The 54,782-nt window shown below is 70.6% G+C and carries 54 protein-coding genes; 36 read left to right on the plus strand and 18 right to left on the minus strand.

Translation table 11 applies throughout. The features are described from left to right. On the plus strand, positions 1-1,722 hold a 1,722-nt coding region (locus ABF401_RS11925), incomplete at its 5' end, for a DEAD/DEAH box helicase (protein WP_502908229.1). A gap of 156 nt (positions 1,723-1,878) precedes the next feature. After that, on the plus strand, positions 1,879-2,172 hold the full coding sequence (locus ABF401_RS11930; RefSeq protein ID WP_353509784.1) for a hypothetical protein: 294 nt from the start codon (positions 1,879-1,881) through the stop codon (positions 2,170-2,172). 181 nt (positions 2,173-2,353) lie between these two features. Here ABF401_RS11930 and ABF401_RS11935 read toward each other — a convergent pair whose 3' ends face one another. The 4 genes from ABF401_RS11935 to ABF401_RS11950 form a co-directional block, all read right to left on the minus strand. Next, the gene (locus tag ABF401_RS11935; protein ID WP_353509785.1) at positions 2,354-2,725 is read right to left on the minus strand and encodes a Rieske (2Fe-2S) protein; all 372 of its coding nucleotides are present in this window, start codon (positions 2,723-2,725) and stop codon (positions 2,354-2,356) included. A gap of 76 nt (positions 2,726-2,801) precedes the next feature. Then, positions 2,802-4,268 carry an MFS transporter gene (locus ABF401_RS11940; RefSeq protein ID WP_353509786.1) on the minus strand — a complete coding sequence of 489 codons (1,467 nt, stop codon included), beginning with the start codon at positions 4,266-4,268 and terminating at the stop codon, positions 2,802-2,804. After that, complete coding sequence (locus ABF401_RS11945) at positions 4,265-5,212, minus strand: TIGR03619 family F420-dependent LLM class oxidoreductase (RefSeq protein WP_353509787.1); 948 nt, start codon at positions 5,210-5,212, stop codon at positions 4,265-4,267. Before ABF401_RS11945 ends, ABF401_RS11940 begins: the two co-directional genes overlap by 4 nt. 28 nt (positions 5,213-5,240) lie before the next feature. Continuing rightward, positions 5,241-6,200, minus strand: a complete 960-nt coding sequence (locus ABF401_RS11950; protein WP_353509788.1) for an SDR family NAD(P)-dependent oxidoreductase — start codon at positions 6,198-6,200, stop codon at positions 5,241-5,243. Between the two features lie 73 nt (positions 6,201-6,273). Here ABF401_RS11950 and ABF401_RS11955 point away from each other — a divergent pair, with 73 nt between their 5' ends. Beyond that, a complete protein-coding gene (locus ABF401_RS11955) occupies positions 6,274-7,089 on the plus strand; it encodes an alpha/beta fold hydrolase (RefSeq protein WP_353509789.1) in 816 nt (271 codons plus the stop codon). An 87-nt stretch (positions 7,090-7,176) separates the two neighbouring features. On the opposite strand, the gene ABF401_RS11960 is transcribed toward ABF401_RS11955, so the two are convergent. After that, positions 7,177-7,872, minus strand: a complete 696-nt coding sequence (locus ABF401_RS11960) for a LuxR C-terminal-related transcriptional regulator (RefSeq protein WP_353509790.1) — start codon at positions 7,870-7,872, stop codon at positions 7,177-7,179. Beyond that, positions 7,869-9,305, minus strand: a complete 1,437-nt coding sequence (locus ABF401_RS11965; RefSeq protein ID WP_353509791.1) for an ATP-binding protein — start codon at positions 9,303-9,305, stop codon at positions 7,869-7,871. Before ABF401_RS11965 ends, ABF401_RS11960 begins: the two co-directional genes overlap by 4 nt. 125 nt (positions 9,306-9,430) lie before the next feature. Between ABF401_RS11965 and ABF401_RS11970 the strand changes: the two genes are divergently transcribed. From ABF401_RS11970 to ABF401_RS11980, 3 genes are all read left to right on the plus strand, one after another. Beyond that, complete coding sequence (locus tag ABF401_RS11970; protein ID WP_353509792.1) at positions 9,431-10,762, plus strand: PspC domain-containing protein; 1,332 nt, start codon at positions 9,431-9,433, stop codon at positions 10,760-10,762. Next, positions 10,759-11,328: a hypothetical protein gene (locus tag ABF401_RS11975; protein ID WP_353509793.1), complete on the plus strand. Its 570-nt coding sequence runs from the start codon at positions 10,759-10,761 to the stop codon at positions 11,326-11,328. The genes ABF401_RS11970 and ABF401_RS11975 overlap by 4 nt, the downstream gene beginning before the upstream one ends. Positions 11,329-11,424: 96 nt before the next feature. Beyond that, positions 11,425-13,455 (plus strand): M13 family metallopeptidase, encoded by a 2,031-nt coding sequence (locus ABF401_RS11980; RefSeq protein WP_502908230.1) that lies wholly within the window; start codon positions 11,425-11,427, stop codon positions 13,453-13,455. 20 nt (positions 13,456-13,475) lie between these two features. Here the strand turns inward: ABF401_RS11980 and ABF401_RS11985 are convergent, their stop codons facing one another. Then, positions 13,476-13,946 (minus strand): GNAT family N-acetyltransferase, encoded by a 471-nt coding sequence (locus ABF401_RS11985; protein WP_353509795.1) that lies wholly within the window; start codon positions 13,944-13,946, stop codon positions 13,476-13,478. Next, complete coding sequence (locus tag ABF401_RS11990; protein ID WP_353509796.1) at positions 13,943-14,404, minus strand: SRPBCC family protein; 462 nt, start codon at positions 14,402-14,404, stop codon at positions 13,943-13,945. Before ABF401_RS11990 ends, ABF401_RS11985 begins: the two co-directional genes overlap by 4 nt. A 36-nt stretch (positions 14,405-14,440) precedes the next feature. On the opposite strand from ABF401_RS11990, the gene ABF401_RS11995 reads away from it, so the two are divergent. After that, positions 14,441-15,550: a CapA family protein gene (locus ABF401_RS11995; protein WP_353509797.1), complete on the plus strand. Its 1,110-nt coding sequence runs from the start codon at positions 14,441-14,443 to the stop codon at positions 15,548-15,550. A gap of 150 nt (positions 15,551-15,700) precedes the next feature. Here the strand turns inward: ABF401_RS11995 and ABF401_RS12000 are convergent, their stop codons facing one another. Continuing rightward, positions 15,701-16,585: a LysR family transcriptional regulator gene (locus tag ABF401_RS12000; RefSeq protein ID WP_353509798.1), complete on the minus strand. Its 885-nt coding sequence runs from the start codon at positions 16,583-16,585 to the stop codon at positions 15,701-15,703. An 81-nt stretch (positions 16,586-16,666) separates the two neighbouring features. On the opposite strand from ABF401_RS12000, the gene ABF401_RS12005 reads away from it, so the two are divergent. After that, positions 16,667-16,948, plus strand: coding sequence for a hypothetical protein (locus ABF401_RS12005; protein ID WP_353509799.1), 282 nt, complete (start codon positions 16,667-16,669; stop codon positions 16,946-16,948). A 168-nt stretch (positions 16,949-17,116) separates the two neighbouring features. After that, complete coding sequence (locus ABF401_RS12010) at positions 17,117-20,032, plus strand: helix-turn-helix transcriptional regulator (RefSeq protein WP_353509800.1); 2,916 nt, start codon at positions 17,117-17,119, stop codon at positions 20,030-20,032. Between the two features lie 76 nt (positions 20,033-20,108). Here the strand turns inward: ABF401_RS12010 and msrA are convergent, their stop codons facing one another. Then, positions 20,109-20,816: a peptide-methionine (S)-S-oxide reductase MsrA gene (msrA, locus tag ABF401_RS12015; RefSeq protein WP_353509801.1), complete on the minus strand. Its 708-nt coding sequence runs from the start codon at positions 20,814-20,816 to the stop codon at positions 20,109-20,111. Positions 20,817-20,931: 115 nt separating this feature from the next. Beyond that, the gene (gene thrS / locus ABF401_RS12020) at positions 20,932-22,182 is read right to left on the minus strand and encodes a threonine--tRNA ligase (protein WP_353509802.1); all 1,251 of its coding nucleotides are present in this window, start codon (positions 22,180-22,182) and stop codon (positions 20,932-20,934) included. Positions 22,183-22,421: 239 nt separating this feature from the next. Here thrS and ABF401_RS12025 point away from each other — a divergent pair, with 239 nt between their 5' ends. From ABF401_RS12025 to ABF401_RS12050, 6 genes are all read left to right on the plus strand, one after another. Continuing rightward, the gene (locus ABF401_RS12025) at positions 22,422-23,462 is read left to right on the plus strand and encodes a GNAT family N-acetyltransferase (protein WP_353509803.1); all 1,041 of its coding nucleotides are present in this window, start codon (positions 22,422-22,424) and stop codon (positions 23,460-23,462) included. A gap of 160 nt (positions 23,463-23,622) precedes the next feature. After that, positions 23,623-23,955: a hypothetical protein gene (locus ABF401_RS12030; protein ID WP_353509804.1), complete on the plus strand. Its 333-nt coding sequence runs from the start codon at positions 23,623-23,625 to the stop codon at positions 23,953-23,955. A 19-nt stretch (positions 23,956-23,974) separates the two neighbouring features. After that, complete coding sequence (locus tag ABF401_RS12035) at positions 23,975-25,483, plus strand: sensor histidine kinase (RefSeq protein ID WP_353509805.1); 1,509 nt, start codon at positions 23,975-23,977, stop codon at positions 25,481-25,483. Continuing rightward, a complete protein-coding gene (locus tag ABF401_RS12040) occupies positions 25,480-26,118 on the plus strand; it encodes a response regulator (RefSeq protein WP_353509806.1) in 639 nt (212 codons plus the stop codon). Before ABF401_RS12035 ends, ABF401_RS12040 begins: the two co-directional genes overlap by 4 nt. Continuing rightward, the gene (locus ABF401_RS12045; RefSeq protein WP_353509807.1) at positions 26,115-27,293 is read left to right on the plus strand and encodes a cystathionine gamma-synthase; all 1,179 of its coding nucleotides are present in this window, start codon (positions 26,115-26,117) and stop codon (positions 27,291-27,293) included. Before ABF401_RS12040 ends, ABF401_RS12045 begins: the two co-directional genes overlap by 4 nt. A gap of 19 nt (positions 27,294-27,312) precedes the next feature. Beyond that, the gene (locus ABF401_RS12050; RefSeq protein ID WP_353509808.1) at positions 27,313-28,662 is read left to right on the plus strand and encodes a glutamate mutase L; all 1,350 of its coding nucleotides are present in this window, start codon (positions 27,313-27,315) and stop codon (positions 28,660-28,662) included. Between the two features lie 189 nt (positions 28,663-28,851). Here ABF401_RS12050 and greA read toward each other — a convergent pair whose 3' ends face one another. Together greA and ABF401_RS12060 are read right to left on the minus strand one after the other, a co-directional pair. After that, entirely contained in the window at positions 28,852-29,340 is a 489-nt protein-coding gene (gene greA / locus ABF401_RS12055) for a transcription elongation factor GreA (RefSeq protein ID WP_353509809.1), read from the minus strand. A gap of 161 nt (positions 29,341-29,501) precedes the next feature. Continuing rightward, on the minus strand, positions 29,502-29,870 hold the full coding sequence (locus ABF401_RS12060) for a DUF4307 domain-containing protein (protein WP_353509810.1): 369 nt from the start codon (positions 29,868-29,870) through the stop codon (positions 29,502-29,504). Positions 29,871-29,982: 112 nt separating this feature from the next. Here ABF401_RS12060 and mca point away from each other — a divergent pair, with 112 nt between their 5' ends. Continuing rightward, complete coding sequence (gene mca, locus ABF401_RS12065) at positions 29,983-31,014, plus strand: mycothiol conjugate amidase Mca (RefSeq protein WP_353509811.1); 1,032 nt, start codon at positions 29,983-29,985, stop codon at positions 31,012-31,014. Continuing rightward, positions 31,014-31,262 (plus strand): hypothetical protein, encoded by a 249-nt coding sequence (locus ABF401_RS12070; protein WP_353509812.1) that lies wholly within the window; start codon positions 31,014-31,016, stop codon positions 31,260-31,262. The genes mca and ABF401_RS12070 overlap by 1 nt, the downstream gene beginning before the upstream one ends. A gap of 110 nt (positions 31,263-31,372) precedes the next feature. Here ABF401_RS12070 and trhA read toward each other — a convergent pair whose 3' ends face one another. Next, complete coding sequence (gene trhA / locus ABF401_RS12075) at positions 31,373-32,068, minus strand: PAQR family membrane homeostasis protein TrhA (protein ID WP_353509813.1); 696 nt, start codon at positions 32,066-32,068, stop codon at positions 31,373-31,375. Positions 32,069-32,226: 158 nt separating this feature from the next. Between trhA and ABF401_RS12080 the strand changes: the two genes are divergently transcribed. The 3 genes from ABF401_RS12080 to ABF401_RS12090 all read left to right on the plus strand — a co-directional run bounded on the left by ABF401_RS12080 (position 32,227) and on the right by ABF401_RS12090 (position 35,894). After that, the gene (locus tag ABF401_RS12080) at positions 32,227-32,988 is read left to right on the plus strand and encodes an isoprenyl transferase (protein ID WP_353509814.1); all 762 of its coding nucleotides are present in this window, start codon (positions 32,227-32,229) and stop codon (positions 32,986-32,988) included. A gap of 400 nt (positions 32,989-33,388) precedes the next feature. Continuing rightward, a complete protein-coding gene (phoH2, locus tag ABF401_RS12085) occupies positions 33,389-34,624 on the plus strand; it encodes an RNA 5'-3' helicase PhoH2 (RefSeq protein WP_502908231.1) in 1,236 nt (411 codons plus the stop codon). Positions 34,625-35,123: 499 nt separating this feature from the next. Further along, on the plus strand, positions 35,124-35,894 hold the full coding sequence (locus ABF401_RS12090; protein ID WP_353509816.1) for a cell envelope integrity TolA family protein: 771 nt from the start codon (positions 35,124-35,126) through the stop codon (positions 35,892-35,894). A 103-nt stretch (positions 35,895-35,997) separates the two neighbouring features. On the opposite strand, the gene coaA is transcribed toward ABF401_RS12090, so the two are convergent. After that, on the minus strand, positions 35,998-36,969 hold the full coding sequence (gene coaA / locus ABF401_RS12095) for a type I pantothenate kinase (RefSeq protein ID WP_502908232.1): 972 nt from the start codon (positions 36,967-36,969) through the stop codon (positions 35,998-36,000). A 116-nt stretch (positions 36,970-37,085) separates the two neighbouring features. Here coaA and glmS point away from each other — a divergent pair, with 116 nt between their 5' ends. The 6 genes from glmS (at position 37,086) to tsaE (ending at position 43,864) form a co-directional block, all read left to right on the plus strand. Further along, positions 37,086-38,945 (plus strand): glutamine--fructose-6-phosphate transaminase (isomerizing), encoded by a 1,860-nt coding sequence (glmS, locus tag ABF401_RS12100; protein ID WP_353509817.1) that lies wholly within the window; start codon positions 37,086-37,088, stop codon positions 38,943-38,945. A gap of 36 nt (positions 38,946-38,981) precedes the next feature. Further along, positions 38,982-39,332: a holo-ACP synthase gene (locus tag ABF401_RS12105; protein ID WP_353509818.1), complete on the plus strand. Its 351-nt coding sequence runs from the start codon at positions 38,982-38,984 to the stop codon at positions 39,330-39,332. Further along, positions 39,332-40,810, plus strand: coding sequence for a bifunctional ADP-dependent NAD(P)H-hydrate dehydratase/NAD(P)H-hydrate epimerase (locus ABF401_RS12110; protein ID WP_353509819.1), 1,479 nt, complete (start codon positions 39,332-39,334; stop codon positions 40,808-40,810). Before ABF401_RS12105 ends, ABF401_RS12110 begins: the two co-directional genes overlap by 1 nt. Before the next feature lie 141 nt (positions 40,811-40,951). Next, positions 40,952-42,115, plus strand: coding sequence for an alanine racemase (gene alr / locus ABF401_RS12115; protein ID WP_353509820.1), 1,164 nt, complete (start codon positions 40,952-40,954; stop codon positions 42,113-42,115). Beyond that, positions 42,112-43,410 carry an alpha/beta fold hydrolase gene (locus tag ABF401_RS12120; RefSeq protein ID WP_353509821.1) on the plus strand — a complete coding sequence of 433 codons (1,299 nt, stop codon included), beginning with the start codon at positions 42,112-42,114 and terminating at the stop codon, positions 43,408-43,410. The genes alr and ABF401_RS12120 overlap by 4 nt, the downstream gene beginning before the upstream one ends. After that, the gene (tsaE, locus tag ABF401_RS12125) at positions 43,400-43,864 is read left to right on the plus strand and encodes a tRNA (adenosine(37)-N6)-threonylcarbamoyltransferase complex ATPase subunit type 1 TsaE (RefSeq protein ID WP_353509822.1); all 465 of its coding nucleotides are present in this window, start codon (positions 43,400-43,402) and stop codon (positions 43,862-43,864) included. The genes ABF401_RS12120 and tsaE overlap by 11 nt, the downstream gene beginning before the upstream one ends. A gap of 72 nt (positions 43,865-43,936) precedes the next feature. Here tsaE and ABF401_RS12130 read toward each other — a convergent pair whose 3' ends face one another. Further along, on the minus strand, positions 43,937-45,190 hold the full coding sequence (locus tag ABF401_RS12130) for an apiosidase-like domain-containing protein (protein ID WP_353509823.1): 1,254 nt from the start codon (positions 45,188-45,190) through the stop codon (positions 43,937-43,939). Between the two features lie 424 nt (positions 45,191-45,614). Here ABF401_RS12130 and ABF401_RS12135 point away from each other — a divergent pair, with 424 nt between their 5' ends. From ABF401_RS12135 to tsaD, 4 genes are read left to right on the plus strand one after another with little or no spacing between them, the layout of a single operon-like run. Beyond that, on the plus strand, positions 45,615-46,193 hold the full coding sequence (locus ABF401_RS12135) for a hypothetical protein (protein WP_353509824.1): 579 nt from the start codon (positions 45,615-45,617) through the stop codon (positions 46,191-46,193). A 49-nt stretch (positions 46,194-46,242) separates the two neighbouring features. Further along, positions 46,243-46,947: a tRNA (adenosine(37)-N6)-threonylcarbamoyltransferase complex dimerization subunit type 1 TsaB gene (gene tsaB / locus ABF401_RS12140; protein ID WP_353509825.1), complete on the plus strand. Its 705-nt coding sequence runs from the start codon at positions 46,243-46,245 to the stop codon at positions 46,945-46,947. After that, positions 46,944-47,408 (plus strand): ribosomal protein S18-alanine N-acetyltransferase, encoded by a 465-nt coding sequence (gene rimI / locus ABF401_RS12145; protein WP_353509826.1) that lies wholly within the window; start codon positions 46,944-46,946, stop codon positions 47,406-47,408. The genes tsaB and rimI overlap by 4 nt, the downstream gene beginning before the upstream one ends. Continuing rightward, a complete protein-coding gene (gene tsaD / locus ABF401_RS12150; protein WP_353509827.1) occupies positions 47,401-48,447 on the plus strand; it encodes a tRNA (adenosine(37)-N6)-threonylcarbamoyltransferase complex transferase subunit TsaD in 1,047 nt (348 codons plus the stop codon). The genes rimI and tsaD overlap by 8 nt, the downstream gene beginning before the upstream one ends. Before the next feature lie 20 nt (positions 48,448-48,467). Here the strand turns inward: tsaD and ABF401_RS12155 are convergent, their stop codons facing one another. Beyond that, the gene (locus ABF401_RS12155) at positions 48,468-49,490 is read right to left on the minus strand and encodes a glycoside hydrolase family 3 N-terminal domain-containing protein (RefSeq protein ID WP_353509828.1); all 1,023 of its coding nucleotides are present in this window, start codon (positions 49,488-49,490) and stop codon (positions 48,468-48,470) included. Between ABF401_RS12155 and ABF401_RS12160 the strand changes: the two genes are divergently transcribed. The 4 genes from ABF401_RS12160 to ABF401_RS12175 all read left to right on the plus strand — a co-directional run bounded on the left by ABF401_RS12160 (position 49,456) and on the right by ABF401_RS12175 (position 52,482). Then, the gene (locus tag ABF401_RS12160; RefSeq protein ID WP_353509829.1) at positions 49,456-49,650 is read left to right on the plus strand and encodes a hypothetical protein; all 195 of its coding nucleotides are present in this window, start codon (positions 49,456-49,458) and stop codon (positions 49,648-49,650) included. The two genes, ABF401_RS12155 and ABF401_RS12160, sit on opposite strands and share 35 nt — an antisense overlap. A 174-nt stretch (positions 49,651-49,824) precedes the next feature. Further along, positions 49,825-50,814: a nucleoside hydrolase gene (locus tag ABF401_RS12165; RefSeq protein WP_353509830.1), complete on the plus strand. Its 990-nt coding sequence runs from the start codon at positions 49,825-49,827 to the stop codon at positions 50,812-50,814. Continuing rightward, a complete protein-coding gene (locus ABF401_RS12170) occupies positions 50,814-51,638 on the plus strand; it encodes a ribokinase (RefSeq protein ID WP_353509831.1) in 825 nt (274 codons plus the stop codon). Before ABF401_RS12165 ends, ABF401_RS12170 begins: the two co-directional genes overlap by 1 nt. Before the next feature lie 13 nt (positions 51,639-51,651). Next, complete coding sequence (locus ABF401_RS12175) at positions 51,652-52,482, plus strand: DUF427 domain-containing protein (RefSeq protein WP_353509832.1); 831 nt, start codon at positions 51,652-51,654, stop codon at positions 52,480-52,482. Here ABF401_RS12175 and ABF401_RS12180 read toward each other — a convergent pair whose 3' ends face one another. Then, on the minus strand, positions 52,483-53,721 hold the full coding sequence (locus ABF401_RS12180) for a class I SAM-dependent methyltransferase (protein ID WP_353509833.1): 1,239 nt from the start codon (positions 53,719-53,721) through the stop codon (positions 52,483-52,485). A 252-nt stretch (positions 53,722-53,973) separates the two neighbouring features. Between ABF401_RS12180 and groES the strand changes: the two genes are divergently transcribed. Continuing rightward, on the plus strand, positions 53,974-54,270 hold the full coding sequence (gene groES / locus ABF401_RS12185; RefSeq protein ID WP_041308421.1) for a co-chaperone GroES: 297 nt from the start codon (positions 53,974-53,976) through the stop codon (positions 54,268-54,270). Positions 54,271-54,387: 117 nt separating this feature from the next. Next, a partial coding sequence (locus ABF401_RS12190; protein WP_353509834.1) for a TCP-1/cpn60 chaperonin family protein occupies positions 54,388-54,782 on the plus strand: 395 nt, incomplete at its 3' end.

Genomic DNA, 54,782 nt, shown 5'->3' on the forward strand with positions numbered 1-54,782 from the left:
GACCCCGACGTGACCGAGCAACCCAGCGACGAGCCGACCTTCGCCGACCTCGGTCTCGACGAGCGGCTCCTCAAGGCGCTGCGTGACCTCGGGTACGAGCACCCCTCGCCGATCCAGGCTGCGACGATCCCGGCGCTGCTCGAGGGCCGTCACGTCGTCGGGCTCGCGCAGACGGGCACCGGCAAGACGGCCGCGTTCGCGCTGCCGATCCTGGCGCAGCTCGACCTCAAGCAGAAGACGCCCCAAGCGCTCGTGCTCGCTCCCACTCGCGAGCTCGCCCTGCAGGTGTGCGAGGCGTTCGAGAGGTATGCCGCTCACCTCCGAGGCGTGCACGTGCTGCCGGTCTACGGCGGGCAGGGCTACGGCGTCCAGCTCAGCGCGTTGCGCCGGGGCGTCAACGTCGTGGTCGGCACGCCGGGCCGGATCATGGACCACCTCGAGAAGGGCACCCTCGACCTCAGCGAGCTGCGGTTCCTCGTCCTCGACGAGGCCGACGAGATGCTCAAGATGGGCTTCGCCGAGGATGTCGAGACGATCCTCGCCGACACGCCAGACGACAAGCACGTCGCGCTCTTCTCGGCGACGATGCCCGCGCAGATCCGCCGCATCTCGAAGAAGTACCTCACCGACCCGGTCGAGGTCACCGTCAAGGCAAAGACGACGACCGCGCCGAACATCACGCAGCGCTACCTCATCGTCAGCTATCCCCAGAAGGTCGACGCCCTCACCCGGATCCTCGAGGTGGAGAACTTCGAGGGGATGATCGTCTTCGTCCGGACCAAGAACGAGACCGAGACCCTCGCCGAGCGGCTGCGGGCTCGCGGGTTCTCGGCGATGGCCATCAACGGCGACGTCGCCCAGGTGCAGCGCGAGCGGACCGTGGACCAGCTCCGGAACGGCAAGCTGGACATCCTCGTGGCCACCGACGTCGCCGCCCGGGGCCTCGATGTCGAGCGAATCAGCCATGTCGTCAACTTCGACATCCCCACCGACACCGAGTCCTACGTCCACCGCATCGGCCGGACGGGACGCGCCGGTCGCAGCGGTGACGCCATCTCCTTCGTCACGCCCCGGGAGCGGCACCTGCTCAAGGCGATCGAGAAGGCGACGCGACAGGGTCTCACCGAGATGAAGCTGCCCACGGTCGAGGACATCAACGAGGTGCGCCTGAGCCGGTTCGACGACGCGATCACGGCCGCCCTCGGCAGCGACGATCTCGACTTCTTCCGTCAGGTCATCGGCCACTACGTCGACGAGTACGACGTCCCCGAGGCGGACGTCGCCGCGGCGCTGGCCATCGTCCAGCAGGGCGGCGAGCCGATGCTCCTCGAGCCGGAGCCCGAGCCCGCCCTCTCGCGTCGGGGTGGCCGAGACGACGGTTCCGCCGGGAGGCCACGCGGCGATCGGGCGGACCGAGGCCCGCGTGGGCGCGCCGGCCAACGGTTCGCGACGTACCGCATCAACGTGGGCAAGCGCCATCGGGTGCTGCCGCGCCAGATCGTCGGCGCCCTTGCCAACGAGGGTGGCCTGGGGCGCGAGGACTTCGGCCGGATCGACATCCGCGGCGACTTCTCGCTCGTCGAACTGCCCGCGGAGCTACCCGCCGGGGCGTGGCAACGGCTCCGCGACACACGCATCTCGGGCCGCCTCATCGACCTGAGCCGAGACGAGCGACCCCGCCTGCACGACCGGCCCGACCGCCAGGCCGGCAAGCGTCGCTGAGGTCGCCGGCGACCGCTTCGTCGGCTCGACATCGACCCCGTGCGGAGATCTGAGGGGGAAGTCGAGAAATCTGAGGGGTGGCTCCCGATGTTGCCAATCTCCGTGCTGCCGAGAGTGGTCTTGTCCGACCAACTCACCCTCACGGAAGGCAGAGCCATGACCACGCACTCGAAGCGCACGACCAGAATCGCCCACTCGCTCGCCGCCGGCGGCCTGCTCGTCCTGACGACGGCCATCCCGGCCGCCGCCGGACAGACCCCAGACGTCCTGCTGCCGGATCCAGTCGGCAACAGGGCCCTCTCCGTCCGCCAAACCCCTGCTCTGGTCCAGCCAGACGATGGTTTCGGGTACCCGGAGCTCGGGCTCGGGGTTCTCGCAGGGCTCACCCTGGCCGGGGCCGGGGCGGTCGTGATGCGGACCAGGCACGAACACGGCGCCGTGACCGCGTGAGGGGAGGAGGGGGGCTCAGCCCGGCCGTGCCAGCGGCACGGCCGGGCTGGACCGGCACCGAGCTGGCTGGCCATTCGCGCGGCATCCCCGCAGCGTTCAATGAGAGAAGCCCCGGTGACGCGGTTGGGCCGCGCCACCGGGGCTTCGTTCACGACTACAACGGTCGCGCTACCTCACGTGCTCAGGGCTGTGTGCGGTCGTACGTGTCGCCGTAGTAGGTGCCGAGCCGGTCCCGGTACTCCGGGTTGTCCAGATCTGCATCCGTCAGCTCCGGGGAGTCCTTGATCTGGTCCTTCGTCCGGTCCACATAGACCTTCTCGTCGTTCCAGTCGACCCGGTCGATGGTCCCTGCTGGCAGCATGACCTTCCGACCGAAGATCCACGGACCCGTGTCGACGACAACGTAGCTGCTGCCGACGTCCATCGTGGCCTGGTCGATCTTGCCGATGTGGCCGTCGATGGCCTCCACGGAGAAGCCCGTCAGTTCCTTCCCACGGGCCGTCACCTCAGCGCTCTCCCGATAAGTCCAGGCATCCCAAGTGCGAGTAGCCATGGTCTTCTCCTCTCGTTCGAGTGTTGCGTGCAGGTGAACTCCTACCCACTCCATTCGGGACCTCAAACAATGAAATTCACGATCCCGTATGCCGCTGAGCTGGGTTCCCGGCCTCCGTGGCCTCAGGCGAGACCCGGCCTTCCCGCTGACGGGTCCGCAGGTCGACCGCGCTGGCGATGAGCGCGAGAGAGATGACTGCGGCGGCGACACGAAGCGCCCATGCGGCTGCGTTCGTGAAGTCCCCCGATGCGGCGCCGAGGCCGAAGAAGACGGCCCCGATGAGCGCGATCCCTGCGGCCGTGCCGATGCGCTGCCCGGTCTGCAGGACCCCCGCCGCGGTGCCGGCCCGATCGACGGGGACGTCGTGAAGAGTCAGCGTGATGTTGGGGGAGATGACGAAGCCGCTTCCGAGGCCGCCGAGCAGCAGCGGGCCGGCCAGGGCCCACGGGAGGGCCGTCCCGTCCACCTCGGTGATCACGACGTCCACGGCGACGAGCCCGACGAGGGAGAGCACCAGGCCACCGGTGACGAGCAACCGCCCGAAGCGGTGCACGAGGCGGCCACCGAGCGCGGACCCGATTGCCGACCCAGCGGCATACGGCGTCACCATGAGGCCCGCGCCGAGGGCGGAGTAGCCGAGGGCCTGCTGGAAGTAGATCGTCAGCACGAAGAAGATGCCGGTGAACCCGGCGAAGAAGACGGCACTGACCGTGGCGCCCGACGGGTACCCCGGCACCCGGAAGAGCGCGAGCTCGACGAGCGGGCTGCGATCCCGGGCGGTGTAGGCGCTCTCCCACGCGACGAACCCAGCGATGAGGCCCGCGCCGATGAGCCCGGTCCACCAGGGGAAGGAGAACCCGTCGCCGCGGCCTCGCTCGATGAGGGGCAGCAGGAGCGCCGCGACCCCCAGTCCGAGCAGGGCCACGCCGACCGGGTCGAGGTCGAGCCGCTCGTCGTGCCGCCGGCGCGGCGGCGGCAGCCAGCGGAGCGCGAGCAGGACCGCCCCGACGACGATCGGCAGGTTGACGAAGAAGATCCAGCGCCAACCGGTCTCGACGCCGAGCAGCCCGATGATGAGGCCGCCGACGACAGGGCCGACCGCGGTCGACACACCGATGGTTGCCCCGAGCAGGCCGAAGGCTCGACCGCGTTCCCGCCCACTGAACAGCTCTTGGATGAGGCCGGAGACCTGCGGGTTGAGCAGGCCGCCGCCGATCCCCTGGAACAGCCGGGCAGCCACGAGCACCCCGCTGCTCGGCGCGAGGCCGGCCGCCAGGCTCGACAGGCCGAAGACGAGCACGCCGGCGATGAACATCGTCCGTCGCCCGATCGCATCTCCCGTGCGCCCGGCCCCGACGAGCACGAGGCCGAAGGTCAACGCGTACCCCGAGACGATCCATTGGAGGTCGCTCTCGGTGGCACCGACCCCGGCCTCGATCGAGGGGAGCGCGACGTTGACGATGCTGACGTCGAGCAGCGTCATGAAGCCCGCCACGAGGCAGACGGCGAGGGCTCGCCACCTGCGGGGGTCCGGCTCGGTCACGTCGACACCTCGTGCCCGGGGGCTCGGGTGGACGGGGCGAGCCGCTCGAGGAGCTCGAGGGCGGTGCCGAGGGCCCGGGCTGGTTCGACCGACGGCGAGACGACGTCCGGGCTGAAGTTCGGGTCGACGAAGACCTCGGTGACGCCTTGGTCACCGAGCCGGTGAAGGTCCCCTCGCACCTGGTCGATGGACCCGGTGAGCAGGCGTCGGCGCCCATCCCGGTCCGTGACCTGGGAGCCCAGCCGGACGACGCCGCGCACGATGAACCGCAGCGCTGCGGGATCCCGGCCAGCCTGCTCTGCAGCTGTCCGCACCGTGTCGATGTCCTGGCCGACGCGGCGCAGGTCCTGTCGGCTCGAGGTGAGCCAGCCGTCGGCGAGGCGGCCGACCCGCTCGAGGGCCGTGGGGGCCGAGCCGCCCATGAGCAACGGCGGGTGCGGCTGCTGCACCGGTTTCGGCTGGACGATGGCCTCGGGCACGTGGGCGTACCGGCCGTCGAAGCGCACGGGGTCCGGTCCCCAGATCGCTTTCAGGCATTCGACCGCCTCGACGGTGCGGCCCACCCGCTCTGAGCGAGCGATGCGGACTGCCTCGAACTCCTCTGCGGCCCAACCGAGCCCGAGCCCGACGTCCAGACGCCCGTCGCTGAGGATGTCCAGGGTGGTCAGCTGCTTACCGAGCACGATGGGCGGCACGTAGGGCGCGTTGAGGACCGCGATGCCGAGCCGGACCCGTTGGGTCAGCGCTGCGGCATAGCCCAGGGTGACGAGGGGGTCCTGGACCGATACGTAGGCGGCGCCCCAGTCCTGGTGGGCCGGATGGAGCAGCCGCTGGAACGTCCACAGCGACGAGTAGCCGAGCGACTCGGCCCCTCGCGCGACAATGCCCACCGACTCGGCGGAGGACCACGCACCCGAGACGGGTAGCGCGAATCCGAGGTCCATGCCCTCCATGCTGCGTCAGGGCTGTCGGTCAGAGGGTGACGGAGCTGGCGCCGCGTCGTTCGTTGAAGCGCTCGGCGGCCGCGCGTCCCCACGCGGTCAGCTTGTCGACGACCGGGGAGTCGAGGCGGCGCTGCGCCTGATGTCCCTCGAGCAGCTCCGACCCGCCTTCCTGCGGTGCCTTGGGCAGCAGGCGGTTGGCCAGCCCCATGACCCGCGTCGTTGTGGTCGGCATCAGGCCGTGCACGCGGACCCCGAGATGGGTGAGGGGCGTGAGCAGCAGCGTCGGCTTGCCGGACAGGACCGCGTCGACCATCTTCCGCGCGGCGCGCTCGGCGTCCACGGCGAGGCCCGGGATGGACGCGGCCGGCCCGAACCAGGCGTACTCCTTGGCCGCGTCCCCGACGAAGCCGGCGCGTTCATGGGACCCGGTCCGCATCAGACCGGGGACGATCGTCGTCGCCGTGACGCCCGTGCCCTGCAGGGCGGCGGCCAACCCGTCCGAGAACCCGACGGCGCCGAACTTCGCTGTCGCATAGGGCAGCAGGTGAGGTGGGGACACCATGCCGCCGATCGATGTGACCGTGCCGATGTGCCCTCGGCCCCGCTCGCGAAGGTGTGGCAGGACGGTGAGGGCCACATTGATCGGGCCCCACATCATCGTGTTGACCGCGTCCTCGAAGTGCTCGAACGTCATCGACTCCAGCGGGCCGACCTGGATGATGCCGGCCACGGTGATGACGGTCTCGATCGGCCCGACCGAGGCCTCCACGTCCTCGACCAGCCGGCGGACCGACTCGCGGTCGCGCACGTCGCAGACCCGGCTCTCGGCGACGGCGGATCCGCCGAGCTGGGCCACGGCATCGGCGAGGTCTGGCTCGGTGCGCGCGGCGATGACGACGCGGCGGCCACGCCGGACGAGCTCCGTGGCGATGATGAGTCCGAGACCGCGCGAGCCCCCGACGACGAGTGCAACAGGTTGGCTGGTCATGGTCTCTCCTTACCCTGTCGGTCGGTCCGGTGTCACGCGCTTGCCGGGCGTGCCGTCGCCTAGGCTCCGCTTCATGACGACCCGCCTCAACACGCTGTCCGTCGGCACGGCCGGTCCGCGCATCGCCTTTCTGCACGGGCTCTTCGGGCAGGGACGCAACTGGAACCAGATCGCCAAGGCTCTGGCGGGCCGGAACGGTACGGGCGCCCGGTGCCTGCTCATCGACCTGCCCGACCACGGCCGCTCGCCCTGGACCGAGGAGTTCTCCTTCGAGTCCTACGCCGACGCCGTTGCCGCGACCCTGCGGGCGACCGCGCCCGGGGAGACCTGGACCCTCGTGGGCCACTCGCTCGGCGGCAAGACGGCGATGGTCCTCGCCCTCCAGCACCCCGACCTCGTCGACCACCTCGTCGTCGTCGACATCGCCCCCAAGGACTACGGCTCGCTCGAGCGCTTCCAGGGCTACATCGACGAGATGCTCGGTCTGCCTCTCGAGGAGATCCAGAGCCGCGCCGACGCCGAGGCGCGCTTCGACGAGCCGAACCCCGGGGTCAAGGCCTTCCTCCTCCAGAACCTGCGTCGAGACGGCACTCGGTGGCACTGGCAGGCGAACCTCGACCTCTTCGCTGCGGATGCAGCGATCGGCCACGAGTCGCGCATCGCGGGTTGGCCGGAGTCCGTCGACGAGCTGCCGCCCTTCGACGGACCGGTTCTGTGGATAGCAGGAGGGGACTCTCCCTACATCCAGCCCGAGGACGGCGACACCATGCGGCGCTACTTCCCCCTCACCCGGCAGTTCACCATCAAGGGCGCCGGCCACTGGGTGCACACCGAGGCGCCGGACATCATGGTGGGCGCCCTGCAGCGCGTCCTCGCCCGCGCAACCTGACCCTCACCGCCGATCGAGTGAACAGCTTCCGGGCCGGAAGCTGTTCACTCGATCGGGACGGTGCCCCGAGAGCTGTTCACTCGATCGTCAGAGGAGGCGGCGGCCCATCGCCCAGGCGGTGAGCTCGTGCCGGGAGCTGAGCTGCAGCTTGCGGAGGACCGAGCTCACGTGCGTCTCAACGGTCTTCACCGAGATGAACAGCTCCTTGGCGACCTCCTTGTACTGGTAGCCCCGGGCGATGAGCCGCATGACCTCGCGTTCGCGGGCCGACAGCCGGTCCAGCTCCTCGTCGATCTCGGCGACCTCACCCGCCGCGGCGCCGAAGGCATCGAGCACGAAGCCGGCCAGCCGTGGGCTGAACACGGCGTCACCGTCGGCCACTCGCCCGATCGCCGTGAGCAGCTCGTTGGCGTTGATCGTCTTCGTCACGTAGCCGCGAGCCCCTGCCCGGATGACGGCGATGACGTCCTCGGCCGCGTCGGACACCGACAGGGCGAGGAACCGCACCGGCTGTCCCGCCTCCGTCTGCACTCCGGCACAGGCACGGATGACGTCGGCGCCGCCGTGCCCGTCGCCGCCCGGGATGTGGACGTCGAGGAGGACGACGTCCGGCTTGGTCTCCTTGATCACCGTGGTCGCCGACTCGACGGCGCCGGCTTCGCCGACGATCTCCAGGCCGTATGCCGCTGGGCTGGGTGTGCTGGTCAGCTCGGCTCGCACTCCGGTGCGGAACATGTGGTGGTCGTCGACGAGGACGATGCGGATCGTGCGCGGCGCGGTCATGGCGTCTCTTCCTGCGGTTCGGGTGAACGGCCGGAGTCGGTGCCCCGGCCGGGGTCGCTGCCGGCAGAGCTCGTCCCGGTCGAGCTGCCGTTCGTGGGTGGGGTCCGGGACGGCTCGGTGACCGGCAGCCGGAGCTCGATCTCCGTGCCGTCGGCTCGGCGTCGGATCGCCGCAGAGCCGCCGTGACGCTCCATGCGCCCGATGATGGACTCCCGCACCCCCGCCCGGTCGTCGGGCACGTCCGTGAGGTCGAAGCCCTTGCCGTGGTCGCGCACGAAGGCCTCGACCGCGGTGGGTCCCACCTCGACGTAGGCGGTGATCGGCGGCTCGGCGTGGCGCACGGCGTTCCAGGCGGCCTCGCGCACCGCCTTGACGAGGGCATCGAGGTGCTCGTCCATCGGCCGGTCGCCGGTGACGACGAGCTCGACCGGCACGCCGTGGAGGTCCTCGATCTCCTCGAGGGCGGAGGTCAGCGCGGCCCCGAGGGTGCCGGCGCGTGCGTCTTCGTCGTAGAGGTACGTCCGCAGCTGGCGCTCCTGGGCGCGGGCGAGTCGCGCCACTGTGGCGGGGTCGGAGGCACGTCGTTGGATCAGGGCCAGGGTCTGCAGCACCGAGTCGTGCAGGTGCGCCGCGATGTCGGCCCGCTCGGTGGCCCGGATGCGCGCGGCCTGCTCATCCCGGAGGTTGGTCCAGAGGCGCAGGATCCACGGGGCGGCGAGGACGGCCACGCCGACGAGGGCGGCGAGCACCGCGCCGACCACCTGCCAGATCTGTCCCACGTCGGTCTGGCCGATGAGCAGCCCGACGAGGCCGAGCGTGGTGAAGGAGAGGCCGACGACGAGCCAGATCCACTTGACCGGCCGGCGAGCGCCGATGGGATCCGCGTCGTCGAGCTGCGACCAGAAGAAGATGGTCCCGATGACGATCGCGACGATGGGGAGCAGGACGTGTGGCTCGATGCCGATGCCGGCACTGCCCATCCACAGGGCGGCTGCGATAGCCAGGGCCAGGACGCCGAGGAGGGTGACGACGACCGCCTCGTTGCCGCTGCGGAGCCATCGCTTGACTGACTTGAGCGTCGGAGGCCCGTTGCCCTCGGTCGGCGACGTGGCCGTCGGCTGTCCGGGGGTCGCTCCGGCTGAGGCTCCCGCCGGTGCCGGGTCGCCGGGTGAGGGCGCGGGGGAGAGGGAGCCCTCCCGCATGGTGGCCCACAGGAATGCGTAGACCGCGAGGCCGGCGCCGAAAGGAATCGAGGTCGCGACGAAGACGATCCGGATCACCTTGACGGGGACCCCGAGATGGGCGGCAAGTCCGGCCGCCACTCCGCCGATGAGGCGCCCACTCGTCGGTCGCACGAGCGGCGGTCGTGGAGCCGGCGTCCGCAAGATCGGGGGATGCGGCATCGCCTCGCCGGGGTCGGTTCTCGTGGTCACACCTCCATCCTGACCCAACCCAGCGCGTGACGGCGACCAGCCGAGGGGTCTTCAGGCACACTTCAGGGTCACTTCAGGGTCGACCCGCATGGCTGGTGGCTCGCGTCCGGAGAGAACCTTGAGTCATGAAGCAGCAGACTGACCCCAACTCGAAGGGACCCGGCCTCGACGGCCTGTACGACGCCCTGCGCCGTCCGGGCATCGCCAGGGCCTCGGATGGCCGGTGGTTCGCCGGGGTCGCGTCCGGGCTCGCCCGGCGACTCGGCATCGACCCCTTGGTCGTCCGGGCCGCGTTCATCCTCCTCGGCCTCCTCTTCGGAATGGGGCTGGCCGTCTACTTCGTCCTCTGGCTTCTCATGCCGGACGAGCGTGGCCGGATCTCGCTGGAGCAGGCGCTCAAGTACGGCGAGGGCCACTCGATCTTCCTTCTCATCGTCACGGTCGTGATCCTCTTCAGCGGTGGGCCCTGGTTCGGCAATGACCAGGGCGGCGGCTTCCGGTTCTTCGGCTTCGCCGCTCTCGCGGTCGGCACCTGGTGGTTCCTGACCCGCACGGACACCGGCAGGGACCTGCTCCGCTCCGCCCCGTGGACCAGCAGTCCGCAGGGTGGCGCCCCCCCGACCGCTACTGCAGGCGAGTCGTCCAGCGCGGCGCCGGGCAGCTCCGGCGGTCCCACCGCAGCCACGGGATCGACCGGCCAGTCCACGGGTAACGCAGCAGCGAACGCCGGCGCGGCCAGCTGGCCACCGCCCTCCGGAAGTCCGACCACACCGGTGACCGTTGCGGTTCCGACTCCACCGCGGGAGCGATCCCGGGGCATCGGTTTCGCCGCCGGCCTGCTCGTGCTCGGTGCCGCCATCCTCACCTCGGTGGGGGTCCTCAACGCGGCAGAGCGCCTCGCGTGGCAGGGCAGCCACCTGGCGGTCGCGATCGCCTCCGGCCTCGCGGTTCTCGGCCTCGGCATCGTCATCGCCGGGATCGTCGGACGCCGATCGGGCTGGCTCGCGCCCTTCGCCGTCACCGCCATGATGGCCGCAGTGTTCACGAGCGTCATGCCGCACGGCCTGACCCAGCCCTTCTCGGTCGGTGAGCGCACCTACGCGCCTCCCGCCCTGAGCGGCACCGACAGCTTCCAGCTCGGAATGGGCAACCTGAAGGTGGACCTCACCGGCGCGGACCACGCGGCGGAGGGCGTCGAGACCGTGAAGGCAGTCGTCGGCATGGGCGAGCTGAACCTCGTCGTCCCGGAGGGCGTGCGGGTCACCGTCAACGCCACCGGTCGGGCCGGCGAGATCGTCGCCAACGACAGCAACGAGGGCGGCCTGTCGACCAGCCGCAGCGGCACCTTCCTCGCCGAGACCTTCACCTATGGCGCCAAGAACGCGCCTGAGGAGATCGTCGTCGACGCCGAGGTGGGACTGGGCCAGATCACGATTGAGACAGGAGCGAGCCAGTGAACGCGCATGACCCCGACGAGAGGCGCGACGACACTACGCTCCACATCGAGCAGGTGGACACGCCGGCGGATGGCGACCTCGATCCTCACCGCATCGACTCGTCGGACACTCAGAGCATCGCACCTCCAGCGACGCAGCAGATCGAGACCACAGGAACGGCCATGAACCAGCACGACCCCGCCACTCCGGGCCCGGCGCCCTTCAGGGTGGAGCCCGCGACGCCGGTCCCGGACGATGCCCCGCACCCGGACGACGAGTCGTCGCCGCGGCCACAGCTCCAGATGATGCCGCCACCGTCTCCGCCCGCGGCCGCTGCACCCCCGCAGTGGGCGCCGTCGAGGAGCCCGGGCCTGGTCACCGTCCGCCGGGGTCCGCTGCCGATGACGATCATGCTGGGCCTGCTCAGCATCATCGTCGCCGGCTTCGTCCTGGTCACGAACCTCGCCGGTGCCGACTTCAACCTGCGCGCGGTGGGCCCGATGATGTTCGGCTCGTTCGGCGGTCTCCTGCTCATCGTGGGTCTCGTCGGCATCATCGCGGGGGGCCGGGGTCGGGACGACCACTGATGACGCTCGTCGTCCCGTCGCCTCGGCCACCGGGTTCGTGAGCCGGGCGGGCTGGGAGGCGGCCGTTCGTGGGCAGCCAGCCCAGCGGCATACGGTATGCAGGTCCGCAGGACGACACCGACCCAGCCACGACGCGACGAAGGAGTCCACGTGATCTCGCGCTCCGGCATTGACCTCGCCAGCCTTGACCGCACCGTCCGGCCGGAGGACGACCTCTTCCGCTTCGTCAACGGCATGTGGCTCGACACGACGGAGATCCCCGCGGACCGCGCTCGCTTCGGGGCCTTCGACCTGCTTCGCGAGCAGTCGACCACCCGGGTCCACCAGCTCATCGAGGAGGCCGCCGCTCAGGCCGGCACCGGCGAGGGTGGGGGGCAGGGCTCAGCGAAGCGGCAGGTCGGCGACCTGTTCGCGAGCTTCATGGACACCGAGCGGGTCGAGGAGCTCGGGCTGGCGCCGCTCCTGCCGATCCTCGGCGAGGTCGCAGGAATCGACTCGGTCCATGCGCTCGCCGCGACGCTCGGGCGCCTGCACCGCGTCGGGGTGACGGGGCTGCTCGCCCTCTACGTCAGCCCCGACCAGCGTGCGCCCGAGCAGTACGCGGTCTACCTCGAGCAGGCGGGCCTGGGTCTGCCGGACGAGTCGTACTACCGCGAGGAGACGTACGCGGACATTCGCGTCGCCTACGTCGGGCACGTCGAGCGGCTGCTCGGTCTGGCCGGCATCCCGGAGGCCGCGGACAAGGCGGCGCGCATCATGGCCCTCGAGACGCGCCTTGCCCTGCACCACTGGGACAAGGTCGCCAACCGTGACGCCGTGAAGACCTACAACGCGTACTCCTTGGCTGAGGCCGAGGCGCTGGCGCCGGAGTTCCCTTGGCACACTTGGTTCTCCGCCATGAAGGCGCCTGAAGGGTCGATCGAGAAGGTCGTCGTCCGGCAGCCGAGCTTCGTCACGGAGCTCGGGCGCGCCCTGGGCGACGTACGGCTCGAGGACTGGCAGGCCTGGCTCACCTTCCACGTCGTCAGCACCTTCGCCGGCCTGCTTCCAAAGGCCCTCGTCGACGAGGACTTCGACTTCTACGGGCGGACACTCTCGGGGCAGCCCGAGATCAAGGAGCGGTGGAAGCGCGGGGTTGCCGTCGTCGAGAGCGCGGTCGGTGAGGCGGTCGGCCAGCTCTACACCGAGCGGTGGTTCCCGCCCGAGGCCAAGGAGCGGATGCAGCACCTCGTCGCCAATCTCGTCGAGGCTTTCCGGCGCTCGTTCGCCTCGCTCGAGTGGATGGGGGAGGAGACCCGCAAGGAGGCTCTGGACAAGCTCGACAAGTTCGTCGCCAAGATCGGCTATCCCGAGGTGTGGCGGGACTACTCGGCCATCGAGATCGATGCCACGGATCTCGTCGGCAACGTCTGTCGGGCAACGGAGTTCGAGGTGGACCGCAACTTCGCCAAGTTGGGCAAGCCGATCGACCGCACCGAGTGGTTCATGCTGCCGCAGACGGTCAACGCGTACTACATGCCCACGATGAACGAGATCGTCTTCCCGGCCGCCATCCTGCAGCCGCCCTTCTTCGACCTCGAGGCCGACGACGCCGTGAACTACGGCGGCATCGGTGCCGTCATCGGGCACGAGATCGGCCACGGCTTCGACGACCAGGGGTCCCGCTATGACGGGACTGGCGCGCTGCGCGACTGGTGGACCGAGGCGGATCGGGAGCGGTTCGACGCGTTGGCGCAGCGTCTCATCGAACAGTTCAACGGCTACACCCCGCTGGGCCTCGAGCCGAAACACAAGGTCAACGGCGCCCTCACCGTCGGCGAGAACATCGGCGACCTCGGCGGGCTCCAGATCGGCTATGCGGCCTACCGGATCGCCACCGAGGGGTCAGGGATGTCGGACCTCGACGGCTTCACCGGGGCCCAGCGGTTCTTCGTGGGCTGGGCGCAGGTCTGGAAGGGCAAGGCCCGCGACGCCGAGGCGATCCGGTTGCTCGCCGTCGACCCGCACGCACCGATCGACGTCCGAGGCAACGCAGTCCGCAACGTCACCGAGTTCCACGAGGCCTTCGGCGTCGAGCCGGGCGACGGCATGTGGCTCCCGGAGGAGGAACGCGTCCGCATCTTCTGACCGCGCGCCGGCCAGGCGGCTCAGAGGGCGAGCTTGAAGCCGACGTGGGACTTGACGAAGCCCAGCCGCTCATAGAAGCGGTGGGCGTCGGTCCGGGTGGCGTCAGAGGTGAGCTGCACCAGCTCGACCTCCAGCCGGCGCGACTGCTCGACAGCCCACTCGAGGAGCGTCGTGCCGAGGCCGGACCCGCGCTCGGTCGAGGCGACACGGACCGCCTCGATGATCGACCTCGTGGCGCCGCGCCGCGACAGGCCCGGGATGACGGTGAGCTGCAGGGTGCCGACGATGCGGCCGGCGCGCTCGGCGACGACGAGGTGCTGGCCGGGGTCGGCCGCAACGCGCGCGTAGGCGGCCTCGTAGGGCGCGAGATCATCCGTCGTCTCACGTGCGCTGCCCAACGGGTCGTCCGCGAGGAGGTCGACGATGGCGCCAATGTCCTCCGCGGTGGCCGGTCGGATGAGCAGGTCGGCGCCGTCCGGGAGGGGCGTCATGCGGACTCAGCTGCCTGCTTGAGCTGCCTGAGGCCCTTCTCCAGGTCGGGCCCGATCATCTTCTCCATCGAGTAGAACGTGCTCATGACCCGCATGACGAGGTTCTGCGGGCCCGTCATGACCCAGTCGACCTGCGTGCCCGCAGGTGCCGGCGTCAGCTCGAAGTCCACCCGGTTGTGCGCCTTCATGGGGGCGGCGAAGACGAGGTCGATACCGACGCGATCCGCACCGACGTCAACGATCTCCATGCGGCCTTGACCCGCTTTGCTGTTGCCCCGCCACGCGTAGGTCGCTCCAGTGCCGGACTCCGGGCCGGCGTACTTCCGCTCGAGGTTGGGGTCCAGGCCCTCCCACGGCGACCACTTCTGCCACTCCCGCAGCGTCGTGATGAGGGGGAGGATTCGCTCGGGCGGAGCCGCGATGGTGGTCGAACGGCTGATTCTGAACTCCTTGGCCATGCGCCGATCCTGTCACGCCCGGCCTAGCCTTGGTGGATGGGCGACCACGTCCGACTGGTGCTCGCCGGAGACGTCATGACGGGTCGAGGGATCGACCAGATCCTCGCCCACCCGGGTGATCCGACCTTGACCGAGCGATACGCCAAGGACGCCCGAGACTATGTCGCCCTGGCTGAGCACGTGGGCGGTCCGGTCCCGCGTCCCGTCGGGCCGGAGTACCCCTGGGGTGACGTCCTGGCGGTGATGGACGAGACACCATCCGCGGTGCGGCTCATGAACCTCGAGACGAGCGTGACGCGGTGCGAGGTCCGGGAGCGAGGCAAGGCGGTGCTCTACCGCATGTCGCCGGCGAACCTCGCCGTGCTTCAGGTGGCCGGGGTGCACGCGTGGGGGCTCGCGAACAACCACGTCCTCGACCATGGGCAGCGGGGACTCCTGGACACGCTTGACTCGCTCGAGGCATCCGGGCTCCAGGCGGCCGGAGCCGGTCGGGACGAGAGGGCCGCCTGGTCACCGGCCGTCATCCCGGTCGACGAGGGCCGGCGCCGGATCGACGTCCTCTGCGTGGCCCACTCGTCGAGCGGAGTGCCGCGCCACTGGCGGGCTCATCGCACTAGGCCTGGAGTCGCCCTCGTCGACGACCTGGACCGAGTGGCAGCCGACCGCGTCATCGAGCACCTGCTCACCGCGAGCGGCCCCGGGGACATCCGGGTCGTGTCGATCCACTGGGGCTCGAACTGGGGCTACGAAGTCCCTCGGAGCCATCGCACCTTCGCCCGACGCCTCATCGACGGAGGGGTGCACGTGGTGGTCGGCCACTCGTCGCACCACGTCCGGCCTGTGGAGCTGGCAGGCGATGGCCTCGTCCTGCACGGTTGCGGCGACCTCGTCAACGACTACGAGGGCATCGGGGGGTATGAGGAGTACCGCGGCGACGTGCGCGTCCTGCACCTGGCGACGCTCGATGCGGCAAGCGGACGGCTGGAGGAGCTCCAGCTCGTCCCCTTCCGCAGTCGTCGGCTCCGCCTCGAGCATGCAACTGGTGAGGAAACCCGTTGGCTGGCCACCGTGCTCGACAGAGCGTGCCGCAGTCTCGGAACGCGCGTGCAGCTGGTGGATGACCGTCTCACCGTGCCCGTCGGGTAGTCGCTCGTCCCCACTCGACTCCCGGTAGCCCCGCAACACGCCCGGCAATGCGAAACCGGCCCTGAAGCAACCGTGGTGAGTTTCGAGGCGCCGGGCGTGTTGCAGGAGTGGGAGCGGAGGTGGCCACGCTCTCGAGTGTGCGGCCGCTGTTCAGCCGATGAGCTCGCGGAGCAGCTCGACAGCGCGGTTGGTGGCCGGGTTGCCGGCGGGGTCGCGAATGACGGCCACGATGTGCCGAATCGGCTGTGGCGGGGCGATGTTCAGCACTCGGATATCGGCTTCGGGAGGGATCACGGCTGCCGCGAGACGCGGGATCACCGAGATGCCGACGCCGGCTCTGACGAAGGCGATGCCGGTGTAGTGGTCCTGGGCCTGCACGGCGAAACGCGGTTGGAATCCCGCGGACTCACACGCTGCAATGAGGATCTTGGAGCCGATCGCGTTGGGCAGGTCGCTGCTGATCCACGTGTCGCCCTCGAGCTCGGGCAGCGTCACCTCCGATGCGTCGGCGAGGTGATGGTCGGCCGGCACGAGCGCCACGTACGGATCGACCAGGAGCGGCACCCGGCGCGACCCGGGAGGGTCCTGGCTGCCCGGGAACTCCATCACGATGTCGAGGTCGAGGGGACCGCCGCCGCGTCTCGGGATCTCGTTGAGGACGAGCTCAAGTGTCAGGCTGGGCAGTTCCCTGGCGAGGTGCCGTGCCAGCGTTGGCATCCACTCGGCCCCGGCTGAGGCGAAGTAGCCGATGGTCAGGCGACCCGACCGACCTTCGCGCAGGTCGGCGATGACACCGTCGAGCCGGCTGAGCTCGCCCATGAGGTCGTTGGTCTGCGCGACGAGGGCCCGCGCGGCAGGGGTGGGCGACAACCCTCGGCCCTCTCGCTCGAAGAGCGTCAGGCCGGTCTCCTTCTGCAGTGCGGAGATCTGTTGGCTGATGGCCGACGCCGTGTAGCCAAGATTGTCCGCGGCGGCCTGGATCGTCCCGCTCGCCATGACGGAACGAAAGACCCGGATCCGATGGGTGTCCAGCATGTGGCGATCCTACAGAATTCCTTAAGGGTCATCCAGAAAACATCGCTTGTGCTTATTCGTTCGATGTCGAATGATAGAACCATGTCGAAGACCCGCCTTCCTTCCCTCCGCTCGCTGCGCGACTGGGCCGCATCACGGAGGCGCGGCCATCTCGCGGGAAGCACGTGGTCGAAGGTCATCGACCGTGACCTCGACCGCGTCGCCTCTGACCTGCTCTTCCTCTCGCAGAGCGCCGAGGCACCGGCCGGGAGCGCCACGCAGGCCGCGCGCCCCAGCACCAAGCCCATCGAGCTGAACGACCGGCGTGGGCGGGTTCGCCAGGGGGGCCACGCCGGAGTCGAGACTCGCGCGCGAGCCAGCTGAGCGGCCTACGCCTCACGGCGCCGGGCCGCAATCTGCCGCCCTGGGCGGCGCCGTTGCCGGGCACCGCCGTCTGCGAGCAACACCCATGCCGTATGCCGCTGGGCTCGCTCCCAGCGCAAGGTTGGCGATCACCCCCGGCGGAGTGTGGATCGGGACGACAATGTGCACATGGGGGGTCGGACCGTTCTGGTCGGGCGAGACTCCGAGCTGTCGGAGCTCGCCTCGGCGATCGAGTCCGCGGCCACGGGATCGCCGTCCGCGGTCCTCATCCACGGTGAGGCGGGAGTCGGCAAGACCCGGCTCGTCACGGAAGCGATGGCGCGGGGCGAGCTGCGTGGTGCCCGAGCGCTGTGGGGAAGGTGCCTCCGGTTCGGCACGGCCGAGTCCTCGTTCCAGCCGGTCGGTCAACTCCTGACGCAATGGTTCCGACAGGCAGGCGAGGGCGAGCGGAGCAAGGTCCTGCGTGACCTTCCCACGGCGAAGCTGGCCACGGTCGCGCCGATCATCGCCGAGCCAACCGAGGGCGACGAGGGGCGGCTCATCCCGCTTCTGGCCACGGTCCTGGAGCGAATCTGCGAGCAGGCCCCGACCGTCCTCGTCATCGATGACCTGCAGTGGGCCGACACGACCTCACTGGACCTGCTTGCCTACCTCGTGGCCGGGTTCGGACCGGGTCAGCACGTGGGCCTCTTCGCGACCTACCGCGACACGGAGCTGCACGAGGGTCACCGATTGCGTGGCTGGCTGGCCGACGTCCGCCGCCAGCCCGGTGTCGGCGAGGTGCAGGTGGAGCCTCTTGGCCTCCAGGAGACCGAGGAGCTGGTCGCCCACCTCTGCGGGGACGAGGATGCGGTGTCACGCGGAGGCGCGGTGTTCGAGCGGTCCCGGGGCAATCCCTATTTCACCGAGCTGCTCGCGCTCGCGCCGGGGCCGGACCTCACCGCCGATGGCGGGATCAGGGATGCGCTCCTGGCATCCTGGCACCGTCTCGACGCACCCGCACGTGAGGTGGCGCAGCTCTTGGCCGTCGGTGGGCGCCCGGTGGACCGGTCGGTTCTCGAGCAGTTGGTGGTGGCCCACCAAGGCTCGCGCGACGTGTTCCGCAGCTGCGTCCAGGAGCTCGTCTCCGGCGGGATCGGCTCGGTGAACGCCGCCGGGGAAGTGTGGTTCCACCACCCCCTCTTGAGCGAGGTGCTCCTGACCACTCTGTCGCCGGGTGAGCTGCGGGACATCCATGGCGAGTACGCCCGGATGTGGGTGGACGCCGATGATGCGCCGCCCGCGGCGCGGGCTGCGCATCTCGCGCTGCACCATGACGGGGCGCACCATCACAACGCGGCCTTTGAGTGGTCGCTTCGCGCGGCGGAAGCGGCGGCCGCGCTGTTCGCTTGGTCCGAGGAGTTCGAGCACCTGCAACGCGCGTGTCGGCTTTGGCCGCGGGTCAGTCCTGCTCGTCGCGGGATCGATGGCGACCGGTTCCGGCTCGTGGGGCGCGCCAGCGACAGCGCCGTCCGGGCTGGCCGGTTCCTGCTGGCGCTCGAGCTGCGGGAGGAGGCGCTGCGGCTCGTCGACCGGCTGACTCAACCGCTGGATGCCGCGCGTCTGCACATCCACCTGGCCACCCTCCAGGCCCTGGCGGACGATGACAGGTTCGCTTGGGTCGAGCCGGAGATGCTGACATTGACGGAGGCGGCGCCCGACAGTCCCGAGCGCGCCATCGCCCTCGCCAAGCTGGCGATCACCGAGATCAAGGGCGGCCGTTATCGTGCGGCGGCGGATCGAGCCGCCGAGTCCGTGCGGGTGGCCCGGAGCAGCGGGTCGGAGGAGGCCTTGGCCTGGGCCCTTGGTTATCGGTCCCAGCTGGAGTACGAAACGTCCGAAGGGCTGGAGGATGCCGAGGAGGCGGTGGTCCACGCCCGGGCCTCCGGTGATCGGCTCCTCCTGACCATCGCCACGGGCTGCCTGGTCAACTGTCTGGGGAGTCTGGGTCAGCGAAGCCGTGCTGCCGAGAGGTCGCTGGACATCGTTCGGGACCTCATGGCGACCGGGTCGATCTACGAGACGATCCCGGTACTGCCGGCAGTCGCCCAGTACCTGCTCGACATCGGTCGCTGGGCCGAGGCACGCGATCTGCTGCGGGAGGCGCTTGGCCACCGGATCCCCTCTTCCCGCGGAGCCGACCTGCGGCGAGTCGCCGCTGACCTTGCGGCTCGGGCCGGCGACCTCTCGGCGGCGAGCCAGCACCTGACCCGGGCGCGGGAACTGTCACCACAGCGCCGCCTCGTGTTCGACCCGTTCGTTTCGGCGGAGACGCGAGTCGCCCTTGCGATGGGTGACCAGGTGTATGCCCTCTCGCTCATGGCTGAGGCGATGCCCGCCTTGCGGTCGGTGGACGACGACGGCGCGGACGAGCTGCTCGTGTGGGCGGCGCGGGCCGCTGCAGACCTCGCCGCCAAACCGGGCGAGCAGGACACGGCTGTCGCGTGGCTCGACGAGCTCGTGGGACTTCGTGCGGACACACCGTTCGCAGCGAGAACGCCGGACGACCTGACCCACCCTGCGTGGGCCGCGATCTACGCAGCCGAGTCGGCCCGCTGCCGCGACGGAGGCGCCCGCCGACCGGAGCTGTGGGCGGACGCGATGGCTGCTTGCGCGGCGGCAGGACTCCCGTGGGAACAGGCCCTGTGCGCCTATCGGCTGGCCCAGTCCCTCTTGACCATGAAGGGAAGCCGCGCCCAGGCGGCCTCGGCGCTGCGCGACGCCGGCCGAATTGCAGCGCAGCTCGGCGCCGTCCCGGTCACGGCCGACGTGGAGGCGCTGGCCAAGCAGAGCCACATCTCGCTCCTGGAGCCCCTCACGGCTCATCCCGACGTCCAGGGCCCACCTGCCTTCGCGGGTCTGACTCAACGCGAGTCAGAAGTGCTGCGGCATCTCGTCGCGGGGCGAACTTACGCCGAGATCGCCCGAGCGCTGTTCATCAGCGAGAAGACGGTCAGCGTCCACGTCTCCAACCTGCTGCGCAAGACGGGCACCTCGAGCCGGATCGAGCTCGCCGAGCTGGCCCGCAGGCTTGGGCTCGAATAGGCCATCTCCGCATTCCGCGGGAGCGGGAGGGCACCCGCCGGGCTGGGTCGCGAGACCGCGCCCAGCGGCATACGGCTCACTGCGCCGGAGGCGCGATCTCCTGCTGGGACGGGAGCTGGTCCTGGCGGACGATCCCGACCGGGCAGGTCATCCCGTTGGGACCGTGGTTGCAGTAGCCGCCCGGGTTCTTGTGCAGGTAGCCCTGGTGGTAGTCCTCGGCGAGGTAGAACGGCCCGGCGTCCTCGGCGGACCGGATCTCCGTGGTGATCTCGCCGTAGCCATTGTCGTGCAGCACCTGCTGGAAGGCGTCCCTGGTGGTCTCCGCGGCCGTCCGCTGGCCCGGCGTCGTCCAGTAGATCGCCGACCGGTAGGCGGTGCCGATGTCGTTGCCCTGCCGATTCGCCGTCGTCGGGTCGTGGTTCTCCCAGAAGGCCTTGAGCAGCAGCTCGGGTGAGGTCTGCTCGGGGTCGTAGACCACCCGGACCGTCTCGGCGTGGCCAGTGAGGCCGGTGCACGTCTCCTCGTAGGTCGGGTTGGGCGTGTAGCCGCCCATGTAGCCGACGGAGGTGTTGATGACCCCGGGCTGCCGCCAGAAGATCCGCTCCACCCCCCAGAAGCACCCCATCGCCACGTACAGCACCTCAGACCCCGCGGGCCACGGCCCCTCGAGCGGGGTGCCGAGCACAACGTGGGTGGGGCTGACCGTGAAGGGCCGGTGGTCGCGGCCGGGCAGCGCCTCGTCGCGAGCGGGCATCGTGGTCCTCTTGCCGAATACGAACACCATCCCAGTGTCACCTCTGTGGTCGTGTCAGTGCACTTACGTCCATCTAACGTCGCACGACCGTGCCGTATGCCGCTGGGCCGGCGCCCAGCGTGTCCTCCGCCCCGGCGGCCGGGCGTCACGCCCAGCGGACGAGTGGCAGCCGACCGTCCCGGGCCTCGACGGCCCGGTCGATGAGCACCTGGACGGGTACGGTCTCGCGGTGGTCGCCGGCCACGTCGGTCACCTGGACGGCACGGTCCGCTGACTCGCGCTGCCCGATCACGGCGATGAGGTGATCCCGGCGGCGGCGCGCGTCTGCCACCCGTGCCCCCAGCGAGTCGTCACATCGCAGCTCGGTGCGGATCCCCTTGCCGTGCAAGGCGTCGACCAAGGCTCGCGCCACGGAGTCCTGGGCCTCGGACACCGGCAGCACCGCGACCTGGACCGGTGCCAACCAGAGCGGCAGCCGTCCCCGGTACCGCTCGAGCAACGCCGCGACGACGCGCTCCATGGAACCGACGGTCCCGCGGTGGAGCATGACTGGGCGGTGCCGTTCGCCGTCCGCGCCGTGGTAGGTGAGGTCGAAGCGCTCCGGCAGGTTGAAGTCCAGCTGCACGGTGGCGATGGTCTCCTCGTGGCCGCGGCCGTCACGGACCTGCAGGTCGAACTTGGGGCCGTAGAACGCGGCCTCGCCGGGCGCCTCGACGAGCCGCAGGCCCGCGTCATCGAGGACGGCCTGCCCAGCATCCCGCAGTGCGGCTTCGGCCTCGCGCCACTGCTCCCGACCTCCGAGCCACGCGTCGGAGTCGTCGCGCATCGACAACCGCACACAGTCGACGGGCAGCCCCAGGATGCGCTGCGCCTCGATGGCGGTCCTCAGACCGCGGGCCGCCTCCTCGCCCGCCTGGTCCGGTCGGCAGAAGACGTGGGTGTCATCGAGGTGGATCTGACGCACGCGGCTCAGCCCCGACACGACACCGGACCGCTCGGCGCGGAACATCGCGCCCAGCTCGTTGAGGCGCAGGGGCAGCTCGCGATGGGAGCGGCTGGCGGCCGCGTAGATGAGCGCGTGGTGTGGGCAGTTCGCCGGTCTGAGCACCAGCTCGTCGTCCGCCGCCTCGTCGCCGAGCCGCATCGCGGGGAACATGTCGTCGCTGAACTTGCCCAGGTGCCCGGACCGCTCGAAGAGGGCCCGTTTGCCGAGGACGGGTGAGTAGACGTCGACGCACCCGTCACGGTGGGCCAGGTCCTTGGCGAGGCGCTGCAGCTCCGCGCGGATGACGGCACCGTCGGGCAGCCAGAGGGGTAGCCCGGACCCCGCGAGCGGGTCGGTGGCGAACACGCCGAGGTCGCGGCCGAGGTCCCTGTGGTCGTTGTCGTCGTTCATGTCGGTCCCTTCAGGTCGGTGAGTCGACCGCGGAGACGACAACGCCCCGGAGTCGACTCCGGGGCGGGTGGTGACGAGCGGGTGCGGCAGCTCAGTCCAACAGTGCGCCGGAGGGATCCGGCGTCGTCGTCTGCACGTGGCGCTCCATACGGGTCAGGATACCGACGTGGACGCGTGCCGCTCACCGGTTTTCGACAATTCGCTCGCTGGGTGCCGGGCCGGGTCGACAGACTCGGCGTGTGGACGCTTCCTTCGAGATCCGGCCGATCGACCTGCTCGACGATGCGCAGACGCACGACGTCCAGCGTTGGGCGGCGGTGTACAACGCGATCCAGGACGAGCTCTTCGGCGACAAGGGCAGTGAGTGGACCGTCGAAGAGCTGCGGGGCCTGCAGCGACGGACGGACTCGACGCGGTTGGCCCTGGCGGCGTGGTCGGGCCGCGAGATGGTCGGCGCGCTTCGTGTGATGATGCCGCTTCGGGACAACCTACGGCTCGCAGTCTTCTGGCCGGCGGTGGTCGCGAGCGCCCGGGGGAGGGGCATCGGGTCCGCTCTGGTGACCGAGGCGGAGCGTCTTGGGATGGAGCACGGTCGGTCGACCTTCCTCACGGAGACCGAGTGGGCCGGCGACGGCACAGACCTCGCGGAGGACTTCGCACGGCGTCGTGGCTACGCCATCGCCCAGACGATGCTGCGCAGCGAGATGGCGCTCCCGGCCGATGGGGTGTTCCTGCAGGCGATCATCGACGCTCCAGGGGCAGCCGGCTACCTGATCGAGAGCTGCGTCGACGACCTTCCCGAGTCCTGGCTCGAGGACCGCGCGGTCCTGACCCAGCGGATGAGCACCGACGCGCCGACTGACGACCTCGACTGGGAGGAGGAGGCCTGGGACGCGGAGCGGGTCCGCGAGGCGCACGAGGCCATCCGGGCCAGTGGGCGCCGGGTCGTCGAGTCCGTCGCGCGCCATCAGGCGAGCGGCGCTCTCGTGGCCTTCACACGGGTCGAGGTGTCGCCCGAGAGCCTGGACCGGGCCTACCAGCAGGACACCCTCGTGCTGCGCGAGCATCGCGGTCACGGCCTCGGCGCCCGCGTCAAGGCGGCCAACGCGCTCGTGCTCACGGAGGCGCTGCCGACGGTGCAGGCGATCCGGACGTGGAACGCCGACTCCAACACGCACATGCTCGCGGTGAACCGGGCCCTCGGCTACGCGGTCGACGGCTACAGCCGTGAGTGGCAGAAGCAGCTCGCCACGGGTGGGGTCCAGCCGACGACCGGGTGACGACCTCCGCGAAGGTACTAGGACCATCGCCCAATGGCGGCTGCCCTCGGTCCGGGCGCAGGGTGAAGTCACGAGGCGGGACCCGCCGGTACCCGGGATTCTCCGGAACCTGCGTCTCACGCAGCGCCCTGTCAGAATCCGTTGTGAAAGGACCACTCCAATGCGTCGAACACTCCTCTTGGGCCTCGTGGCCGCGGCAGCCTTCATCCCCGCCGGCGTCGGGCTGGCTGGCAACGCGACCTTCTCGCAGTCCGTGCCGGCGCCGGTGCCGCCATCCGGACAGGTGATCACGCCGACGCACGACAGCGGGGACGACAGTCACGACCGGGGGGCAACCGGAACGCCGACGCCGGCAACCGGGACCCCCACGTCTGAGCCGGGCGATGACCACGGCGGCGACCGGGTCCGCACCAGTGAGCCCGGCGATGACCACGGCGGCAACCGAGGCGGCTCCGGTGGCCACGGCTCCGACGACGGACCCAGCCACGGCTGAGGCCACGGAGGCAGGCTGAATGGACAGCACGAAGCGCATGGGCAGCGACGACACAGTGCCGCTGCCCATCACGCTGCCCGTTCCCTTGGCGGCCGCCAGCGGGTCGACCGAAGGCACCGGGCCGAACCAGCTTCCTGACGACTCGGACGAGGGGGGCCCGCCTGAGCCGGCCTGGGTCACCGTTGCTGACGGCGCCGCTCCTCCGCTCCCTCCGCTGCCGGAACGCAACCGCATGCTCCTGCAGCTCGGCCTCGCTGCCCTTGCGGTCCTCACCGTCGTGCTGGCGGGCTCCGCCGTTGCCGCGAGCCGCCTCGCCGAACGTGAGGCCGTCAACGGCGCCGCGAAGATGACGGACCTGCTCGCAGTCTCCGTGGTCCAGCCAGCCCTCGTCGACGAGCTGGTCTCCGGTGACCCCGCGGCCTACGACGCAGTCGACAGCGTGATGCGGGAGAGGGTGCTGCCCAACAACATCGTGCGTGTCAAGCTGTGGACGCCCGACGGGAGGGTCGTCTACTCCGATGAACGCCGGCTGGTCGGCCAGCGCTTCCAGCTCGGTGACGAGCAGCTGGACACGCTCGCCCATCCGCGCACGCAGGCCGAGGTCTCCGACCTGCAGAGCTCGGAGAACACCTTGGAGCGGCCCAGCGGTCGCCTCGTCGAGGTCTATCGACCGGTGTGGACCCCGAGCGGTGCCGAGCTGCTCTTCGAGGTCTACGGCGACTACACGCCCGTCGCCCAGCGGGCCTCGGATCTGTGGCGCGGCTTCGCGGGTCTGCTGACGAGCGCGATCCTGCTCCTGCTCGTCCTCATGACCCCGGTGCTCTGGCAGCTGCTCAGCCGGCTACGGGCGGCGCAGCAGCAGCGCGAGGCCCTCCTGCAGCAGGCGGTGGACGCCTCAGACCAGGAGCGCCGCCGCATCGCCTCGGACCTCCACGACGGGCCGGTCCAGGACCTCGCAGGAAGTGCGCTGGCAGTCGCCGGCGCCGCCGAGCTGGCCCGGGCCTCGGGACGCTCCGCGGTCGCAGACACGGTGGACGACGCGGCCCGAATGGTCCGCTCGAGCATCGCGAGCCTCCGGTCCCTCCTTGTCGACATCTACCCGCCGCGCCTGGCCGACGCTGGCCTGGCGGCCGCGCTCGCCGACCTCGCGCGCCCCCTCGCGGCCCGTGGGATCGCCGTCGACGTGGCCGTTGACGCCGGGGCAGCCGATCGACTTGACCCGGGGGGTCAGCGGCTCGCACACCGCATCGCCACCGAGTGCCTCCGCAATGTCGTCCGCCACTCGCGGGCCCACCGGGCGGGCCTGTCGCTGCGCGGCACAGCCGACGCGGCACACCCCGTCGTGCTCACCGTGACCGATGACGGCGTCGGCTTCGACCCACGTCACCCCGCGTGGCGCGAGGGCCACTTCGGCATCCGATCGCTGATCGACCTCGCCACCGAGGCCGGAGCGATCCTCGAGGTCGCCTCGACACCGGGCGGGGGCACGTCATGGCGCGCCCGGCTGCCTGCTGGGAGCGCATCATGACGGCGGTGGCCATTGTCGATGACCACCGGCTGGTCCGGGCGGGCCTGCGCACGCTCCTCGAGTCAACGGCCGACCTCTCAGTCGTCGGTGAGGCAGCGAACGGGGCGGAGGCGGTCGACCTGGTCCGGTCGACGGAGCCGGACGTCGTCCTCATGGACCTGTCCATGCCCGAGGTCGACGGCATCGAGGCCACCCGACGGATCATGGATCTCGGCCTCCCCGTGGCCGTCATCGTCCTGACGTCCTTCGCCGAGAGTCCCCGGGTGACCGCCGCCCTCGAGGCCGGCGCCGTGGGGTATCTCCTCAAGGACAGCGAGCCCCGTGACGTCGTCTCGGCCGTCCGGTCGGCCGCGGCAGGGCATGCCCCCATCGACCCACGAGTCGCGAGGGCGCTGCTACCGCGTCGTGCCGGTTCTCCTCTTGCGGACCCGACGGCGGTTCTCAGTTCCCGGGAGCGGCAGGTCCTCGAGCACGTGGCAAAGGGGATGGCGAACAAGCAGATCGCCAGGGCCCTCGGGATCAGTGAGCGCACCGTGAAGGTGCACCTCGGCAACGTCTTCCGGGCACTCGGCGTCGGGGACCGGACGAGCGCCGCACTCTGGGCGCACGACCACGGCATAGGCTCGGGCGCATGACTGACGAGCACGGCTTCTCCACCCGAGCCATCCACGCCGGCCAGGAGGCCGACGCCTCCACGGGCGCGGTCGTCCCACCGATCTACCAGGTCTCGACGTTCAAGCAGGACGGGATCGGTGGCTTCCGGGGCGGTTACGAGTACAGCCGATCGGCCAACCCGACCCGGACGGCGCTCGAGGAGTGCATCGCGGCGCTCGAGGGCGGTGGCAGGGGGTTCGCGTTCGCATCCGGTCTCGCCGGCCAGGACTGCGTCCTCCGCTCCCTCCTCGTGCCAGGCGACCACGTCGTCGTGCCGAGTGACGCCTACGGTGGCACGTATCGCTACATCAACAGGGTCGCGCGCCCCGGAGGCATCGAGCACTCGATCGCGCGGATCAGCGACGTCGACGCGGTCCGCGCCGCCATCCAGCCCGGGCGCACCAAGATCGTCTGGGTCGAGACACCGACCAACCCCCTCCTCGGCGTGGCCGACATCGAGGCCGTCGCCGAGGCGGCCCACGACGCTGGGGCCGTCCTCGTGGTCGACAACACGTTCGCCACCGCGTACCTGCAGAACCCCATCGCCCTGGGTGCCGACATCGTCACGCACTCGACGACGAAGTACTCCGGCGGCCACAGCGACGTCGTCGGGGGCGCCGTCGTCACGGCTCGCGAGATCACCGTCGCCGGCATGGAAGACGCCGAGGAGCGAATCGCATTCCACCAGAACTCGATTGGTGCCGTGGCCGGGCCATTCGACTCCTGGTTGACGCTCCGGGGCCTGAAGACGCTCGCTGTCCGGATGGAACGACACTGCGACAACGCGGAGAAGGTCGTCGAGTTCCTCACCGGCCACGACGGGGTGTCCCAGGTCTTCTACCCGGGCCTCGAGTCGCACCACAACCACGACGTGGCAGCCCGGCAGATGAAGCGCTTCGGGGGAATGGTCTCGTTCCGGATGCGCAAGGGCGAGGATGCCGCGGTCAAGGCGTGCGCGGCCGTCCAGCTGTGGACCCTGGGCGAGTCGCTCGGCGGAGTCGAGTCGCTCATCGAGCACCCCGCCCGGATGACCCACGCCTCGGTCGCGGGCACGGAGCTCGAGGTCCCCGGCGACCTCATCCGCCTGTCCGTCGGCATCGAGGACGTCGACGACCTCATCGCCGACCTGCGCGAGGCCCTCGACATCCACGGCTGATCCGGCGGCGACGGCTTCCATGACGATCCTCACGGTCGACTTCGGCTCGACCTTCACCAAGGCTGCGCTCATCGCCGACGACGGCACGGTCATCGGCACCGACTCGACGCCGACGACAGGGACGCAGGGACGGGGCAGTGGAGACATCCTCGACGGCCTCCGGGTGCTGCGCGACCGCCTCGACGTGCCCCGCGACGCGGACCTCCACGCCTGCTCCAGCGCGGGTGGAGGCCTGCGCCTCGCCGTCGTCGGCTACGAGCGCACGGTCACCGCCGAGGCAGGTCACCGGGTCGGCCTGTCCGCGGGAGCGAAGGTGGTCCACGTCGCCGACGGGGCGTTGACGACGAAGGGGGTGAGCGGCATACGGCGGGCTCGTCCCGACATCATCCTGCTCGCGGGCGGCACGGATGGCGGCAACGCGGACGTCCTGCTGCACAACGCGGCGCGGCTGGCCAAGGGCGCCATCGGGGGGCACGGCCGTCACGCCGTGCCGATCGTCGTGGCCGGCAACATCGAGGCTCGGTCCGAGGCGACGACGCTGCTCGAGGCGACAAGGCGGCCCGTGATCCACGCCGACAACGTGCTGCCGCAGATCGGTGTCATCGCGCCGGATTCCGCCCGCGCGGCGATCCGCGAGGCGTTCCTCCGGCACGTCATCGGCGGGAAGAACCTGTCGCGGGAGGCAGCGTTCGGGCAGATGGTCGAGGCTCCGACGCCCGACGCCGTGCTACGGGGCGTCGAGGTCGTCGCGGACGCGCGCGGCGACGGAGACGTCATGGTCGTCGACATCGGTGGTGCCACGACCGACGTCTACTCGGTCATCACCCCCGAGGGAGAGGACGCGAGTCTGCGCAAGGACGTGGTGGCGCCGCTGTGGCACGCGCGCACCGTGGAGGGCGATCTCGGCATGCGGTGGAACGCCGAGCACGTCGTCGAGGCGGCTGCGTCCGAAGGCCTGCTCGGGTCCGTGAGTGATCCGGAGGCACTCCGGTCGTATGCCGCTCACGTCCACGAGCGCCCGCGCTCACTCCCAGCCGACGACGTCGAGCGCCGCCTCGACCTCGAGCTGGCGCGGCTGGCGGCCGTGGTTGCCGTGCGGCGGCATGCCAGACCCGGGCAACCGACCGAGTCGCCCCGCCCGCTCGCGAACGTGGCGACCCTCATCGGTTCCGGTGGCGTGCTGCGGCACACGGACGAGGCCGGCCGGGCGCATGTGCTCGGGGCCGTGCTGGCCGACCATGCCGGGGGCTGGAAGGTGCCGCGCTCGGCGACGACCGCGGTCGACCTCACGTATCTGCTCTATGCCGTCGGCCTGCTGGACGCCCACGATCCGGCCCTGGCCCGCGCGGTCGCGAGCCAGCTCGCCTGACCCGCCGCCAGACGGGGGCCGCGGTCCCGCTCTGGCGGGGATGGGGGGCTGGGGCTCGCCAAATGCGGACCGCGGTCCTCGTCTGGCGGGCGTGGGAGGGCTGGGAGTGCAGTGGCGCTGGGAGCGAGCTCAGCGGCATACGCAAAAGTGCAGTCCCCGCCCTGCGGGAACTGCACTCTCGACGACGACTCAGCTGGTGTAGGGCTTGGCCTTGAGGATCTTGACCTCGATGGTCTTGCCGTTCGGGGCCTCATAGCTCGTCATGTCGCCGACCGCCTTGCCGTTGACGGCGGCGCCCATCGGGGACTTCTCGGAGAAGACCTGGAGGTCGCCGTCCGCGATCTCGCGGTTGCCTAGGACGAAGGTCTCCTTGTCGCCGAAGATCTCGACCGTGACGATCATGCCCGGCTCGACGACACCGTCATCGGGCGGGGTCTCGCCCACCACCGCGTTGTGCAGCAGCTCCTGGAGCTGGCGGATACGGGCCTCCATCTTGCCCTGTTCCTCGCGGGCGGCGTGGTAGCCGCCGTTCTCCTTGAGGTCGCCCTCCTCGCGGGCCTCCTCGATCTTGCGGGCGATGTTCAGGCGACCTTCCCCCGTCAGCTGGTCCAACTCAGCCTTGAGGCGGTCATAGGCCTCCTTCGTGAGGAAGCCAGCGGCAGTCTCGGTCACGGTCATAACTCCTCGATGTACCAGCGCCCACGCGGTGCTCGCGTGGGCGCCTGTTCGTTCGACTCACCAAGAAAGGGGGCCGGACCGATCTGCACCAGTATGCAAGGTGAGTGGTCGCGACCCGTGGTGAAAGACCTAGGATAGCAAAATCCGCGTCGCCCGCGCAGTCACGGCGCCACGACGCAGGTCTTGACGTCCCCCGTGACCGCTCGGCTCGTCGTGCGCAGGACGGTCGACGTCCGGGTCGAGTCCGCGCCGGCCAGCTCCACTGGGACATCGGTCGAGCCCACGACCGCGAAGTCCCCGGCCAAGGCCTGCACGGTGCAGACGAGGTCCTTCCCGCCGGGGCTGTACACCTCGAAGTCGACGCGCACACTGTCGTTGTCGACGACCTTGTAGCCCGTCACCTGCCACGTGGGCAGCCCGAGGGTCGCAGACAGCCCGAACCAGACGGCGAGCGCGACTCCGAGGGCGATCCCGATGCTGCCGATGACCCACCACTTGAGGGTTCCGGGGGCGGTGCGGGGGAGCGGCATGTGAGGTCCTGGCCTGATGAGAGGATGGCGCGGTGACTCCGGACCCGTCGGTCGACGGGTGGGCCGGTGGACCGTCCACGAGACGGTCAGAACGATACGACGAGCCAGATCCATGACGAACAGGGAGCCAGGGAACACGGTGTTCGAGGGCCTGCGACTGATGGCGGTGCACGCGCACCCCGATGACGAGTCGAGCAAGGGCGCCGCCACGACGGCGAAGTACGTCGCCGCGGGCGCCTCCGTCATGGTCGTGTCATGCACCGGGGGGGAGCGCGGCGACATCCTCAACGAGAAGCTGAAGAACGACCCGCAGATCCTGCGCGACATCGCACAGGTGCGCCGCGACGAGATGAAGGCGGCGCAGGAGGTGCTCGGCTGCGAGCACACGTGGCTCGGTTTCGTCGACTCCGGACTGCCCGAAGGGGACCCGCTCCCACCGCTGCCCGACGGCTGCTTCGCGCTCGAGGACCTCGACGTGACGACGGAGGCGCTCGTCCGCGTGATCCGCGAGTGGCGGCCGCACGTCATGACGACGTACGACGAGAAGGGCGGCTATCCCCACCCGGACCACGTCATGACGCACACGGTGGCCATGTCCGCCTTCGAGGCGGCCGGGGACCCGGACCGGTACCCGCATGCCGGCGAGCCGTGGCAGCCGCTCAAGATCTACTACAACGGCGGCTGGACGAAGGAGCGCCTCACCACGATCCACGAGGCGCTGTTGGCCGAGGGCCTGGAGAGCCCCTACGCCGAGTGGCTGGCCAACTGGCAGCCGCGCCGCGCAAGTGGGGTCACGACGCGGGTCCAGTGCGGCGACTACTTCGAGACCCGGGACCGCGCGCTGCTCGCCCATGCGACGCAGGTGGACCCGGACGGCTTCTGGTTCCACGTGCCCCGCGAGCTGCAGCAGCGCGTCTGGCCCGTGGAGGAGTTCGAGCTCGCCATCTCCTACGTGCCCGTCGAGCTGCCGGAGGACGAGCTCTTCGACGGGCTCGGCTCGGCCGCGGACGCCGATGCCCTGGCCAAGCGCGGGCAGCTGGCGCTCGCCTACGACGGGCGGCTCAGTCCCGATGACGAGGAGCGGTTCGACCCGGCAGAGCGCGTCGAACACCCCAATGAGCAGGCGGAAGAAGGCGAGGACTGATGGGAGACGGCGGCACGCTGCCGATCGGACCGGGCGTGTGGGGCTTCCTGGCCCTGTTCGTCCTGGCGATCGCGCTGTGGCTTCTCGTGCGCAACATGAACTCCCGGCTGCGCCGCATGGCCTACCGGGAGCACGAGCGCCTCGAGGCTGAGCGCGCGTCCGATGCTGCGAAGCCGGAGCCGAGCGGCGACACCACCGACACCACCGACGGAACGGGCGACGGACCGCGGTCAACCGAGACGGGTTGACCGCCGCTGCCACCCGCACTCCAGCCGCAACCCACCGAGCAGCGGTCAGGGCCGGACGGTTGTATCCGCGGTGGTTTGACCGCTGCTCGGTGTGTTGCCGGTTGGGAGGGTCAGGCGATCGAGGGGGCGGCGACGATGGCCAGGGTCACCGCGGTGAAGTGGGCCGTGAACCCGCCAAGCGTGAAGGCGTGGAACACCTCGTGAAAGCCGAACCAGCGCGGTGACGGGTTCGGACGCTTGGTGCCGTAGATGATGCCGCCGGCGGTGTAGAGCAGCCCGCCCAGGGCGATGAGCGAGCCCACCAGCGGACCGCCGGACCTCCAGAACGGCACGACGTAGAACACCGCCGCCCACCCCAGGGCGATGTAGAGCGCGGTGTAGAGCCAGCGCGGGGCGCTCGTCCACGCGATCCGGAAGACAACGCCGGCGACGGCCGCGCCCCAGATGACCGTCAGCAGCAGTCGGGCCTCATCGCGTGGCAGCAGCGTCACCGCGAACGGCGTGTACGTGCCGGCAATGATGAGGTAGATGTTCGAGTGGTCGAAGCGCTTGAGCAGAGCCGCCATACGCGGCCCCCAGGACCCGCGGTGGTAGACGGCAGAGACGCCGAAGAGGAGCGTGGCGCTCACGGTGAACACGGCGCAGGCCGTCCGGACGGCGCCCGGATCCGAGACGAGGACGAGGACGATACCGCCGACCAGAGCCACGGGGAACATGCCCAGGTGCAGCCAGCCGCGCAGCCGTGGCTTGACGGCGGCGACGAGGTCGGCCATGGCTCCTGCAGGTCGGTTCGGGTGCTCGTCCATGTGCCCCAGTGTACCTACGCCACCGTAGGTTACGCGCGCGTAGGGCCTTGGCGAGGCCCGGCGGGGACCCGACCAGTGGCGCCGGGTGGGCGGAGTAACGTGGGGGGCGGCCCACGCTCGGGGCTCGATCGCGACGGACGAGGCGAGGGGGAGACCCAGTGGGTTGGCGGGATCTGGTCTACGGCGCCTATGAGCGCCGGATGCTCAAGGACCTGCCCCGTGACTCCCTGCCGCGACACGTCGCCGTCATGCTCGACGGGAACCGGCGGTGGGCGAAGGCGCGCGGCGCCGGCACCACGCACGGCCACCAGGCGGGGGCGGACAAGATCGAGGACCTGCTCGAGTGGTGCGAGGAGGCGGGGGTCGAGTTCGTCACCCTGTGGCTGCTCTCGACGGACAACCTGCGGCGCGGGGAGGATGAGCTCGGCCCGCTGCTCAAGATCATCGAGAACGCTGTGGCGGACCTCGCCGCAACCGGCCGCTGGCGGCTGCGCCTGGCCGGTGCCGCGGACCTGCTCCCCGAGGAGACCGCGAAGAGCCTGCAGCGCTCTGCGGCCCTGACCGAGGGCGTATCCGGGATGACGGTCAACATCGCCGTTGCCTATGGGGGGCGGCGCGAGATCGCCGATGCCGTGCGGGACCTGCTGCTCGAGCACGCCGCCAAGGGCCAGACGATCGAGGAGATCGCGGCGGGCCTCTCAGCTGCCGACATCGCCGAGCACCTCTACACCAAGGGACAGCCCGATCCGGACCTCGTCATCCGCACGTCCGGTGAGCAGCGGTTGGGCGGCTTCCTCCTGTGGCAGAGCGCGACCTCCGAGTTCTACTTCTGTGAGGCCTACTGGCCCGACTTCCGGCACGTCGACTTCCTCCGGGCCCTGCGCTCATATGCGGGTCGGCACCGTAGGCACGGCACCTGACCCTCCGGCACGGTGCCTCCGGTCAACGGGTCGGTGAACTCTGCGCGACACGACGCCCCGTTGGCGTGCGAACCCCGCCACCGCGACGTACCGTCAAGGCAGCGGAGACACCAGTCCCCGTCACCAGGAGGCCCGCGCATGAGGCAGACGCTTCGGACGGAGGGCCGGGTGCGGCCCTGCCGGTGCAGGGCCACCCGGAACCTCGCGAGCGAGTAGGCGCCACGAGCGCCGGCAAGGAGTGGACATGGCCTCGAGGACCCAGGCGGAACACCAGGTCTCCAACGACACCACGACCTCGTCCGACGCAGTGCCGAGCCGCCGACGCTCCCCTCGCAAGCGCACGCCGGAACGCAAGACGTACGTCCTCGACACGTCCGTCCTCCTGTCGGACCCCAAGGCGATGCTCCGTTTCGCCGAGCACGAGGTGGTCCTCCCGGTCGTCGTCGTCACCGAGCTGGAGGGCAAGCGCCACCACCCGGAGCTCGGCTTCTTCGCGCGGCAGGCACTGCGGCTGCTCGACGACCTACGGATCAGCGAGGGACGCCTCGACAAGCCGGTCCCGGTCGGCGATGACGGGGGCTCCCTCCGGGTCGAGCTCAACCACACCGACCCCATCGCACTGCCGGCCGGATTCCGGCTCGCCGACAACGACACGCGGATCCTCGCGGTGGCCAAGAACCTGGCCAACGACGGCTGTGACGTGACGGTCGTCAGCAAGGACCTGCCGATGCGGGTCAAAGCCTCGGCCTGCGGGCTCGAGGCCGAGGAGTACCGGCACGAGCAGGGCGTCGACTCCGGCTGGACCGGCATGGACGAGCTCGAGATCACCGCCGACGAGCTCGACCAGCTCTACGACCGCGGCCGCATCGAGCACACCGACGCCGCCGACCTGCCGTGCCACACGGGCCTCGTCCTGCTCTCACCGCGCGGCAGCGGCCTCGGGCGCGTCGGCGCCGACAAGCAGATCCGGCTCGTGAGGGGGGACCGGGATGCGTTCGGGCTGCACGGCCGCAGCGCGGAGCAGCGGATCGCGCTTGACCTGCTCCTCGACCCGGATGTGGGCATCATCTCGCTCGGCGGTCGAGCCGGGACCGGCAAGTCGGCGCTGGCGCTGTGCGCCGGGCTGGAGTCCGTCATGGAGCGCCGCGTCCAGCGCAGGGTGCTCGTCTTCCGGCCGCTCTTTGCCGTCGGAGGGCAGGAGCTGGGCTACCTGCCCGGCACCGAGCAGGAGAAGATGAACCCGTGGGGCCAGGCGGTCTTCGACACGCTGAGCGCCCTGGTGTCGCCGGAGGTCGTCGACGAGGTGGTGGACCGAGGGCTGCTCGAGGTGCTGCCGCTGACCCACATCCGCGGCCGCAGCCTCCATGACGCCTTCGTCATCGTCGACGAGGCACAGTCCCTTGAGCGGAACGTCCTGCTCACGGTTCTCTCGCGGATCGGCCAGAACTCCAAGGTCGTGCTCACGCATGACGTGGCCCAGCGCGACAACCTGCGCGTGGGTCGACACGACGGCGTCGCCGCGGTGATCGAGAAGCTCAAGGGACATCCGCTCTTCGCCCACGTCACGTTGACGCGCAGCGAGCGCAGTCCGATCGCCGCGCTCGTCACCGATCTGCTGGAGGGCCCGGAGGCGTGATCGGGCCGGTCCGGGGTGGCAAATGTGATCTCGCTCACGCACCTGTTCACATTTGCCACCCCTCGATGCTTTACGTCTGGTCTCGGACGGGTAACCTTCGGCACAGCCCCTCCACCAAGTCCGGCTCCGTGCACTGGGGGAGACCCGCTTGCGGGTCCCACGGAGACCTGACTGCAACGACACGTCGATCAGGAAGGTCGAGCCTCTCCCCATGGCCCGGTACGTAGGTCGCCATCGCGCCCAGCCATCGACATCGGCCCCACCCGTCCCGCCGGCACCCTCGCCGTCTCGCCCACCGTCACACCGTCCGCCGCCACGCCACGAGGCTGCGGTTGACCGTGTGGACGCGGGGGCAACGAGGCGCGCCGCGGGGCGCGTGGATCGGCACCCCATTCCTCGGACGGGTCGGCACGCAACCTCTGAGAGCGGGCGCCACGAGGCCCCTGACACCGGTCGCCACGGCGCGCCGCCACCCACCGCGGCCGCGCTCTATGACCAGGTGTCCCTGCGTGCTCGGGGCGTCGAGCGGGCTCGCCTGGCCGGTGACTCCGAGAGGCCCATGCTCACCCGTCGCGCGCTGAAGGAGCGGTCCAACCCCCCGCGGCGGGCCGGCCGTCCCGTCCTGGTGGGCACCTTGGCACTCGGCCTCGGCGCCACGGCCGTCGGGTTCGCCACGGCCGACCTGGGACAGGCCGAGGCGGCCTTCGTCGTCGGCGACAGCGTCGTGTCGCAGACCGCCGAGCTGTCTCGGACGACGACCGTTGACATGACCTATCGGGCTGCAGCCTCGGTCTCCCGCAACGAGCGGCGCACGGCCATCGTCGCCACTGGCCTCCGCTCGGCCGCCGCGCTCGAGAAGAAGCAGAAGGAAGAGGCAGCCAAGCGCGCCGAGGCCAAGCGCCTCGCGGATGAGAAGGCGGAACGGGAGCGGATCCGGGACCAGGTCATCGCCAACGCGAAGCAGAACCCGCAGGCCGCCGCCCGAATCCTCATGGCCGACCGGGGCTGGACCAGCGACGCCCAGTTCAACTGCCTCGTCAACCTCTGGAACGGCGAGAGCGACTGGCGATGGTTTGCGGAGAACCCGAGCTCCGGCGCCTACGGCATCCCGCAGTCCCTGCCGGCGAGCAAGATGGCAACCTTCGGCTCCGACTACCGCACCAACCCGGTCACCCAGATCAAGTGGGGTCTCTGGTACATCGAGCAGGCCTACGGGTCGCCGTGCAACGCGTACTCCACCTGGCTCGCCCGCTCTCCGCACTGGTACTGACCGGAGATGTCCGCGCCGACAGCCTGCCAGGCGTCGGAGCCATGCGGGCAACCCGGGGGTACACGGGGGCGCAGGCCGGCCACGGCCGTGAGCTCCCGTGGGTTCAGATCTTCCTCAGGCGGACGCGCCTGACCTCGTGGTTCTCGCCCTTGGACAGCACCAGCGTGGCCCGGGAGCGGGTGGGCAGGATGTTCTGCACGAGGTTGGGTCCGTTGATCTCGCGCCAGATCCCGTTCGCCGTGGCGACGGCCTCGGCGTCGGAGAGCGCCGCGTAGCGGTGGAAGTAGGAGTGCGGGTCGGAGAAGGCCGTCTCGCGCAGCCGCAGGAACCGCCGGACGTACCACTTGCGGATGTCGTCGACCCACGCGTCGACATAGACGGAGAAGTCGAAGAAGTCACTCACCGCCAGCCCGGTGCCGCGGACCGGGTGCACCTCGGGAGCCTGCAACACGTTGAGTCCCTCGACGATGAGCACATCAGGCTGTCGCACCACGATCCGCTCGCCCGGGACGATGTCGTAGGTCAGGTGCGAGTAGACGGGCGCCGTGACCTCGGCCGTGCCGGACTTGACCTCGGCGACGAAACGCAGGAGCGCCCGGCGGTCGTACGACTCCGGGAAGCCCTTGCGCTGGAGCAGCCCACGCGCCTCCAGCTCGGCGTTGGGGAAGAGGAACCCGTCGGTCGTGACGAGCTCGACTCGTGGCGTGTCCGGCCAGCGGGCCAGCATCTCGCGCAGGATACGGGCGGTCGTCGACTTGCCGACGGCGACCGAGCCGGCGACCCCGATGACGAACGGGGTCTTGGCGGGGCGCTCGCCGAGGAAGGTCGTCGTCACGTCGTGCAGCTCCCGCGTCGCGCCGACGTAGAAGTTGAGCAGCCGCGAGAGGGGCAGGTAGACCTCCTCCACCTCGTTGAGGTCGACGCGGTCACCGAGGCCCCGCAGGCGGACCAGGTCGTTCTCGTCGAGGACGAGCGGATAGTTCTCGCGGAGCCGGGACCACGCCGCGCGGTCGAGCTCGACGTACGGCGAGGGCAGCGTCGTCGGGGCACGCCCGTTCGGGCTGTCGTCCTCGATGACGTCTGCTTCCGTCAGGTCGTCTCGACGGGATGGCTGCGACACCCTGCCATTCTTGCCGACGACGGCCGCCAGCGTGGACTTGGCCCGGCTGGTGGTCCCTTAGGCTGTTCGGCATGTGTGGAATCGTTGGCTACGTCGGCAAGACGCAAGACGGCACGGCGCTCGACGTCGTCATGGAAGGGCTGGCTCGCCTCGAGTACCGCGGCTACGACTCCGCCGGGGTCGCCCTCATCGACGGCGATCACGTCGAGACCCGCAAGAAGTCGGGCAAGCTCGCCAACCTTCGGGACGAGATCGAGGCGGACCCGCTGCCGCTGTCGACGACCGGCATCGGCCACACGCGCTGGGCGACCCATGGTGGCCCGACGGACAGCAACGCCCACCCGCACCGCGGCGGGGCGGACGGCAAGCTCGCCCTCATCCACAACGGGATCATCGAGAACTTCCACGCCCTGAAGAACGGGCTGATCGCGGATGGCGTCACCTTCACGAGCGAGACGGACACCGAGGTCGTCGCCCACCTGCTCGCCCGCGCCTACGAGGAGAGGCGTGACCTGACCGAGGCCATGCGCACGGTCGTGGCGGACCTCGAGGGCGCCTTCACCCTGCTCGCCATCCACGCCGACCAGCCCGGTGTGGTCGTGGGCGCCCGGCGCAACAGCCCCCTCGTCGTGGGCCTCGGCGACGATGTCAACTACCTCGGCTCGGACGTCGCGGCCTTCATCGGCCACACCCGTCACGCGCTCGAGCTCGCGCAGGACCAGATCGTCACGATCACGTCCGACGGGGCGACGGTGATCGGCTTCGACGGCTCGAGCGCCCAGGGCAAGGCCTACGAGGTGACGTGGGACGCCGCCGCGGCCGAGAAGGGCGGCTATGCGACCTTCATGGAGAAGGAGATCAACGAACAGCCCCACGCCGTCCGGGACACGCTGCTCGGACGGACCGACCCGGACGGTCGGCTCGTCCTGGACGAGCTGCGCATCTCGGAGGAGCAGCTCAGGGCCATCGACCGGATCACCATCGTCGCCTGCGGCACCGCGGCCTACGCGGGCATGACGGCGAAGTACGCCATAGAGCACTGGACGCGGATCCCGGTCGAGGTGGCGCTCGCTCACGAGTTCCGCTACTGCGACCCGATCGTCGACGAGCGGACCCTGGTCGTGTCGATCAGCCAGTCCGGCGAGACGATGGACACGCTCATGGCGGTCAAGCACGCGCGTGACCTTGGTGCCCTGACGATCTCGATCTGTAACACGCACGGCTCGACGATCCCGCGGGAGTCCGACGCGGTGCTCTACACCCATGCCGGGCCTGAGATCGCCGTGGCGTCGACGAAGGCCTTCCTCGCCCAGATCACCGCCTCCTACATCCTCGGGCTCTACCTGGCCCAGCTCCGCGGCGGTGCCTACGCCGACGACGCGCAGGCGATCATGAAGGAGCTCGCGGACGTCCCCGGCAAGATCGAGAAGGTCCTCGGCCAGATGGGCCGGGTCAAGGAGATCGCCGGGTTCATGGCGGACACCCGCGCCGTCCTCTTCCTCGGGAGGCACGTCGGCTACCCGGTCGCGATGGAAGGAGCGCTCAAGCTCAAGGAGCTCGCGTACATCCACGCGGAGGGCTTCGCGGCCGGCGAGCTCAAGCACGGGCCGATTGCGCTCATCGAGCCGGGGCAGCCGGTGTTCGTCATCGTGCCGTCGCCGACGAGCGAGCACGGCCTGCACGGCAAGGTCGTGTCCAACATCCAGGAGATCCGAGCCCGTGGTGCCCGCACCCTCGTCATCGCCGAGGAGGGCGACGAGGCCGTGGTCCCGTTCGCCGACGAGGTGATTCGCGTGCCTGCCACGTCGTCGCTGCTCGCTCCGCTGCTCACCGTCGTGCCGCTGCAGGTCTTTGCCCTCTGGTTGTCGACGGCCAAGGGCCTCGACGTCGACCAGCCGCGCAACCTCGCCAAGTCCGTGACAGTGGAGTGACGGCGCGGTCATGGCGCTCGATGGCGCGGGGCTGACGTGATCGTCGGGGTGGGCATCGACGTCGTCGACATCGCGCGGTTCGCGGAGACCCTCGCACGCACCCCCGCCCTGCGGGAGCGGCTCTTCACGACGGACGAGCGCGGGCTGGGGATCGCGTCCCTCGCAGCGCGGTTCGCGGCGAAGGAGGCACTGGCCAAGTCGCTCGGCGCCCCCGCCGGGTTGCAGTGGACGGACGCCTGCGTCGTCACCAACGATGACGGCAGGCCGTACCTCGAGATCGGCGGCTCGGTCCAGGCGCGGGCCAACGACCTCGGCGTCGACCGGTTCCACGTGTCCCTGTCCCACGACGCGGGCGTCGCGTCGGCTGTCGTCATCGCGGAGGGCTGATGATCCGGGCGCTTGCCGTCGCCGAGGTGCGCGCCGCCGAGGCGGCGGCCATGGCCGGACTCCCCGAGGGAGAACTGATGAGCCGGGCGGCCGAAGGGCTCGCCCGGATCGCCGCAGCCAGGCTCGAGGAGCGGGACGGGAGCACCGTCGTCGCGCTCGTCGGCGCGGGTGACAACGGGGGAGACACCCTGTATGCCGCTGGGCTCCTTTCCGATACCGGGTTTGCCTGCGCTGTGGTGCTGTTGCCCGAGTCCGGGCGATCGGGAGTCCACAGTGCAGGGCTCCGGGCTGCCGAGCTTGCCGGAGCCACCGTGCTGGTCGCTGGGGAGGATCCCGACCTTGCGGCCCGGGTCGTTGCCGAGGCAGACCTCGTCCTCGACGGCATCGTCGGGATCGGCGGGAAGCCGGGCCTCCGTCCGGGCGCGGCTGCTCTCGTCGACGCGATCGCGGACGACGCCTGGGTCATCGCCGTCGACGTGGCGAGCGGTCTCGATCCCGACGGCATCGAGTCGGACGACGACGCCGTGTGGGCGGACGAGACGGTGACCTTCGGTGTCCCCAAACCGGCCGCCCTGCTTCCGGCCGGGGAGTCGGCGACCGGACGGCTCACCGTCGTCGACATCGGGCTGGCGACCGACCACGTCGCTGCGACGGTGGAGCGGCTGACGTACGACGACGTGGCCGAGCTCTGGCCCGTGCCGGGCCCCGCCGACGACAAGTACTCCCGTGGCGTGGTCGGCGTCGTCGCCGGGGGCGAGACATTCAGCGGAGCGGCGGTCCTCGCCGTCACGGCCGCGGTCGAGTCCGGTGCCGGGATGGTCCGCTACGTCGGCACACCGACTCCGACGGGTCTCGTGCGAGGCAGCGTTCCGGAAGCCGTCATCGGCGAGGGCCGGGTCCAGGCGTGGGTCGTCGGCCCTGGCCTCGACCCCGAGTCGACGGGTGAGGGAGCGAAGGCCCAGCTCCGGGTGGCGCGCGACGCCCTCGCCGGCGACCTGCCGATCGTCGTCGACGCGGGCGGCCTCGACCTCGTGACGGGCAAGCGGACGGCCCCGACCCTGCTCACGCCACATGCCGGAGAGCTGGCCCGCCTCGTGACCCGGCTTTCAGGGTCAACCACGCGGGAGGACGTGGAGCGGGAGCCCGTTCGGCACGCCCGGCTCGCGGCGCAGCTCACCGGGGCGACGGTCCTCCTCAAGGGCTCGACCACGCTCGTCGTTGGGCCCGATGGGCACGGGCCGGTGCGCTCCCAGGCCGACGCCCCGGCGTGGTTGGCCACGGCCGGCGCCGGCGACGTGCTCGCCGGGGTGGCCGGCACGCTGCTCGCAGCCGGTCTGGACCCGCTCGACGCGGGCTCGCTCGCAGCACTCGTCCATGGGGTGGCGGCCGACCGCGCGTCCGGGGGAGGCCCGCTGCGAGCCCTCGCTGTCGCCGAGGCGCTCCGCCCGACGATCCGCGACCTCCTCCGCAGGAGCTGATCCCCGGTCCACCCGATCGAGTGGACTGCTGCTGCGGCTCCACCACCCGAAAGCTGTTCCCTCGACCAGGGTAGGAGTCTGCGTGGGGGCGGAGTGGGGTGGGTCTGCTCTCTGCAGCCGGACATGCGAGGATGCGCAACGATGAACGCCACTGACCCCACCGCTGGACTCACCGTCTGGGCGGAGATCGACCTCGACGCGCTGGAGCACAACGTTCGGACGTTGCGTGCACGCGCCCCGAGGTCGGAGCTCATGGCCGTCGTCAAGGCCGACGCCTACGGACATGGGCTGCTCCCCGTGGCGCGTGCCGCGGTCCGGGCCGGTGCCGGCTGGCTCGGCGTCGCGCAGTTCGCCGAGGCGTTCGCGCTGCGCGATGCGGGCATCTCGACCCGGCTGCTCACGTGGCTGAGCGTGCCCGGCAGCGACTTCGCCGGTGCCGTGCGCCGTGACATCGACCTGTCGGCCTCCGCGACGTGGACGCTCTACGCGATCGCCGCCGCCGCGCGGGAGCAGGGCCGCACCGCCCGCGTCCACCTCAAGGTGGACACCGGGCTGGGCCGCGGCGGGGCCTACGGCACCGACTGGCCCGCCCTGCTCGACCATGCCCGTCTCCTCGAGGCCGAGGGCGTGATCTCCGTCGTCGGGATCTGGACGCACTTCGCGCTCGCCGACGCCCCCGAGCACCCGACGGTGCTCACCCAGCAGGACACCTTCTTCGAGGCCGTCGCGCTCGCTGAGAAGGCCGGCCTGCGGCCCGAGGTCCGGCACCTCGCGAACTCGGCTGCGACGCTCGTCCACCCATCGGCACACGCCGACCTCGTCCGTCCGGGGATCGCCATCTACGGCTTGTCGCCGGTTCCACAGATGGACGACGACTTCGACCTGCGACCGGTCATGACGCTTCGGGCCCGGCTCGCCCTCGTCAAGCGGGTGCCAGCCGGGCAGGGCATCAGCTACGGCCACGTCTACCGCCCTGAGGTCGACACGGAGATCGGGCTGGTTCCCCTCGGCTACGCCGACGGCGTCCCTCGCAACGCGACCAACGTCGGGCCGGTCCGGATCGGCGACCACCGGACGACCATCGCCGGTCGCGTGTGCATGGACCAGTTCGTCGTCGATCTCGGTCCGGAGAGCTCGGCTGTTGCCGGCGACGTCGTGACCCTGTTCGGCGCGGGCCCGGACGAGCCGACCGCACAGGACTGGGCAGACGCCACGGACACCATCAGCTACGAGATCGTGTCGCGGATCGGCGCGCGGGTGCCCCGGCTGTGGCGCGGGGGCTCCGGGGACGGGGCGGAGGCGTGAGCAACGGCCGGCCCAACCCGGTCCTCGGCATCGTGCTCGGCGCTGCCGGTGTCGCTGCAGGCGTCGCTGCGGGCATCGCCGCCGACCGTGCCGGGCGGCATCGGGCCGCGCTGGACGCGCTCGAGACGAGGGAGCAGCTCGAGATCACCCCCGACGAGGACCGAATGGTCCTGACGAAGGACGGCGTCGCCCTCCACGTTGAGATCGATCTCCCGGCGCCTGAGGCCGCTGCCGCGGCGGCCAAGGGGCTGACGAGCGGAGACGATCCTGCTCGGCTCCCGACCATCGTGTTGAGCCACGGCTACTGCCTCAGTCTGCGGTCCTGGGTCTACCAGCGGCGTGCGCTCAAGGCGGCCGGCTACCGCGTCGTCAGCTGGGACCACCGTGGCCACGGCCAGTCCGGCCGCGGCGACCCGACGTCATACGTCATGAACCAGCTCGGCGACGACCTCAAGCAGGTTGTCGACGAGGTGGCCCCCTCCGGACGCCTCATCCTCGCCGGCCACTCCATGGGCGGCATGACCATGCTCGCCCTCGGCGAGCGGCACCCCGACTTCATCCGGGAGCGCGTCGCGGGTGCCGCCTTCATCGGCACGAGCGCCGGCGGCCTCATCCTGGCCAACGGCGGCCGGAGTGCGACCTTCGGTCGGCTGCTGCTCGAGCGCCTCGGTCCCACGGTTCTCGGGCCGCTGGGCGACCGGCCGGATCTCGTCGTCCGGCTTCGCCGCGTCGGCCGTGATCTCGAGGAGCTCCTCGTCGAGCAGAACTCCTTCGCCTCACCGGTCCCGCGCTCCGTCGTCCGTCACACGGCCGACATGCTCATGACCACCCCGCCCGATGTCATCAGGGACTTCCTGCTCATCTTCGACGGGTTCGACAAGCGGCCGGCGCTGGCCGAGTTCAAGGACACCGTCACGCTCGTGTTCAACGGCAAGCAGGACGTCCTCACGCCACCGGAGCACAGCGAGCTCATCGTCGAGGGCATACCTGGGGCCGAGCACATCGTCGTCAACGACGCCGGGCACATCATCATGCTCGAGCACCCCGACCTGCTCAGCGCCCACCTGCTCGAGCTGGCGGAGCAGGGGACGCGAGCCCGGGAGGAGGACATCGAGGTGTCCCGCCAGCCGCGCGTGCGCCGAATCGTCACCGACGTGGCGAAGAGCCGGCGCCAGCGCCGCATGGAGCGTGAGGCGGATGAGCGGGTGAGGGCCGAGCGGGCTCGTGCCCTGGCCAGGCTGCGCCGGGCACAGGGCGCCGCACGGGCGCGGGAAGAGAACCGCAGTGGGACGTGAGGTAACGCTTGCCACCCGCGAGGACACGCAGGCCTTCGGTGCCCGCTTGGGCCGCCTGCTACGAGCCGGCGACCTCATCGTGCTCACCGGCGACCTCGGCGCCGGAAAGACGACCCTGACGCAGGGCATCGCCGAGGGTCTCGGCGTGCGCGGACCGGTCACGTCGCCGACCTTTGTCATCGCGCGGGTGCATCCCTCGCTCGTCGGCGGTCCTGCCCTCGTCCACGTCGACGCCTACCGTCTCGGCAGCGCGATGGAGCTCGACGACCTGGACCTCGATGCCGATCTCGACGAGAGCGTCACGATCATCGAGTGGGGGGCGGGTCTTGCCGAGCAGCTCTCGTCCGACCGGCTGGGGATAACCATCACCGGCGAAGACGTCCGCACGGCACGGCTCGACCCAGTCGGTGAGCGCTGGGAGAACCGACTGGGGTCCCTGCTGCTCGACGCCTGACCTCGACGTGCGAACGGCGGCAACCCACGCAGGGCGCTCGACGTGGGGCCAGACCTGACGGTGCCGTGCGGGTCAGGGGGACTGAAGCAGCAGCAGCCAGTCGGTATCGCCCCCAGAGTTGCGTTCCGGAGGGCGCATGTGAGTTGCGAGCCGAGTTGGCAGCCGATCGGTGGTGGTCGGGTCGATCCAGTAGGCCTTGGCTTCCTTGGCGAACCGACTGGTGTCGAGGGTGATCTCCCGTGATGTCGGGAGGTACACGAGGGCGGTCCTGGCATCCGGTGTGCTCGCAGCCGTGACGTAGTCGTTGTCCAGGACGTCCCGGAACGAGTCATCCGTCACCTGCTCGCCTCGGCCGGCAGTCACGATCGGCCGGCTCTCGTCCGGCACCAGCTGCCACCAAGGAAGTTCGCCGACCAGTGCCCGAAGTCTGGAGATCTGACGGACGGACTCCGACTCGAGACGGCCTTGCCATCCCGGCAGGAACTCCCAGTCGTCGGTGCCGAAGATGTCACCGGGCGAGCCGGAGGTCAACGCCCAGAGCACCTGTCGGCGAAGCGTCTCGGCCGTCGTTGGAGGGCTCGCCTCTTGGTTGTTCTCTCCCTCGTAGTTGCCTTCACCGAACAGCGCCGGCAGGGCTGGCTGGTGCCCGTAGGCCTTGAGCACTGCCTCGTAGGTGGGGTGGTAGGTGTAGACGAAGTTCCAGTCGACGCGACGGGCCCAGAACGGGTTCTGAGTAGACCAGGAACGCTCGTAGTTCAACTGGATGGAGAAGGGCCGGGAGTCGCCGGCGTCGCGGATTCCCTGCAGTGCCGCGTCCAGGCAGTGGTCCACCTCGCTACCGGCGGCCAGGTCGTCAGTTGCCGGGAAGTAGTCACCACCTGTCATCCACACGATGTTGGGCAGCGCGGCGAAGTACGTGGCAACCCTCTCACCGTATCCGCGACAGGTCGAAATACTTTCGGGGACAAAGGAGTTGCCAATCGTCCAGCCGTCGATCGGGTACAGGAAGACCGTGATCCCGTGATTCGCGGCCTTGACCAGGTAGCTGTGCACGCGTTGCCAGTAGGCGGCATTCCATGCCAGCACGTCGCCGGACGCGAAGGGAAGCAGGCCGTCGTAGGTTGCGCCGTCGTCGGACGGCCCTCCGTTGCCGCCCGAGCCGATGAGCGAGACCAGCGCCGCGTTGAAACCCTGGGCCGCGCGGGTGGCAAAGTACCGCTCGGCGTCCTCGGGGGAGACGTCCACCATGAGCGACCACGGAGAGTCGCCTCGTACGAGGATCGGCTCACCATGCTGATCGACGAAGAAGCGACCACCAGTGCTCACGGCGGTCACGTACCGTGCTTCAGTCGCCGTCGGGCCAGACAGGTCGGTCAACGGCGGCGGGCTGTCTGCCCGCCGCGGGTTGTCCGGGATCGCCATTCCCTGCCCGTTTTCCCCAGCAAGAAGGAAGCCCGGCCCCAGGGCGACAGCCGCTCCCAGTGCGACGACCAGCATCGTGGCGAGAACAAATGGACGCCGCAATGCTGTAGGGATGCTGGGTTTCCGCAACGTCGTGTCTCCCTCGCTGTCGACCTGATCGAGGGTAACTTCGGCAGTCACCCGCAGGGGCAGCGTTCACACTTCTGCAACAAACTCGCTCCCGCCGCCCCTGACGCCTCGGTGGGCACCGCCAGGACCCGGGTCCTTCGGCCCTGACGTCCGACCGCACGGCAAGCGAGACTGAAGGTACGGAAGGCCGGTGTTCGCCATGTCACTCGCATCGATTCTTCGCAAGGTGGCGCTCGTCCTCACGTCCCTCTTCGCCGTCGGCGGCATTGCCTTTGCCCTCGGGTACGCGTTCGAGGACCTGAGCGGTTGGGCGCCGTGGCTGCTCACGGCAGCGGTGGTGGTACCGCTCGTCGGGCTGACCGCCATGGCCGTTCGGTCGCCGCGGCGGGCGCTCCACGTGCTGGTCGCGGCCATCGGGCTCTTCGCCGTCTGGGCCGTACTCACCCTCTTCGTCGACATCGACGCGCCGACCGTTCCCGTCATCGCGGTCGTCCTCGCGCTGCCGATCGCCGTCGTCGGCCAGCGGTACGCCACGCAGGCGGGGGAGCTGCTCATCGCCGTCGCGGCGGTGCCGCTGCTCCTCCTCGTAGTGCGCCTGCTCACCGAGTGGGGGGCGGAAGGGCCCGGCCTCCAGGGCGCCCTCGGCACGTCAACAGGCGCCGTGGTCGTGCCGCTCCTCGTCCTCGCCATGCTCTTCCTCGCCGGTGGCGTCGCCGGCCGGCACGGGCCCGCGGGGCACGCGCCAGTCGAGCCGAAGACCCCGGCGACACGCACCTGACGACTGTCCGGGTTCGGGTCCGTACCCCGGGGCGGATAACCTGACGGCCGTGCTCCTCCTCGCCATCGACACGTCCACGACCGCCATCGGCGTTGCCCTGCATGACGGCGACGCAGTGGTGGCCGAGGCCACGACGCTCGATGCGCGGGCACACGCTGAACACCTCGCGCCGAACATCCAGTCTGTGCTGACCCAGGCAGGCGCCGAGCCGTCCGACGTCACCGAGGTCGTCGTCGGGATCGGTCCCGGGCCGTTCACCGGCCTGCGCGTCGGGATCGTCTCCGGACGGACGTTCGCCTTCGCCCTCGGGCTCCCCGTCCACGGCCTGTGCAGCCTCGACGCCCTCGCACACGACACGTGGCTGGGTGGGCACCGTGGTGGCCTCCTCGTCGCGACCGATGCCAGGCGCAAGGAGGTGTATGCCGCTGAGTTCGTCCTCGACGACCGTGGCCCCACCCGCGTGGCCGGGCCCGTCGTCAGTCGCGCCGCCGACCTCGACGAGTCGTGGCGTGAGCTTCCCGTGGCGGGACGCGGGCCGCTGCTCTACCCGGCCGACCTCGCGAGGCCGGCCGTCGACGGGGGCGAGCCCAGCGGCATACGTCCGCTTCCCCTCGACGTGTCGGCGGGCGCCCTCGCAGACCTCGCTCGCCGCCGACTGGCGACGGGAGACGCGCTCGACGGGCTGGAGCCCCTCTACCTGCGACGCCCGGACGTGGCGACCGCGCCGCCGACCCGGAAGTCGACGCTCGGATGAGCGCGCCGATCCTGCGGGACCTCGAGTGGACCGACCTCGAAACGGTGGCGGAGCTCGAAGTGGCGCTCTTCGCGGACGACGCCTGGTCGGCGCAGACGTGGTGGGCCGAGCTCGCGGGCCGCCCACGGCGCGACTACGTCGTCGCTGTCGACGACAGCCGGATCGTGGGCTACGCGGGCATCGACTCCGCCGGCGAGGCTGCGGACCTGATGACCATCGCGACGGTGCCGGACGTCCAGGGCCGCGGGCTGGGTCGTCGGCTCCTCGACGAGCTCGTCCGGCGAGCCGAGCGCAGCGGGGCCCGGGTCCTGCTGCTCGAGGTGCGGGCCGACAACGAGGCGGCGAGGCGGCTCTACGGGACGAGCGGCTTCGAGGTCATCTCCGTGCGCCGACGCTACTACCAGCCGGGCGACATCGACGCCCTCGTCATGCGCAAGCACCTCGGAGGTATCCATGGCTGACGAACCGCTCGTCCTCGGGATCGAGACCTCGTGCGACGAGACCGGCGTCGGGATCGTCCGCGGCGAGACGCTGCTCGTCGACACTGTCGCAAGCAGTGTGGACGAGCATGCGCGCTTCGGCGGGGTGGTCCCCGAGGTCGCGAGCCGCGCGCACCTGGAGGCCATGGTCCCGACGATCGAGCGAGCCTGCCGCGATGCCGGCGTGGCCCTGCGGGACCTCGATGCGATCGCCGTGACCTCGGGCCCGGGTCTGGCCGGGTCGCTCCTCGTCGGCGTGGCTGCGGCCAAGGCGCTGGCCGTGGCCCTCGACAAGCCCATCTACGGCGTCAACCACCTCGCCTCGCACGTCGCCGTCGACATCGTGGAGCACGGGCCGCTACCGGAGCCCACCATGGCCCTGCTCGTCTCGGGCGGGCACTCCTCGCTCCTGCTCGTGCCCGACGTGACGGACGACGTGCGCTCGATGGGATCGACGATGGACGACGCCGCGGGGGAGGCGTTCGACAAGGTCGCGCGAGTGCTGGGGCTGCCCTTCCCCGGAGGGCCCCACATCGACCGGGCCGCCCGCGACGGCGACCGGGTGGCGATCGACTTCCCGCGGGGGCTGACGACGGGACGCGACCTGGAGCGGCACCGCTTCGACTTCTCCTTCTCGGGGCTGAAGACGGCGGTTGCCCGATGGGTGGAGCAGCGTCACCGAGCCGGGGAGCCGGTGCCGGTGGCCGACGTGGCGGCCTCCTTCCAGGAGGCGGTCGTCGACGTCCTGACGAAGAAGGCCTTGCTGGCCTGCAAGGACAACGACGTGGACCACCTGCTCATCGGGGGAGGCGTGGCGGCCAACTCCCGGCTGCGGACGCTCGCAGAGGAGCGGTGCGCCAAGGCGGGCATCATCCTCCGCGTCCCGAGGCCTGCGCTGTGCACCGACAACGGGGCGATGGTCGCAGCGCTCGGGGCGCAGCTGGTGGCCAAGGGTCGTGAGCCGAGCGAGCTTGGCCTGCCGACGGACTCGTCGATGCCCGTCGAGCTCGTCCAGTCCTGAGGCGGCTCGGCCCGGCGGTGTCAGCCGCAGCTCGCGAGGCCGAGCCTGACCTTCAGGGCCATCACCCGGGTGGTTGCTGCCGCGACCTTGGCGGCGAAGTCCGGGTCCTCGGCCATCCGACGGGTCAGGGCCTGGTGCATGGTCGCCACCGTGTCCGGTCGCGCCGTGAGGACGATGTCCCCGCCCGCGTCGACGAACTTCGTCGCGCGCTGGCCGACCGGTGTTGCCGCGACGGCCTTGGCCGCGCCGACATCGTCGGTGATGACCACCCCGTCGTAGCCCAGTCGTCCCCGCAGCAGGTCGCTGATGATGGCTTTCGAGAACGTGGCGTTGACGCCCGGGTCGATCCGGCTGTAGATCGCCGAACCGACCATGACGAGGTCCGCGCCGGCCTTGATGCCGGCGCCGAACGGCCGAAGGTACGCGTCCGAGGCGGTCGTCGTGCGGTCCGTGATGCCGTCAGCGGTGAGGTCCGTGTTGCCGGTGATCCGGCCGATGCCAGGGAAGTGCTTGATCGTCGCGGCCACCTTGCCCCGGTGCATCCCCTCGATGAACGCGCCGACCATCCGGCCCACCACGGTCGGGTCGCTCGAGAACTGCCGGTCCCAGCGGCCGATCGGGGCGTTGGCCCGCCCGAGGTCGGCCGGAACGGTGTCGGCGACGGGAGCGAGGTTGACGTTGATCCCGGCGCCGCGCAGCTCTGCGGCCCACCCGGCGGCGCGTTTCGCGAGCTGGCTCGGCGAGAGGTCGCCCTGGGCGAGGGCGGTCGGGATCCGGGTGAAGCCCGCGCCCCGGAGCTGCTGGACGTTGCCACCCTCCTGGTCGGCCGCGAGCAGGAGCCCCGGATCGTCTGCGGACCCCTCGGCAAGGGACTCGAGGTGCCGGGTCGTGGCGCGAACGCGATCGGCGCCGTCGTACCAGCCGCCGAGGAGGATGACCCCGCCGAGATGCCGGTCGCGAATCGTTGCGTCCAGGCTGTCCTTCCGAGCATTGACGTCGAGGCCGACCATGAGCAGCTGGCCGGCCCGCTCGGAGCGGGACATCTTCGCCACCAGCGCTGACGCGCAGGCCCCGTTGCCGAGGGCCGTCGCGGTCGGTGCCGGTGACGTGCCCGGGGAGGATGGTGTGGGCGGCGGCGTCGTGGCGGAACCGGATGTCGAGGGGCCTCCGGTCGGTCTCGTCGCTGTCGATGCCTCCGGCTGAGAGGGGGATCCTGACGGGGCAGCAGCGGTCGAGCACGCGGCCAGGAGCAGGGTCACGGCCGTCGCCACAACGATCATCCTCGTGGACCGCAGGCGGGGCAGTCGGGTCGTCAGGGTGTCAGGCACGTGACGACCGTACCCGCCGGACCTTTGGCGGTAGCGGTACCTTGACCGCGTGCCGCCGACCGCAAGACCCGTCGTGCTCGACGTCGACACCGGAGTGGACGATGCCTGCGCGCTGCTCCTGGCAGCGACCCATGCCGGGCTCGACCTACGGGCGGTGACCTGCGTCGGCGGCAATGCGCCGGTCGACGACGTCGTCCGCAACACGCTGACGGTGCTGCAGGCGGCCGGCCGCAGCGACGTGCCGGTCGCCCGAGGCGCGGAGCGCCCGCTGCTGGAGCACCCGAGGGACGCCCGGCACGTCCATGGGGAGGATGGCATGGGCGACATCGGCTGGCCCGCGCCGACACTGCGGCCTGACCCCCGGCACGCCGTCGAGCTGCTTCGAGACACGTGCATCGCTGCCGCTGAGGCGGGCGAGACGGTCACGCTCGTCACCACGGCACCGCTGACCAACATCGCGCTGCTGCTCCGGACGTACCCCGCGGCCGCGCGTGGGATCGCCGAGGTCGTCTTCATGGGCGGGGCCGTGCAGACCGGCAACGCCACGGCATCCGCGGAGTTCAACGTCTTCCACGACCCGGAGGCGGCCGCGATCGTGCTCGATGCCGCGGCACAGCTGGCCATCCCGGTCACCATGTACGGCCTCGACGTGTTCTACGACCCGGTCGTGGCCACCGCCGAAGCGGACGAGCTGGTCGCTGTCGGTGGGCGGGGTGCGGCGGAGCTCGCAGGCAGGCTCATCCAGTTCCAGTGCGAGCGGTTCGGCCGGGACGCGGCGACGATCGGCGACGCCGGCGCGGTCTGCGCGGTCCTCGAGCCGGAGGGACTGACGACCCAGGTGCTCCCGATCCGCGTCGAGCTTGCGGGTCACTGGTCACGCGGCCGGACGATCGTCGACCGGCGCGACTGGAGTGGAGACCTCTCGCACGACCCGCACGGCGAGCCGCCGGTGCGGGTCCGGGTCGCCCTGGGCGTCGACCACCAGCGGTACTCGGCGCTCTGGCGCGACACCATCCTCGGCTCCGGCGGGACCAGCTGATGGGGCGCGTCGTCGTCCTCGGCTCCCTCAACGTTGACGTCGTGACGCGGGTCGAGCGTCACCCGCGCCCGGGGGAGACCGTCCTCGGTGGGGCGGCCGGCCGGTTCGCCGGTGGCAAGGGCGGCAACCAGGCGATGGCGGCGCGCCGTGCCGGTGCCGAGGTGGTCATGGTCGGACGGGTCGGCGCCGACGACGCGGGAGCGGCGTATCTGAGTCGGCTGCAGCGTCACGGCATCGAGACCCAGGTGCCCAGCTGCGCCGATGCGCCGACCGGCACCGCGTTCATCACGGTCGACGACGTCGGGGAGAACACCATCGTCGTCGTCCCCGGAGCAAACGACATGGTGCAGGACGCCGCGGTCACGGCGGCGCGTCTCGGCCCCGGCGACGTGCTCCTCTGCTCGCTCGAGGTGCCCGCAGACCTCGTCGCCCGCGCCGCACACCTGGCCGCCCGCAGCGGCGCTCGCGTCGTCATCAACCTCGCGCCCTACGCCCCCCTCCCGCACGACGTCGTCGCCCTCGCCGACCCGGTCATCGTCAACGAGGAGGAGATGCGCCAGCTGGCAGACTCCGACCTCATCCCGACGTCGCTGCTCGTGACGTTCGGGGCAGCCGGGGCCAGGTGGGACGGGGAGGAGGTGAGCGGCATACGGCTCGATGACGCCGACGTCGTGGACACGGTCGGTGCCGGTGACGCCTTCTGTGGCGCGCTGGCCGCGGCCCTCGCGGCAGGCACCACGCGCAAGGAGGCTCTCGAGGCCGCGAACCGGGCCGGCTCCGAGGCGGTCCAGTGGTCCGGGGCCCAGCCCGGCGCCGCATTGTGAGTCACACTGGACCATGGCCACTCGCATGCGGCACGTGATCCTGCGAGCTCTCCCGGACCTCCGCGTCCACCCCGTCGGCAAGTGGGTTCGGGCCGACGCCCTCGGCGCCACCATCGTCGACAGCCGCCGCGTCCAGCTCGTGTGGGAGCCCAAGCGGGTCGTCGGGTCCTATGCCGTGCCGGAGGAGGACGTCGCCGGCGAGCTCGTCCCTGCGGAGGGGGCGGCTGCCGCCGAGCGCCCGGTGCCTCTGGGCGACGACGGCCCGCCCGTCCTCGATCCGCACACACCCTTCGGCGCCCACACCACCCCCGGCACGCCGTTGACGATCAGGACCGACTCGGGAGACCTGCCCGGGGCTGCCTTCCGACCCGACGACGACGACCTGGCGGGCTACGTCGTGCTCGACTGGTCGGCGTTCACGCAGTGGTTCGAGGAGGACGAGCCGGTTCTCGGTCACCCGCGCGACCCGTTCGACCGGATCGACTGCCTCAGGTCCAGCCGCCACGTCGTCATCGCCAGCGACGGGGTCACCCTCGCTGACACCACCCGCGCGACGTTGCTCTTCGAGACGCCGCTGCCAACGCGCTACTACGTGCCGCGGGAGGACGTGGCCATGGACCTGCTCGTCCGGACCGACTCGCACACCGTGTGTGCCTACAAGGGGGAGGCCTCCTACTGGTCCGCCCGGGTCGGCGAGACGGTTCTCCCGGACATCGCGTGGTCGTACGAGGAGCCGCGTCACGACGCCGTGCCGGTCGCTGGCCTCATCGCCTTCTACACCGAGAAGCTCGACCTGACCGTCGACGGGGAGCTGCAACGCCGGCCGCGTACGCCCTGGTCGTAGTCAGGCCGGCTCGACGACGATGACGACCTGGGTGCCGGCGACCCGCGTGACCACGAGCGTCGCCTCCGAGCCGCCCCTGCCGCGGCCGGTCATCTTCAACTGTCGTCGCAGCAGCTCGGGGTCCAGCGTGACACCGCGCTTCTTGATCGTCACCCGGTCGTGGCCGCGGTCTCGCAGCCACCGCGACAATGCCTTGCGGGACAGCGGCATCGCCTCGACGACGCGGTAGCGCTTCGCCCACGGGATCGCGTATGCCGCTGGGCTCGTCACGTAGCCCACGCGGGCTCCCAGCTCGGCCCCGTCCACGGCGGCGGTGAGGGCCGGGGTCAGTCCAGCGCGGATCACGGCGCGATCCGGCTCATAGAGCCAGTCGCCCAAGCCGGCCAGGGTCGTCAGGGGTGGGGACGCGAACGCCGGGGCTGCGTCGGCCTCGGTGACGACATGGGTAGCTGCGGTGGAGCACACGGCAGCGGTCCGGCCGGGTGTGCTGGCCAAGGGCCCCCACCATATCGCGCACTCGACGACCTCGCCGTCCCAGGAGCTCCACTGGGCCTCGGTGCCCTCGGGGAGGGCGGCGTGTGGGAACGAGGGCGAGAGCTTGGCCCCCGTCGCCGGCGTGTCGGCGGCGAAGCCCCGGACCTCGTCCCACGTCGGCGAGATCGCATCGAGTGAGAAGACCCGCTTCGTCCGGCCTCGGGCGTCGGCGACCCCCGAGACCCGACGAGCCGGGTCGAGCCAGACACCGAGGTGACGGGACGCCTCGCCCAACGGGAGCCGGACCTCGTCGGCGCGCGCGTGTGTGACCCGAGCCGACGGCCAGTGCCGCAAGTTCGCCGCCGCGATCCGGGCGGTCACCGGGTCGGCATCGACCGCCCGCACGACGAGGTCGAGGCTGGCGAAGGCCATGGCGTCGGCGCCGATCCCGCACCCGAGGTCATAGACCTCCCGCACCTCCGCGGACGCGAAGCGGTGGGCGTGGCGTGCTGCGAGGGGCAGGCGGGTCGCCTGCTCGAGACCGTCGGCGGTGAAGAGCATGCCCGCCGCGAAGTCCCCGAACTTGTCGACCGCCTTCGCCCGGAGACGGGACTGTGCCATGGCGGCGGCCACGAGGTCGGCGTCGTAGGCGTCGCGCAGCCTCTCCTGCAGGGGCAGCGCGGTCGACTCGTCGTAGACCGGCAGGGACTGGAGCAGCGCCCAGCCCTCTCCGGTCGCGAGGCGGTCCACCATCGCTGCGTCCATGGCGGCATCCTCGCAGCCGACGGGCCGGCTGGCGCACCGGGGCGCAGGCCGTTCACGGCCGTGAGCCCCCGTGTGTTGGCACTCGACTTGACCGAGTGCTAACTCCAAACCTAGATTTTGCTTGTTGGCACTCTCACCCCGAAAGTGCCAGATCCGCGAGAGCGGCCGACCCCCGCGACGGCGACCGATCTCGTCCGGATCACATTCTTCCAAGACTCGATCCATCGACATCCCGAAGGGAAGGTCACCACCGTGTCGGTTTCCATCAAGCCGCTCGAAGACCGCATCGTCGTCAAGTCCCTCGAGGCGGAGCAGACCACCGCCTCCGGCCTCGTCATCCCCGACACGGCGAAGGAGAAGCCGCAGGAGGGCGAGGTTCTCGCCGTCGGCCCCGGCCGTTGGAACGAGGACGGCGACCAGCGTGTCCCGCTCGACGTCAAGGTCGGCGACAAGGTCATCTACAGCAAGTACGGCGGCACCGAGGTCAAGTACGGCGGCGAGGAGTACCTCATCCTCTCCGCCCGTGACGTTCTCGCCGTCGTCGGCTGAGCGTCGACCTCGCTGCACCACATGCTCTGACCGCACCCCGGTGACGCCCCTCGGGGTCGTGCCGGGGTGCGGCTCGTTCGCCCACCGTTACGCGCATCACCAGCCAGAAGGAACACCATGGCCAAGCAACTGGAGTTCGACGACTCCGCACGCAAGTCGCTCGAGCGCGGCGTCGACGCGCTCGCCAACGCCGTCAAGGTGACGCTCGGCCCCAAGGGCCGCAACGTCGTCATCGACAAGAAGTGGGGCGCCCCCACCATCACGAACGACGGCGTCACGATCGCCCGCGAGATCGAGCTCGAGGACTCCTACGAGAACCTCGGCGCCCAGCTCGCCAAGGAGGTCGCCACCAAGACGAACGACATCGCCGGTGACGGCACGACGACCGCGACGGTCCTCGCCCAGGCGATGGTCAAGGAGGGCCTGCGCAACGTCGCCGCCGGCGCCGCTCCTGCCGCCCTCAAGCGCGGCATGGACAAGGCCGTGAGCGCGGTCAACGACCGCCTGCTCGA

Origin of the sequence: Intrasporangium sp. (genome assembly GCF_040414665.1) — a bacterium.
Taxonomy (GTDB): domain Bacteria; phylum Actinomycetota; class Actinomycetes; order Actinomycetales; family Dermatophilaceae; genus Intrasporangium.

Coding starts and splice junctions, on each gene's coding strand:
- ABF401_RS12005 (WP_353509799.1), top strand. CDS start 16,667: ATGTCGAAGACCCGCCTTCCTTCCCTCCGCTCGCTGCGCGACTGGGCC.
- ABF401_RS12000 (WP_353509798.1), bottom strand. CDS start 16,585: ATGCTGGACACCCATCGGATCCGGGTCTTTCGTTCCGTCATGGCGAGC.
- ABF401_RS11930 (WP_353509784.1), top strand. CDS start 1,879: ATGACCACGCACTCGAAGCGCACGACCAGAATCGCCCACTCGCTCGCC.
- ABF401_RS12070 (WP_353509812.1), top strand. CDS start 31,014: ATGGGAGACGGCGGCACGCTGCCGATCGGACCGGGCGTGTGGGGCTTC.
- ABF401_RS12155 (WP_353509828.1), bottom strand. CDS start 49,490: ATGTCCCGCTCCGAGCGGGCCGGCCAGCTGCTCATGGTCGGCCTCGAC.
- ABF401_RS12175 (WP_353509832.1), top strand. CDS start 51,652: ATGGCCACTCGCATGCGGCACGTGATCCTGCGAGCTCTCCCGGACCTC.
- phoH2 (WP_502908231.1), top strand. CDS start 33,389: ATGCTCCGTTTCGCCGAGCACGAGGTGGTCCTCCCGGTCGTCGTCGTC.
- ABF401_RS12050 (WP_353509808.1), top strand. CDS start 27,313: ATGACGATCCTCACGGTCGACTTCGGCTCGACCTTCACCAAGGCTGCG.
- ABF401_RS11935 (WP_353509785.1), bottom strand. CDS start 2,725: ATGGCTACTCGCACTTGGGATGCCTGGACTTATCGGGAGAGCGCTGAG.
- ABF401_RS12170 (WP_353509831.1), top strand. CDS start 50,814: ATGGGGCGCGTCGTCGTCCTCGGCTCCCTCAACGTTGACGTCGTGACG.
- trhA (WP_353509813.1), bottom strand. CDS start 32,068: ATGGACGAGCACCCGAACCGACCTGCAGGAGCCATGGCCGACCTCGTC.
- ABF401_RS12045 (WP_353509807.1), top strand. CDS start 26,115: ATGACTGACGAGCACGGCTTCTCCACCCGAGCCATCCACGCCGGCCAG.
- ABF401_RS11960 (WP_353509790.1), bottom strand. CDS start 7,872: ATGACCGCGCCGCGCACGATCCGCATCGTCCTCGTCGACGACCACCAC.
- ABF401_RS12030 (WP_353509804.1), top strand. CDS start 23,623: ATGCGTCGAACACTCCTCTTGGGCCTCGTGGCCGCGGCAGCCTTCATC.
- ABF401_RS12035 (WP_353509805.1), top strand. CDS start 23,975: ATGGACAGCACGAAGCGCATGGGCAGCGACGACACAGTGCCGCTGCCC.
- rimI (WP_353509826.1), top strand. CDS start 46,944: ATGAGCGCGCCGATCCTGCGGGACCTCGAGTGGACCGACCTCGAAACG.
- thrS (WP_353509802.1), bottom strand. CDS start 22,182: ATGAACGACGACAACGACCACAGGGACCTCGGCCGCGACCTCGGCGTG.
- ABF401_RS12180 (WP_353509833.1), bottom strand. CDS start 53,721: ATGGACGCAGCGATGGTGGACCGCCTCGCGACCGGAGAGGGCTGGGCG.
- ABF401_RS12010 (WP_353509800.1), top strand. CDS start 17,117: ATGGGGGGTCGGACCGTTCTGGTCGGGCGAGACTCCGAGCTGTCGGAG.
- ABF401_RS11945 (WP_353509787.1), bottom strand. CDS start 5,212: ATGGACCTCGGATTCGCGCTACCCGTCTCGGGTGCGTGGTCCTCCGCC.
- ABF401_RS11995 (WP_353509797.1), top strand. CDS start 14,441: ATGGGCGACCACGTCCGACTGGTGCTCGCCGGAGACGTCATGACGGGT.
- glmS (WP_353509817.1), top strand. CDS start 37,086: ATGTGTGGAATCGTTGGCTACGTCGGCAAGACGCAAGACGGCACGGCG.
- mca (WP_353509811.1), top strand. CDS start 29,983: ATGACGAACAGGGAGCCAGGGAACACGGTGTTCGAGGGCCTGCGACTG.
- msrA (WP_353509801.1), bottom strand. CDS start 20,816: ATGGTGTTCGTATTCGGCAAGAGGACCACGATGCCCGCTCGCGACGAG.
- greA (WP_353509809.1), bottom strand. CDS start 29,340: ATGACCGTGACCGAGACTGCCGCTGGCTTCCTCACGAAGGAGGCCTAT.
- ABF401_RS11970 (WP_353509792.1), top strand. CDS start 9,431: ATGAAGCAGCAGACTGACCCCAACTCGAAGGGACCCGGCCTCGACGGC.
- ABF401_RS11955 (WP_353509789.1), top strand. CDS start 6,274: ATGACGACCCGCCTCAACACGCTGTCCGTCGGCACGGCCGGTCCGCGC.
- ABF401_RS12110 (WP_353509819.1), top strand. CDS start 39,332: ATGATCCGGGCGCTTGCCGTCGCCGAGGTGCGCGCCGCCGAGGCGGCG.
- ABF401_RS11985 (WP_353509795.1), bottom strand. CDS start 13,946: ATGACGCCCCTCCCGGACGGCGCCGACCTGCTCATCCGACCGGCCACC.
- alr (WP_353509820.1), top strand. CDS start 40,952: ATGAACGCCACTGACCCCACCGCTGGACTCACCGTCTGGGCGGAGATC.
- ABF401_RS12060 (WP_353509810.1), bottom strand. CDS start 29,870: ATGCCGCTCCCCCGCACCGCCCCCGGAACCCTCAAGTGGTGGGTCATC.
- ABF401_RS12040 (WP_353509806.1), top strand. CDS start 25,480: ATGACGGCGGTGGCCATTGTCGATGACCACCGGCTGGTCCGGGCGGGC.
- tsaD (WP_353509827.1), top strand. CDS start 47,401: ATGGCTGACGAACCGCTCGTCCTCGGGATCGAGACCTCGTGCGACGAG.
- ABF401_RS11990 (WP_353509796.1), bottom strand. CDS start 14,404: ATGGCCAAGGAGTTCAGAATCAGCCGTTCGACCACCATCGCGGCTCCG.
- ABF401_RS11950 (WP_353509788.1), bottom strand. CDS start 6,200: ATGACCAGCCAACCTGTTGCACTCGTCGTCGGGGGCTCGCGCGGTCTC.
- ABF401_RS12135 (WP_353509824.1), top strand. CDS start 45,615: ATGTCACTCGCATCGATTCTTCGCAAGGTGGCGCTCGTCCTCACGTCC.
- ABF401_RS11980 (WP_502908230.1), top strand. CDS start 11,425: ATGCAGGTCCGCAGGACGACACCGACCCAGCCACGACGCGACGAAGGA.
- ABF401_RS12160 (WP_353509829.1), top strand. CDS start 49,456: ATGAGCAGCTGGCCGGCCCGCTCGGAGCGGGACATCTTCGCCACCAGC.